Genomic DNA, 56,457 nt, shown 5'->3' on the forward strand with positions numbered 1-56,457 from the left:
AAACCGCCCACATATCTCTTCAGATATCTCGCAATGTCAAAGAGCAAGAGGCAAAAATAAACCGGAAGCGCTCAATCCAAGCGCTGCCCGCCATTCAACCTCATCCGTCCCGCCTTCCCTGCCACCGTCCCGTTCCCAGTCCAGCAGCCCTTCCGGCGCCCCGTCGCAGTGTGTCCCGCTTCGGTGAGGGGCGTTCTACGGAGACTCACCAAACTCCGCAAGCCCATTTTTCGGGAAAAATGAAAAAATTCGTTTTCGGGCCAATAGCTGCCGCGCAGGCAAGGCCCGTCGCCGCCGTCATGCACCCGGCATCACGGCCGATCAGCCCATAAAACACAGAGGTTTTTCACGCAGGGCACACCGCAACGAGAGGGGCGCACCCGGCAGGCAGAGAGCCCGGGACCCTCGGTCCTGCGGGCGTCTAGCGTTTCGGTCAGGGGCCCGTCCCCGGGGAATCACACCCTGCTGCGGGGCGACTCGCCCTGTCGTCTCGCGAGTCGCCCGGTCTCGGGTGACTCGCGTAGCGCGGGCCGCCTCCCTCGGAACCCTCCGCGCCCGAGCGGGCAATACCCGCTTCGATCACGCGACGAAGACCCGGGCTGATGCGAACTGCCCGGTTCTTGGGCAACACGCCGACGCAGGCCCGCTTCCAGACACATGGGGATTGACGGGGCGGTCGTCAGTTGACCTATTGTCGACAATCGACCTTTAAACCGGAGACGCTCGTGCCCACGCTCCCCCGCATCGCGGCCTTCGCCGACGACCTGACCGCCCTGCGTCGCGACTTTCATCGACACCCCGAAATCGGCTTTGCCGAACACCGCACCTCGGCGCGGGTCGCGGAACTTCTGGAAAGCTGGGGGATCACGGTGACGCGCGGATTGGGCGGCACCGGCGTGGTCGGGGTGCTGGAGGGCAACCGCCCCGGCCGCAGCATCGGGCTGCGCGCAGATATGGATGCGCTGCCGATGGAGGAGATGACCAACCTTCCCTATGCTTCGCAGACACCAGGCGTGTTTCACGGCTGCGGGCATGACGGGCACACGACGATCTTGTTGGGGGCCGCGCGTTATCTGGCCGAGACGCGGGATTTCGCAGGGCGGGCAATCTTCATCTTCCAGCCTGCGGAAGAGGGGCTGGGCGGCGCCCGCGCGATGATCCGTGACGGGCTGTTCGAGCGCTTCCCCTGCGACGAGCTGTATGGGCTGCACAACGCCCCCGGTCAGCGCCCCGGAACGATCGGGGTGAAACCGGGGGCCGCGATGGCGGGGGCCGATTTCTTTGACATCACGATTGCCGGGCGCGGCAGTCACGGCGCCAACCCGCAGGACAGCACGGACCCGATCGTGATCGGCGCAGGGTTGATCAAGGAGCTGCAGGGCATCGTTGCACGCAATGTCGCGCCGACCCGGCCTGCGGTATTGTCGGTCACCAAATTCAACGCGGGCTCGGCCTATAACGTGATCCCCGACAGCGCCAGCCTGTCGGGAACCGTGCGCTATTTCGATGATGCCACCGGCCGCCTGATCGCGGAGCGCATGACACAGATCTGCGCCGGATTTGCCACCGCGCATGCCTGCGAGATCGACCTCAAGATCTGGAACGTCTTCGACGTGCTGATGAACGACCCCGTGCGCACCTCCGACATGCTGGCCTGCGCGGCCGGGGTGGTGGGCGCCGAAAACACCTTCGAGAAAACCGACCTGCAGATGGGATCAGAAGATATGGCAGACATGCTCAGACTCGTTCCGGGGGCCTATTGCACCCTTGGCCATGGTGGCACCGTGCCGCTGCACAACCCGGGGTTCATCTTTGACGATGCGATCCTGCCGGTGGGCGCCAGCCTGTTCGCGCGCCTTGTCGAGACCCGGGGGGCCGCACAATGACCTTGCCCGATCTGCCCTTCGACACCGCCGCGATGATCGCCGGGCTGAAGCCCTGGGTCGAATGCGAAAGCCCCACATTCGACGCCGCCGCCGTCGCGCGGATGATGGATCTGGTCGCCTATGACTGCGCCGCGCTTGGCGCCGCCGTCGAAATCATCCCGGGGCGGATGGGCTGTGGTCCTTCGGTCCGGGCGCGCATGCCGCATCCCGATCAGGGCAGCCCGGGCATTCTGGTCTCGGGGCATTTCGACACGGTCCATCCGGTCGGAACGCTCGCGAAAAACCCCTTCCGCATCGAGGGCGACAAGGTATTCGGCCCCGGCATCCAGGACATGAAGTCGGGCAATTACATCGCGCTTGAAGCGATGCGCCAGATCGTGCGCGCCGGGATGCAGACACCGCTGCCCGTCACCTTCCTGTTCACCCCCGACGAGGAAATCGGCACCCCCGCCACCCGCAGCCTGATCGAGGCCGAGGCCCTGGCCAATCGCTATTTTCTGTGCCCCGAACCCGCCCTGCCCGATAACGGGGTAACGACGGGGCGCTACGCCATCGCCCGGTTCGAGATCACCTGCACGGGCGTTCCCAGCCATGCCGGCGCAAAACTGTCCGATGGCACCTCGGCCGTGCGCGAGCTGGCCCACCGGATCATCGAGATCGAGGCGATGACCACCGAAAGCTGCACCTTCTCGGTCAATGATGTGACCTCCGGCCCCTGGGTGAACTGCGTGCCAAGTTTCGCGCGCGCGCAGGTGCTGTCGATGGCCAAGGAACAGGCCGATCTGGACCGGGGCGCCGCGCGGATGCTGGCGCTTGCGGGCACGCGCAACGGGGTGACGTTCAGCGTGACGCAAACCGTGACCCGCCCGGTCTGGGAAAACGATCAACCCGAGACGATGGCGCTCTATGATATCGCCCGCGCGCTGTCGGCCGAGATGGGGATGGATCTGCCCTGCGCCTCTTCGGGGGGTGGGTCGGACGCCAATTTCTCGGGCGCGCTGCGGGTGGCATCGCTGTGCTCACTGGGGGCTACCGGCGACGGGCTGCACACGCTGAACGAACACATCCTTGCCAGCAGCCTCGCGCCTCGGGCCCGGCTGATGGCCGGTCTGTTCCTGACACTGGGGGCCTGACCGGCGACGGGTCTTATTCAACGAACGCGCCCAGCAGGGTGCTGAACGGAACATGCAATGACACTTCCCTCTTCCCCCCCGCGGGCCTTCGACTTCGGCTCGCTGGGGACGACATTCGACCCGATCCCCGACGCCCTCGCGGAACGGATCGCGCAGGTGCATTACCGGCTGGGCGGCACGCTCAAACGGCTCGAAACCGAAAAGGATGACACCTTCCGGCTGCGTACCCCCGACGGGCGGCAGTTCATCCTGAAAATCGCCAACCCGGGCGAGTCGGTGGCAGAGCTGGATCTTCAGGTCCGGGTTCTGCAGCATCTGGAACAGGTGGCCCCCGATCTGCCGGTGCCGCGCGTCTTTGTGGACAAGGACGGCAACGCCCTGCCAGAGCTGGGCAGCGGTCGGCGCGTCCGGCTGCTGAGCTTCCTGCCGGGAACGGTTCTGGATACGCTGACCCCCAGCCCCGCCGAGGTGTTTCAGATCGGGCAGTATCTGGCCCGGATGCGCCATGCGCTCGCCTCTTTTTCCCATCCCGCGGCGACGCGCGCGCTGGCCTGGGATGTCCGTCATCTGCCCGGCCTGGAACCGCTGTTGGCCCATGTCGACGATCCCGCGAAACGCCGGGCGCTGGAACAGGGGCTGGCACGGTTCGACGCCCTGATGCCACGGATCGCCGCCCTGCGCCGGCAGGTGCTGCACAATGATTTCAACCGCTCCAACCTGCTGGTCGATCGCAGCGGCCCGGCGCGGGTTTGCGGCATCATCGACTTCGGCGATACGGTCGAGACCGCCATCGCGATCGACCTGGCCACCGCGATGCTGAACCAGTTGCCGCGCGACGCGGCGCAAAACCCGGTGCCCGATCTTCTGGAATCGCCCAAGCGCCTGCTGGCGGGCTATCGCGAGATTGCGGATCTGACCGACGAGGAGCTGGCACTGGTGCCGCATCTTATCATGGGTCGTGTCGTGGCCCGCGCCCTGCTGTCGCTGTGGCGCGCACGGCTGTTTCCCGACAATCGCCGCTATATCCTGCGCAACACAGAACAGGGCTGGGCACAACTCGACTGGTTTCTCGCCCGCAGCCCGGATGATATGTCCGCATTGCTTCTGTGACGCCCCCCGCCGCTTCTTTGCCCATGCATTCGAAAGGGAATCCGATGTCCTCGCCCACCCCCGGCCACGGCAAGATGGTCAACGCCTTCAACCCCGATACGTTGTCCGATCTGGACCCGGCCACCGGCGCCGCCATCGCGCGGCGGATGCGCCTGCTGGGGCCCGCCTACCGGCTGTTCTATCAGACGCCCGTGCAGGTCTCGACCGGGCGCGGCACGCGGCTGTTCGACCGCGACGGCGCCGAATATCTGGATGCCTATAACAACGTGGTCTCGGTCGGCCATTGCCACCCGCATGTCGTCGCCGCCGTGCATCAGCAGATGCAGACGCTGTGCACCCATACCCGCTATGTGCAGGACGGCATCCTGAATTACGCTGAAACCCTGCTGCCGAGCTTTGGCGGGCGGATCGCCGAGGCCGGGCATATGATGTTCACCTGCACCGGATCCGAAGCGAACGATCTGGCGATGCGGATCGCGCGGCATCACACCGGGCGCAACGGCATCATTGTCACCGCCGAGGCCTATCACGGCAATTCCGACCTGACGGCCAGCTTCTCGCCCTCGCTGGGCGATCAGTCGCCGCTTGGGACCTGGGTGCGCCGCATCCCGGCGCCCGACAGCTATCGCCATGATCCGGCGACGCTAGGGCAGATGATGGCCGCGGCGGTCACCGAACAGGCGCATCTGCTGCGCCGCCATGGCGACGGGCTGGCCGCCTTCATCGCGGATTCGCTGTTTTCGTCCGACGGCATCTTTGCCACGCCCGAGGTGCTGGGCCCGGTGGCAGCGGCCGTGCGCGCGGCGGGCGGCCTGTTCGTCGCGGACGAGGTGCAATCGGGCTTTGCCCGTTCCGGCGAGCGTTTCTGGGGGTTCCAGCGGCACGGGCTCGACCCTGACATCGTCACCATGGGCAAGCCGATGGGCAATGGCTACCCGGTCGCGGGCATCGCCGTGGTGCCCGAGGTGGTGGCGCAATTCGGCCGCGACACCCGCTATTTCAACACCTTCGGCGGCAACAGCGTGGCGATTGCCGCAGCACAAGCGACGCTTGATGTGATCCGCGGCGAAAACCTGCAGGCCAATTCCGCGCGGATCGGCCAGATGATCCAGGACGGGTTCACCGCGCTGGCCCGCCGGTTCGAGGCAATCGGCGATGTGCGCGGCGCGGGGCTTTATGTCGGGGTCGAGATGGTCAGCGACCGTGCGGGCAAGGTGCCGGACGCGCAGGCGGCCACGCAGATCGTGAACCAGCTGCGCGAACGGCGCGTGCTGATCTCGGCCACCGGGCCCGACGCCAATGTGCTCAAGATCCGCCCGCCGCTGGTGTTTTCCGCCGACGACGCCGACCGTCTGCTGACCGAGACCGAGGCCGTGCTGCGCGGCCTTTACGGCTGAGCCTGCAAGCGGATTCCAATCGCCGCCGCGGCCTCTTTCAGCGCGCCGAGCGCCTGGGTGAAAACCTCGGGCTCGGCCAGCGTATCGCTGCGCGCCGTGACCGAGACAGAACCGGCCAGCCCGCCGCGCCGGTCGAAGACAGGCACCGCCAGCCCGGCCAGACCGACCACGAAATCATCCGCGACGAAGGCATGCCCCTCGGCGCGGATCTTTGCGGCCTCGGCCTCCAGCGCGGCGGGGTCGGTCAGCGAAAACGGGGTCCGCGCCAACAAGGGCCGCGCGAGATAGGCCTGCCGCTGCGCCGGGCTCAGATGCGCCAGAATCGCCCGTGGCCCCGAGGCCAGGTGCAGCGGAATCGACCGCCCCGTCGATGACCAGGCCGCCTCGATCTGGACGGTATCGATTCGCGCCCGTTCGACACAGACCGCACTGGTCTCATCCGGCATCCAGGCGAAAGACGACATCTGCGTGCCATGGGTCAGCACATGCAGGAACGGCGCCGCCGCCTCGCGCAGCGGCATCACTCGCGCCACGGCGGGCTGCAGTTTCAGCACCGCCACGCCAAGCGTGTACAGATCGCCGCGGTGCTCGACCATGCCGGTCTCGCACAGCGCAAGCAGCAGTCTTCGCACGGTATTCTTGTCCAGCCCGCTGGCCTGCGCGACCTGCGTCAGGGTCAGTTCCGGCTGCGAAGGGCGGAAACTGCCCAGAATGGCGGCGATGCGGCTGACGGCGCGCATGGATTGAGACGGAGAGGTGACGTCGGTCATTTCGGCTCCAAGTATCACTAAATGATACTATAAAATCATTTGTTGACATTGCAACGCGATTTCACAAAGCTTTCCAAAACACCAGAAGAAAACAGGGAAACACATGACGATCACCGCGGACCTGCGTGCCGCGATCGTTCGGTCCGTCGAAGATGGCTTCGACGACCAGATCGCGTATACGCAAAAGCTTGTCTCTTTCGCCTCGCAACGCGGTGCGGAATTCACCGTTCAGGACTTCATCCACAACGATCTGCGCGCCCGCGGCATGACCATGGACCGCTTCGAGATGGACGAGGCCGCGCTGACCGCCCACGAGGGCGGCGCGCCGTTTTCCGACACCCATTCCCGCGCCCCGATCATCGTCGGCATCCACCACCCGCGCAAGGAAACCGGCCGTTCGCTGATCTTGCAGCACCATCTGGATGTGGTCCCGGTCGGCCCCCGCGACATGTGGGAACACGACCCCTACGGCGGCGCGATCGAGGGCGACTGGATGTATGGCCGGGGTGCCGCCGACATGAAGGCCGGGGCTGCCGCCAATGTCTTTGCGCTCGAGGCGCTCAAACGGATCGGCCTGCAACCGGCGGCGACCGTCTATCTGCAATCGGTGGTGGAAGAGGAATCCACCGGCAACGGCGCGATGCAGACCTTCCTGCGCGGCTATACCGCCGATGCCGCCCTGATCCCCGAACCCGAGGATGAGAAACTGGTGCGTGCCGGGCTGGGCGTTTTGTGGTTCAGCGTCGAAGTGCGCGGAACACCGGTCCATGTGCGTGAAATGGGCGAAGGCGCCAATGCCATCGACGCCGCCTATCGGCTGATCGGCGCGCTGCGCGAGATCGAGGCGAAATGGAACGCCGAACGCGACGCGCACCCCGAATGCGCCGAAGACCCGCATCCGATCAACCTGAACATCGGCATGATCGAGGGCGGCGACTGGGGATCTTCGGTGCCCGCCTGGTGCCGCTTTCAGGTCCGCGTGTCGATCTATCCGGGGCAGCGGGCGAAGGCGAAGTTTCAGGAAATCGCCGATCACATCGCAGCCTTCGCGCGCACCGACCGCTACCTGGCACAGAACCCGCCGAAGCTGACGCAGAACGGCTTCAACGCCGAGGGCTACATCCTCGATCCCGGCTCCGAGGCCGAGGCGGTGCTGGGCCGCGCGCATCAGGCCGCCTTCGATGCGCCGCTCGAAACGATGATGACGCCCGCCTATCTCGATGCCCGGGTCTATGCGCTTTACAACCGGATTCCGACGCTGTGCTACGGCCCGAAATCCAGAGGCATCCACGGTTTTGACGAGGCGGTCAGCCTCAGTTCCGTCAAGCACGTCACACAGGCGATGGCGCTGTTCATCGCCGAATGGTGCGGAACCGAGCCGTTACAGATCGCCGCGCAATAGACCCGCCGCCCCTGCTGCCCTGAGAAACGCAAGGTGCATATATATCCGGCACTCGGAAAAATGCGCCAACAAACTGATAAATATTGGTTTTTCAACACAGAAAGAGGCCCCGCCCCGCGTTGCGACAGAAAACTGGCCCCCGTGCCGCATTGACAGTTGCCAGCGCGAAAAAAACTGAACTACCCTCGATTCACAATTGGCGACAATCGTCATTCTTATGTCCGCTTCAGCCCCAGGAGAAATCGAATGCCCCCGAAAAGTATCCGTCCCGGTATCCTCAAGACCGCCCTGCTGTCGCTGTGCCTGAGTACGGCCGGCCTTGCCGTTCAGGCAGAAACCACCGTCACCGCGGTGATGCACGCGCCGCTGCGCGCCGTCGATCCGGTGATCAGCACCGCCTATATCCTGCGCAACTACGGTTACATGGTTTACGACACGCTGCTGGCGCGCGATTCCAAGGGCCAGCCGCAGCCGCAGATGGCCAGCTGGACCGTGTCCGACGACAACACGACCTATACCTTCACCCTGCGCGATGGGCTGAAATTCCACGATGGCGCCCCGGTCACCGCCGAGGATGCCGTGGCGAGCCTGAAACGCTGGAGCCAGGTCGACAAGACCGGGCAGGTGATGGCCTCGCTGCTCAGCGACATGTCGGTGGTGGATGAGAAAACCTTCACCATGACCTTCTCGGAACCGACCGGGATCGCGCTGATCGCGCTCAGCAAGCCGTCGGGCCTGGCGCCCTTCATCCTGCCCAAGGCCGCCGCCGAAACCCCGATCAGCGAGCCGATCACCTCGACCATCGGGTCGGGCCCGTTCAAGTTCGTGGAAGCCGAGTATCAGCCCGGCGTCGGCGCGACCTTCGTCAAGAACGAAGAGTATGTGCCGCGCGACGAACCGGCGGACGGTCTGGCCGGCGGCAAGGTCGTCAAGATCGACAAGGTGGTCTGGACGACGATGCCCGACTCGATGACCGCGGTCAGCGCGCTTCTGGCGGGCGAGATCGACTTTTACGAACAGATCCCGCATGACCTTCTGCCGCTGGTCGAGGGCAATCCCGACTTCACCGCCGATGTCTATCGCAAGCAGGGCAGCCAGAACCTTGCCCGGATGAACCACACCCTGCCGCCCTTCGACAATCCGAAGATGCGCGAGGCGGTTCTGCTGGCGCTCGGGCAGCAGCCGATGCTGGATGCGCAGGTCGGCGCGGCCTCGGATTACGGCACGATCTGCGCCGCTGTGTTCGGCTGCGACAGCCTCTATGCCTCGGATTACCGGGCAGAGGACATCATCCAGCCGCACCCCGCCGAGGCCAAGGCGATCCTGGACGAGGTCGGCTATGACGGCACGCCGATCATGCTGATGCACGCGACCGACCTGAACAACCTGGCGCCGCAGGGTCCGGTGATCGCGCAGCAACTGCGCGATGCGGGCTTCAACGTCGATATGGTGTCGATGGACTGGGCCAGCGTCGTGGCGCGCCGTGCCTCCAAGGCGGCGGTGGCCGACGGCGGCTGGAACATGTTCTCGACCACCAACGTGCTGCCCGATGTGGGCGATCCGATCGGCTTCATCGGCGTGGCCGCGGGCGGCGAGTCCGCCTGGTTCGGCTGGCCCAACGTGCCCGAGATCGAAGCCCTGCGCGGCAAGCTCGCCCGCAGTTCCGACCCCGCAGAGCAAAAGCAGATCGGGCAAGAGATCGACAAGCTGGTGATCGACAACGGCGTGATGGTGCCGATGGGCGAATTCTACAACGTCACCGTCAAGTCGGCCAAGCTGACCGGCCAGCTGGACGCCGAAGCCCCGGTGTTCTGGAACATCGAGAAGGCGGAGTGAGGCCCTGATGCTGGGCTTTGTCGTCAAGCGGGTTCTCTCGGCGGTGCCGGTGCTGTTCATGGTGGCGATCATCGTCTTCATGGTGCTGCGCCTGTCGCCGGGCGACCCCGCCGTGATGATCGGCGGGCCGAATGCCACGCCCGATCAACTGGCCGCGCTGCGCGAGAGCATGGGGCTGAACAAGCCCCTGCTCGAGCAGCTGTTCATCTGGCTCGGCGCCATCGCGCAGGGCGATTTCGGTGTCTCGCTGGTGTCGGGCAAGCCGGTGGCCGCGCTGGTCATGGACCGTTTCGGCCCGACGCTGGCGCTCAGCCTGTCGACCGTGGTGCTTGCGGTCGCGGTGGCGATCCCGCTGGGCGTCATCGCCGCCTGGCAGCAGGGCAAATGGCTGGACCGTCTGGTGATGACCGGCTCGGTGCTGGGCTTCTCGGTGCCGGTGTTCATCATCGGCTATGTGCTGATCCTGATCTTCGCACGCACGCTGGGCTGGTTCCCGGTGCAGGGCTACAAGCCGCTGTCGGCGGGGTTCCATGACTTCGCCATCCGGCTTGTGCTGCCCTCGGTCACGCTCAGCTTCCCCTATATCGCCCTGATCGCGCGGATCGTGCGTACCAATGTGATCGAGGTGATGAACGAGGATTACATCCGCACCGCCCGCGCCAAGGGCATGACCGAGGGCGGCGTGCTGATGCACCACGCGCTTGGCAATGCCGCGGTGCCGATCGTGACGATCATCGGCGTGTCGATCGCGATGCTGATCGGCGGCGTCGTCGTCACCGAATCCGTGTTCAACATCCCCGGCCTCGGCCGGCTGGTGCTCGAGGCGGTGCTGGCGCGCGATTACACGGTGATCCAGACGGTGATCCTGCTGTTCTCGACGATCTACGTCTTCATCAACCTTGGGGTCGACCTGCTTTACGGCCTGCTCGACCCGCGCATCCGCTACTGACGGCGGGCCGCGCCGGCCCGCCCCTTCCGCCCCATAACAAGTGGACCTTTCGATGACCCAGACCCCCGCACCGGACACCCCCATACCCCCCGCCCGCGACCTGCCGGAGATGGACTCGGCAGCACCGGACGGCGGATTTGGCGCGCTGGTGCGCGGCGTTCTGTCCAGCTGGCCGTCGCGGATCTCGGCGCTGGTGCTGGGGGCGATCATCCTGATGGCGGTGCTGGCCCCGTTCCTGGGCACCACCGATCCGGTCGCGATCAATCCTGCGCTGCGCCTGCAGGGCAGCGGGCCCGAGCATTGGCTGGGCACCGACAGTTTCGGCCGCGATGTCTATTCCCGCATCGTCTATGGCGCGCGGATCTCGCTGGCGGTGGGCGCGGGCACGGTGCTGGTATCGCTGTTGTTCGGCGTCTTCTTCGGGGTCATCACCGGCTATTTCAAATGGGCCGACATCATCGTCATGCGTTTCATGGACGGGCTGATGGCGATCCCGGGCATTCTGCTGGCGATTGCGCTGGTGGCGATTTCGGGCGCGACCCTGACCACCGTTCTGATCGCGATTTCGGTGCCCGAAATCCCGCGGATCGCGCGGATGGTCCGCTCTGTCATCCTGGGCGTGAAGAACGAACCCTATGTCGAGGCCGCCTCGGTTCTGGGCACCGGCGTGTGGAAGATGGTCTGGCGTCACATGCTGCCCAATACCGTGGCGCCGCTGCTGGTGCAGGGCACCTATATCTTCGCCTCGGCGATCATGACGGAATCGATCCTCAGCTTCCTGGGCGCGGGCATCCCGCCCGAAACCCCGTCCTGGGGCAACATGATGGCCGACGGGCGCACCTTCTTCCTGCTCAAGCCCGAACTCATCCTCTATCCCGGCGCGATGGTGTCGCTGACGGTGCTGAGCGTGAACATGCTGGGCGATGTGCTGCGCGACCGGCTCGATCCGCGCATGGCGAAACGGCTTTAAGGAGACAGCGACATGACCACGCCCCCCTCTCAGGTCGTTCTTTCGGTCGAGGATGTGACGATCGACACCCGCCCCGCCGGTCGCAAGCCGATCGTGCGCAACATCAGCTTCGACGTGCGCGAAGGCGAAACCCTGTGCATCGTCGGCGAATCCGGTTCGGGCAAATCGGTCACCTCGATGGCGGTGATGGGCCTGTTGCCGAAAGACGCGCTGCAGGTCACCGGCGGGCGCATCCTGCTGGATGGCGAAGACGTGCTGCAGGCCACCCCCGCCCGAATTCGCGAATTGCGCGCGCAGAAGGTCGCGATGGTGTTTCAGGAACCGATGACCGCGCTGAACCCGGTCAAAACCGCCGGCGCGCAGATCGACGAGGTGCTGCGCCTGCACACCAACCTGTCGGCGGCGGAACGGCGGCAGAAGGTGTTGCACATGCTGGAACGCGTGCATCTGCCCGATGTGGAACGGATCTACAAATCCTATCCGCATCAACTATCGGGCGGGCAACGCCAGCGCATCGTGATCGCGATGGCACTGATCCTGCGCCCGCGGCTGCTACTGGCCGATGAACCCACCACCGCGCTGGATGTGACCACGCAAAAACAGATCCTGCGTCTGATCAAGGAATTGCAGGACGAGGAAAAGACCGCCGTCGTCTTTGTCACCCATGACTTCGGCGTCGTGTCGGAAATCGCCGACCGGATCGTGGTGATGAACCGCGGCGATCTGGTCGAGACCGGCACCTGCGCGAAAATCCTGTCCGACCCGCAGCAGGACTATACCCGGATGCTGGTGTCCTCGGTCCCCAGCCTGATCCCGCGCTGCGCGCCGGTGACCGCCCACCCCAAGGTGCTCGAGGTGATCGGTCTGGAAAAACGCTATGGCAAGAAGGGCCTGTATCGCGACAGTTCGGTGCTGGCGGCGCAGAATATCTCTTTCACCGTGCGCAAGGGCGAGATCACCGGCATCATCGGCGAATCCGGGTCCGGCAAGTCGACGGTGGCGCGCTGCGTGATGCGCCTGACCGACCCGAGCGGCGGCGCCATCGTGCTCAGCGGTGAAGACATCGTGCCGGTGCGCAACCTGCGCCCGATCCGCAAACATGTGCAGTATATCTTTCAGGACCCTTACCGTTCGCTCAACCCGCGGCGCACGATCGGGCAATCGCTGACCGAGGGGCTGCTGAACTACGGCGTCCCGCAGGCCGAGGCCGCGCGCCGCGCTGCCGAGACGCTGGAACTGGTGAACATGCCCGCCGAGGTGATGAGCCGCTATCCGCACCAGTTTTCGGGCGGGCAGCGGCAGCGCATCGCCATTGCCCGCGCCGTGGTGATGGAACCCGACCTGCTGATCGCGGACGAGGCGGTTTCGGCGCTGGACGTGACGGTGCAGGCGCAGGTCTTGCAACTGTTCGAGGAAATCCGCGCCCGCACCGGTATCGCGATCCTGTTCATCACCCACGACCTGCGAGTCGCGGCGCAGATCTGCAACACCATCGTCGTGATGCAGCGTGGCCGGATCCTCGAGCAGGGACCGGCGCGCGATGTGCTGGCCGCACCGGTGCAGGACTACACCCGTAGCCTGATCGACGCGGCCCCGGCCCCCGAATGGGATTTCCAGAATTTCCGCCCCGTGCAGCGGGCCGTCTGAGAAGGAGCGCGCAATGCGGATCATCTTTGCCGGGTTTCAGCATGAAACCAACACCTTCGCGCCGGACCTGGCCGATGACGCGGCCTTTGCCCATGGCGGCGGCTTTCCGGGGCTGTGCCGGGGCGATGCGGTGATCGACGCGCTGGTGCCCACGGCCAACATCCCCGGCGCGGGCTTCCTGCAGGCCGCGCGCGAGGCTGGCGCCGAGGTGGTGCCGGTGCTGTGGTGCGCGGCCTGCCCCTCGGGCTTCGTCGCGCGCGACACTTACGAGCGGATCGCGACCGAGATCGTCGACGGCATCCGCACCAATCTGCCCGCCGATGCAATCTATCTGGATCTGCACGGCGCGATGTGTGCCCAGAATGTGCCCGACGGCGAGGGCGAGTTGCTGGCGCGTGTCCGCGCGGTGACGGATATTCCGGTCATCGTCAGCCTGGATCTGCACGCGAATGTCACGCAGCGAATGCTGGATCTGGCCGATGCGCTGGTCGCGTTCCGCACTTATCCGCATGTCGATATGGCCGAAACCGGGGCCCGCGCGTTCCATCTACTGACCGAACGGCTGGACCGTGGTGCGCCTTTCGCCAAGGCCGCGCGCCGCATTCCCTATCTGATCCCGATCTGCTGGCAGGCGACCGAAAGCCAGCCCAGCAAGGGAATTTATGAACGACTGGCGCAGATCGAGGCCGACCAGAACCTGCCCAGCCTGTCCTGGACGATGGGTTTCGCCGCCGCCGATTTCGCCGAATGCAGCCCGGTCGTCTGGGCCTATGGCGATACCCCCGCTGCGGCAGAGGCCGCGGCCGAGGCGGTCTATCAGGACGTGCTGGCCGCCGAGCCCGCCTTTGCCGGGCCGCTTTACGATGCCGATGCCGCCGTCGCGCAGGCTCTGGCGCTGGTCCGGCAGGGCATCCGCCCGGTGGTGATCGCCGATGCGCAGGACAATCCCGGCGCGGGCGGCAGTTCTGACACGATGGGTTTGCTGAAGGCGCTGATCGCGCATCAGGCCACGAACGCGGCGATTGGCGTGATCTACGACCCAACGGCCGCTGCGGCCGCCCACAAGGCGGGCGTGGGGGCGGAAATCACACTCGATTTGGGCGGGCGCGCGCCGATTGCCGGCGACAGCCCGCTGCACGCCACCTTCACGGTCGAGGCGCTGTCAAACGGGCGGTTGCACACCTTCGGCCCCTATTACGGCGAACGCGAGATGGATCTGGGCGCTTCGGCCTGTCTGCGTATCGGCGGGGTGCGCGTCGTCGTGGGCTCTGCCAAGGCGCAGCTCGCCGATCAGGCGATGTTCCGCTATGTCGGGATCGACCCCACCGCCCAGGACATTCTGGTGGTGAAAAGCGCAATCCATTTCCGCGCCGATTTCCGCCCCATCGCGGGGGAAATCCTGACCGCCGTCGCGCCCGGCGCGATGATGATGCGCACGACCGACTGGCACTGGCAGAACCTGCCCGATGAGTTGCGGATGATGCCGGGCGGCCCGACCTTCACTGACACCAGACCCGCCACAACCGCCTGAGGTCCACCATGCCGATCACCGACATCCGCTCGCCCAACCTGTCGCGCGAACTGCGCGTGACCAAACCCGCGGTCCGCAGCGACGGCGGCATCGTCACCGCGCAAAACCGGCAGGCCGCGCAGATCGGCGCAGACATCCTGCGGGCGGGTGGCTCGGCGGTGGATGCGGCGATTGCCACATCTTTCGCGATCGGCGTGCTGGAACCCTGGATGAGCGGGATCGGCGGGGTCGGCGCGCTGCTGGTGCGTCCGGCGGGCGGGCCGGTCACCGCCATCGACGCGGGCGCGCGGTCGCCCGCCGCGCTGGACCCCGCCGATTTTCCGCTGGTCGAGGGCAAGGATGGCGATCTGTTCGGCTGGCCCAATGTGTTCGAGGATCGCAACGTTATCGGGCCGCGGTCGATTTGCATTCCCGGCCTTCTGCGCGGGTTGGAGCGGGCGCATTCCCGCTTTGGCCGCCTGCCCTGGGCCGATCTGGTGGCCCCGGCGATCGCGCTGGCCGAGGCGGGGGTCTTTGTCGACACGCATGTCACGCTGTGGATCGCGCAGGACATGGCGCGGATCGCCCGCAATCCGGCCTGTGCCGCTTGGTTCTTGCCGAACGGCGTGCCGCCAGTGGCCCCCGCCGCCGTCAGCGGGCAGGTGCTGCGGCTGCCCAATCCCGCGCTGGCCCGCACCCTGCGCCAGATCGCCTCCGACGGGCCCGGCGCACTTTATACCGGCGCGATTGCAGCCGCCCTTGCCCAGGATGTGCAGGCGCTTGGCGGGTATCTCTCGACCGAGGATCTGGCAGGATTTGCCGCGACCGAGACCCCCGCCGCGACCGAACCCTTCCGCGACCGCACCCTGCATCTGGTCCCCGAGCTGAACGGCGGCGTCACCATCGCCCTTGCGCTGCGCCAGTTGAACGGCGCGCCGCCCGGCACCGGCCCGCAGGCCACGCTGGCCGCCGCCCGCGCGATGGCCGCCGCGTGGGAGCATCGCTTCACCCATCTGGGCGACGGGGCCGAACGCAGCCTGCCCAGCTGCACCACCCACTTCAGCGTGGTCGACCGCGACGGCATGGCCGTGTCGCTGACACAAACCCTGCTGTCGCTGTTCGGGTCAGGCGTGGTTTCGTCGCAGACCGGGATCTTGCTGAACAATGGCGTCAACTGGTTCGACCCGCGCCCCGGACGGATCAACGCCATCGGGCCGGGGCGCAAGGCGCTGGCGAATTATGCGCCGATGATGATGACCGGCCCGGGCGAGGATGTCGTGGCCATCGGCGGCTCGGGCGGGCGCAAGATCCTGCCCGCGGTCTATCAGGCGCTGATCCATCTGGCCGATGCCGGGCACGATCTGGAGACCGCGATCAGCGCGCCGCGCTTCGATCTGTCCGCGCCGCCCACGCTGGTCGCCGATGCGCGGTTCGATGCGGACACGCTGGATCTGCTGGCGGCGGAATTTCCCGTCGTGCTGACCGACCGGCAGGAACACCCGAACAGCTTCACCACCCTTGGCGCGATCCGGCGCAGGGACGGGGTGAACGAAGGCATGGCCGAACCCTGGCACCTGTGGGCCGATGCCGTGGCCGAAGGCGCGCCGCTTTTCCCGTAACCCGCCCAACCGACGGAGACACCCATGACCCCTACCCCGCTCTGGAGCCTGTCGGCCACACAGATTGCCGCGCTGGTGCGCGCCCGCAGCCTGTCCGCGCGCGAGGTCGCGCAGGCGGCGCTGGCGCGGCTTGATGCGGTCAACCCCGCGATCAATGCCGTCGTCGAATGCCGCCCCGAGGAAACCCTGGCCGCCGCCGACCGGGTGGATGCGATGCTGGCCGCCGGGCGCGATCCGGGGCCGCTGGCCGGGGTGCCGGTGACGATCAAGGTCAATGTCGATCAGACCGGCTATGCCACGACCAATGGCATCACTCTACAAAAGGATCTGATCGCCGCCACGAACAACCCGGTGGTCGAAAGCCTGCTGTCGGCGGGGGCGGTATCGCTCGGGCGCACGAACACGCCGGCGTTCAGCTATCGCTGGTTCACCAACAACCTGCTGCATGGCCACACCTACAACCCGCGCAACCGGGCGCTGACCCCGGGCGGATCGTCGGGCGGCGCGGCCGCCGCGGTGGCGGCGGGGATCGGGGCCATCGGACATGGCACGGATATTGCCGGATCGGTGCGCTACCCGGCCTATGCCTGCGGCATTCACGGGCTGCGCCCCTCGATCGGGCGGGTCGCGGCGTGGAATGCCAGTGGCAAGGACCGCAGCATCGGCGGGCAGATCATGGCGGTTTCCGGGCCGCTGGCGCGCACGGTGGACGATTTGCGCCTGGCGCTGGCGGCGATGGCGCGGCCCGATGCACGCGACATCTGGTGGGTGCCCGCGCCGCTGACCGGACCCGCCGTTGACCGGCGCGCCGCGCTGTGCCTGTGCCCCGACGGGGCCGAAACCGCGCCCGAATTGCAGCGCGCGCTGCGGGCCGCGGCCGAACGGCTGCGCGACGCGGGCTGGCAGGTGGACGAGGTCGACGACCTGCCCCCGATCAAACAGGCGGTCGCGGTGCAGTTGACGCTGTGGATGGGCGACGACTACGCCGGGCAGGTGGCAATGGCCGAGCGCGAGGGCGACCCCGGCGCGATTGCGGCGCTGGCGGGCCAGCGCGAATTCGCGCTGTCGCTCGGGATGGCGGAGTTTTCGGCCGCGCTGACCCGGCGCGTGACGATTGCCCGTGCCTGGCAGCTGTTCACCGAACGCTACCCCGTTGTCTTGCTGCCGCCCTCGGCCGAACTGCCCTTTGCCGACGATCTGGACCTGCGCAGCGATGCCGATTACGCCCGGGTCTGGGAGGCGCAGGCCGCGATGATCGGTCTGCCGGTCACCGGCCTGCCCGCGCTGACGCTTGCCACCGGCGCCACGGCAGACGGCACGCCGCTGGGGGTCCAGATCGTCGCCGGGAAATACCGCGAGGACGTGGCCCTTGCCGCCGCCGAGGCGATCGAGGCACGCCAGCCTGCCGTGACAATCGCCACACCCGCAGGCTGACCCCTTGCGCTTGGCGGTATCGCACAGGATGATACCGTTTCAATGCAGGCCACGTCACAGGAACGAAAATGTCACTCAACAAGCTGCGCCCCGTGACGCGCGAGTCGACCGAGACAATGGTCACCAACAACCTGCGCGACTATATCCTGTCGGGCGAAATCGCCTCGGGCAGCCGCCTGACCGAAGTTGCCATGGCCGAACAACTGGGCGTCGCGCGTGCCACCTTGCGCTCGGCGCTGCACCGGCTGGCAAGCGAGGGCATCATCGTGCAGATCCCCTATACCGGCTGGCAGGTGGCGGATCTGTCGCCCCGCGATGTGTGGGAAATCTGGACCCTGCGCGGCAGTCTCGAAGGGCTCGCCTCGCGGTTGGCCGCCGAACGGCGCGAACCCGAGGTGCGGGCGGATCTGGAGGCGGCCTTCACCGCGCTGGAAAACGCCTGCGCGGGCGGCGATCTGTCCGAGATGATCGAGGCCGATGTCGCCTTGCACCGTGCAATCATCGCGGCCAGCGGACACAGCCGTCTGGCCGCGCAATACCGCATCGTGGAACAGCAGGTGCGGCTGTTCATCGCCACGTCGAACACCCATGTCGCCACCGGGCCCGAAGATATCATCGCCCAGCATCAACCGCTGATCGCCGCGCTGCGGGCAGGCGATGCCGAGGCCGCCGCGCAAGCCGCCTGGCTGCATGACGAAACCGAAGGCCGCCGCCTGATGGCCTGGCAGGAAAGCCAGGCCAGGCTTTCGGCCACGCGCTGACCCCGCGGGCCGGGCCCTGCCTTGCGGTCGCGGGGCTGCGGCGCCTATAGTGCGGCGCCAGTCAGGACAGGACATCGCGATGAGATCTTCGGCATGAACGCATCTGCGCAAGAAGGATGGCGGGTCGGCGTGCTGTTCTCGACCACCGGGACGACCGCCGTTACCGAAGGCGAACATCTTGCCGGAACGCTGCTGGCGATCGACGAGATCAACGCGGCGGGTGGGGTGCTGGGCCGTCCGATCGTGCCGGTCTGCCGCGATCCGGGCTCGGACAATGATACCTATCGTGCGCTGGCCCGGCAGATGCTGTCGGATGACGAGCTGGAAATCCTGTTCGGCTGTTCGATGTCGGGCAGCCGCAAGAAGGTGCTGCCGGTGGTCGAACGCCACAACGGGCTGCTGTTCTATCCCTCGATGTATGAAGGCTTCGAATACAGCGAAAATCTGGTCTATACCGGCGCCACGCTGAACCAGACCTGCCTGCCGCTGGCCGATTACCTGTTGCAGACCTGCGGGCGCAAGATCGTCTTTGTCGGGTCGGATTACATCTATCCGCATGAATCAAACCGCGTCATGCGCGAGTTGATCGAGGCCAAGGGCGGCGAGATTGTGGCCGAGCATTATCTGCCGCTGGGGGCGGGCGCCGCCGATCAGGTGCCGCTGATCGAGGATATCGCGCGGATCAGACCCGACGCGGTGTTTTCAACCCTCGTGGGCAGTTCGGCACAGACGTTCTATACCCTTTACGATGCCGCGGGGATCGACCGCACCGCCTGCCCGATTGCCAGCCTGACCATGGCCGAGGGCGAGATCGCCCGGATCGGACCGGCCCGATGCACCGGGCACATTCTGGCCGCCAGCTATTTCCAGACCATCGACACCGCCGCGAACCACAAGTTCGTGGCCTCGTTCAAGGCGCGCTACGGGGCCGCGGCCACCACCAGCGTCTGGTCGGAACCGGCCTATTGGCAGGTCCACCTGTTTGCGCAGGCGTTGCAACAGGTCGGCGCGCTCGATACCCGGCGGATCGGGCAGGCGATTGCGGGCCGCGAATTTCGGACCCCGGGCGGCCCGGTCCAGATCGACGCCGATACCCGGCATTCCTGGCTGACGCCGCGGATCGGGGTGGCGCGCGCCGACGGGCTGTTCGACATCGTCTGGACAGGGGGCGGGCTGGTTCGGCCCGATCCTTATTTCGCAACCACACGGTTCGAGGAACCGTCACTGCGGGAATGGGCATGAAAGGGCATCCTCCACGCCGGATACTGGACGACCTGCGCCGCGCGCGGGTGCTGGTGATCCATCCCCGGGACGAGGACGGCAAGGTTCTGATCGACCAGCTCAGGCGGCTGGGTTGTGCGATCACGGCGGTCTGGCCACTGCCCGCCACCCTGCCCGAGGGGATCGACACCGTCTTCGTAAGCGTCGAAGACACCCCGACCGATCAGCTGGCGCGTCTGCTGGAGGGGCAGAACCTGGCGGTGATCGCGGTGGTGACCTATGAAAGCCCGACCTCGCTGCGCGCGATCCATGACCTGAACGCGCATGGGGTGATGAGCAAGCCGCTGCGGTCGCTCGGCATCCTGACGCAGTTCACACTGGCCCGCTATCGCCAGGGATATGAGGCACGGCTGGCGGGCAAGGTCACCAAGCTGGAAGAGACGCTGAAGGGCCGCCGTCTGGTCGACCGGGCGATCCGTCTGCTGATCGACGTGCAAGGCATGAGCGAAGACGCGGCCTATAAACTGCTGCGCGATCAGGCCACCGCCGAACGCACCCCGCTGGCGGCAATTGCCGAAGACATCATCGCCGCGCATGACACGATGGCCCGGCTTGGTCTGGTGCGCGGAACCGTTCCCAAAACGCCCAATAAATCAGCCTAAAAATGTGGCGAATGCTCAATAATTAAAGTTGAACCACATTCAACTGCGTGCCAGTCTTTCCGGGACGAGCAAGATTGCTCTGCGGCAAGGTTGCCGCCTGACATCCCGGCTATGTAGCCCCTGATCTGCGGTGACACACCGCAGCAGGGGCTTTTTGCGTTTTGGAGACTGCTGTGACCCTGGAGACCGACGAGACCGAAACCGTCACCATCGCCTGCATCCAGTTCGAGCCGATCATCGGCGCGGTGGAGGAAAATCTTGCGGCAATCGAGGCGCGCGTGCGCACGGCCGCGGCCCAGGGCGCCCGGCTGATCGTTCTGCCCGAACTGGCCGACAGCGGGTATGTCTTTGACAGCACCGAAGAACTGGCCGCACTGGCGCAGCCGATCCCCGAAGGGCGCAGCGCGCGCAAACTGTGCGCGCTGGCGCAGGAACTGGGCGTCTATCTGGTTGCGGGTCTGGCCGAGGCCACTAACGAGGCGTTCTATAATGCCGCCATCTTCTGTGGCCCCGAGGGCTATATCGGCACCTATCGCAAGCTGCACCTGTGGAACCGCGAGAACCTGTTTTTCGCGAAGGGCAACCTGGGCCTGCCGGTATTCGACACGCCGCTGGGGCGGATCGGTATTGCGATCTGCTACGACGGCTGGTTCCCCGAAACCTTCCGTCAGCTGGCGATGCAGGGCGCCGAGGTGGTCTGCGTGCCGACCAACTGGGTGCCGATGCCCGATCAACCCGCCGAGGCCGAAGCGATGTCGAACATCCTGCACAAGGCCGCCGCCCATTCCAACGGCATCTTCATCGCCTGCGCCGACCGCGTCGGCACCGAACGGGGCCAGCCCTTCATCGGGCAAAGCCTGATCATCGACGCGACCGGCTGGCCCCTGGCCGGCCCCGCAGGCCGCACCGGGGAAGAGATCCTCTATGCAACGATCACGCCGAAAGCCGTGCCGCAAAAACGCAAGCTGAACGCCTTCAACGACATCTTCGGCGATCGACGCAGCGACGTTTACGGCGATTGACCACCTGCCCTTCCACCTCTGCCACCACTCCAACCAACAGGGAAAACACGATGAAAAAGACCTTCCTCTTCACCACCCTCGCCGGCGCCTTGTTCGCCAGCACCGCCCTTGCCGCCGATGGCGAACCGATCCGCATCGGTGTGCCCGTCGGCCTGTCGGGTGCCAACAGCGTCGTCGCGCCTTCGGTCGTGCAATCCGCCGAACTCGCGGTCGAGGAAATCAACGCCGCAGGCGGCGTTCTGGGCCGTCCGCTCGAACTGGTGATCGCCGATGACGCCTCGGGCGCGGCGGGCGCGCAGAAAGCCTTTGACGCGCTGGTCTATCAGAAAGAGGTCGACGTGCTGATCTCGATGGAAACCAGTGCGGCGCGCAACGCGGGCCTGCCCATCGTGGCCCGCGGCAAGGTGCCCTATATCTACACCTCGTTCTACGAGGGCCGGTCGTGCAGCCCGTTCCTGTATGTCAACGCCTGGGTGCCCGAACAGCAGGTGCCGCCGATCGTGGACTACCTCAAGGCCGAAGGCGCCAAGAATTACTTCCTGATCGGCAGCGACTATGCCTTCGGTCGCGGGATGCTGGAGTTTGCGCGCAGCTATGTGGAAAGCACCGGCGGCACCGTGGTCGGTGAAGAATACCTTCCGATGGATGGCAGCGACTGGACCGCGATCATTTCCAAGCTCAAGGCCTCGGGGGCGGATGCGCTGATTACCTCGACCGCGGGCGGCGCGCCGAACGTCACCCTGTCCAAGCAGCTGCGCGGCGCGGGCGTCGCCCTGCCCTATGCCAACCTGGCGGTCGATGAAGGCACCGCGCAAAGCATGGGCGCCGATGCCGAAGGCATCCTGATCTCGGCCTCGTACGTCACCGGGATCGACAGCCCCGAAAACACCGCCTTCCTGGAGGCGATGAAGGCCAAGTTCGGCGACGAGCTGCGCACCCCGAACGATCTGTCGGTGCCGGAATACGAGGCGGTCTATCTGTATAAGGCCGCGGTCGAAAAGGCAGGAACGACCGACACCCAGCCGGTTCTGGACGCGCTTGGCGAAGTCTCCTTCGTCGGGCCGCGCGGCACCATTCAGATGAATGCCCAGCATCACGCGCCGCTGACCATGTATCTGGGTCAGGTGCAGGCCGATGGCTCGGTCTCGGTGGTGGAAAGCTTCGCCAATGTCGATCCGGGCGCGCAGTGCCCCGATCTGTGATCTGACACCTGCACTCTCATGGGTCGGGGGGCGCCAGCTTCCCGGCCCGACACCTGCCGCGCCGCACGGCGCCAAGCCAGAGGTTACCCGATGCTGACCCTCCTGCTCGACATCATCACCACGGCGGCGATCCTGTTCATTGTCTCTGCCGGGCTGCTCGCCATCTTCGGCGTGCTGAAAATCGTGAACTTCGCGCATGGCGCCTGGCTGACCGTCGGGGCCTATTGCGCGGTGGTGACCGCGGGACTGGGGCTCAACCCCTGGCTGGCGCTGCCGCTTGCCTTTGCCGCGGGCGCCGTGCTGGGCGCCCTGACCGAGCGGCTGATCGTGCGCCCGCTTTATGCCCGCCCGCTGGATGCCATTCTGGCCACCTGGGGGCTGAGCATCGTCATCGGGCAGCTGATTACCCTGTGGTTCGGGCGCGACGTGCAGTTCACCGTCAGCCTGCTGTCGGGCACCGTCGACATCTTCGGCACCGCCTATTCGCTGTATCGTCTGTTCGCACTGGCGGCCGCGCTGGTGATCGGCATCGGCGTCACCTTCGTGCTGGAAGGCACCCGGCTTGGCCTGTCGGCCCGCGCCATCATTATGAACGAGGCCCTGGCGCGCGCGCTCGGGCTTGATACCGCGCGCATCCGGCTGGTCACCTTCATGATCGGCACCGGGCTGACGGCGCTTGCCGGCGTTCTGCTGACGCCGCTGACCAGCGTCGATCCGAACATGGGCGTGGCCTGGCTGATCGGCGCCTTCATGCTGGTGATGGTCGCGGGCTCGTCCTTCGGGGCCCTGGCAGTGGCCTGTCTGCTGTTCGGGGGCGCGCAGGTGATCGTCTCGACCTTCATCAGTCCCATTCTTGGCGGGATCACGATTGCGGTGCTGTCCGCGCTCGTGCTCCGCATCAGTTCGAAAGGCTTCTCCCGTGTCTGACACCCTGACCGCATCCCCGCGCCCCTCTGCCCAGCGTCGCGCGCTGATCCTTGGCGGTCTGGCCGTCGCGGCGCTGGCGCTCGTGCTGCTGGGCCCGCTGTTTCTGGACCGGTTCAGCCTGAACGTGCTGACCCGTTCGATGATCTATGCGATTCTGGCGATCACGCTGGATCTGCTGTGGGGGTTCACTGGCATCCTGACCTTCGGGCAGGCCGCCTTCTTCGGGATCGGCGCCTATGCCACGGCGATGCTGCTGACCCATGTCGGCAGTTCGCCCGCGTTGATCGGCGGCGCGCTGGTGCTGGCAATCCTGGTGCCGATGATCCTTGGCATCGCCGTGGGCTGGCTGTCGTTCTACTACGGATCGACCCCGATCTATGCGACGGTGATTTCGCTGGTGTTTCCGATCGTGGTGACGCAGCTGGTCTATTCCGGCGGCACCCTGACCGGATCGAGCAGCGGTCTGGTCGGCTACATGGGCCTGCCCTTCGGGTTGGAGGGGTTCTTCCGCCTGTCGGGCCTGTGCCTTGTGCTGGTCGCCATCGGTGCGCTGGTCTTTGTGCGGTCGGACGCGGGGCGGGTGCTGACCGCCATTCGCGACAATGAAACCCGCTGCGCCTATCTGGGCCTGAACACGCAGCGCATCAAGATCGTGCTGACCACGGTTCTGGCCGGTGTCGCAGGTCTGGCCGGGTTCCTGTATGCCAATGCCTCGGGCGTGGTCGCACCGGAAAACACCGGCTTCGTCTTCGGCACGGAACTGGTCGTGTGGACGGCGCTTGGCGGGCGCGGCACGATTCTGGGCCCGATCCTGGGGACCATCGGCATCGACTATCTGAGCGCGAACCTGTCGGGCGAACTGCCGTTCCTGTGGCAGCTGATCATCGGCGCGCTGTTTGTGGTGATGATCATCTTCCTGCCCAACGGACTGGCGGCGCTGGTGGCGCGTTTCACCCGGCGCGGCCGCAACGAGGTGGTAACCGGCGGTGGCCCCACACTGACGGTGAGCGCAGCCACGCATCACACGCAACAGGGCGACGGACCGTTGCTGAGCATTTCCAAACTCGAAAAATCCTATGGCAGCCACAAGGTGCTGGAGGACATCACCCTTGATGTCGCGCCCGGCGAACTGGTCAGCCTTGTCGGCCCCAACGGCGCGGGCAAGACCACGATGATGCGCTGCCTGACCGATGGCAAGGAACGCTCCGGCGGGACAGTGCGGATCGCCGGGCAGGACATCGCGGGCATGACGCCCGACCGGATCGTCGCGCTTGGCGTGGGACGCAAATTCCAGGTGGCCAGCGTGTTCGAAAGCCTGACGGTGGCCGACTGCCTGCGGATGGCGCGCAGCGCGCTGGACACGCCCAGTTGCGTCGCGACCGCCCATGACCTGGGGTTGCCGCAAGCGGCGGTCGAGATCTTGCAACTGACCGGGCTCGACCGGTTGCTTGCGACCGAAGTGTCGCTGCTGTCGCATGGCCAGAAGCAAAGTCTGGAACTGGCGATGGTGGTCTCGCTCGAACCCCGGCTGATCTTGCTGGACGAGCCGACCGCGGGCCTGACCAAGGCCGAGCGCACCACCATTGGCGGCATCCTGCGGAAACTGACCGCCGAGATGGGCTTCGCCGCGATCCTTGTCGAACACGATCTGGATTTCGTGCGCGACATCTCCAGCCGGATCGTCGTTCTGCATCAGGGGCGGCTGGTGCTGGATGGATCGGTCGACGAGGTCGTGAATTCCGAAATCGTCAAGACAATCTATTCCGGGGGCGAAAATGCGTGACACGGTGACCCAGGCAGACAAGCTGGTGCTGGAGGGCGTGACCAGCGGGTATGGCCCGATCGCCATCATCCGCGATCTGTCCCTGACCATCCGCAAGGGCGAAATCTTTGCGCTGATGGGCAAGAACGGCATGGGCAAGACCACTTTGCTGAAAACCATCCTCGGGCTTGTCGCCGCGCGCAGCGGGGATATCCGGCTGGACGGGGCGTCGATCGTCGGGATGTCGCCGAAATCGCTGGTGACGGCCGGGGTCGGGTATGCGCCGCAGGAACAGCCGCTGTTTCAGGATCTGTCGATCCGCGACAACCTGCGTCTGGCCGTGCATTCCGACCGCGATCTTGACGCCGCCCTGGACAAGGTGTTCGGGCATTTCCCCTTCCTTCAGGGGCGGCTTGCCCAGAAGGCGGGCACCCTGTCGGGGGGCGAGCAGAAGATGCTCATCATGGCGCGGGCGCTGATGCTGGGCGAGATCGACGATTCCGGCACCACGCAAAGCGACAGCCGCGCGCGGGTGCTGGAGCATCTGAAGATCTGACCCATGTCCAGCGCACAGATCACCGAAACCGAGATCGCCGCCGCCGAACGTCTGCTGGGCATCGCCTACACCGCGCGGGAACGGGCGCAGATGGCGGGCAATCTTGACGGGCAGATCGCCGCGGCCATCGCGCGCCGTCAACTGGCCCTGCCCAATGCCGCGCCGATGGCATTGCGCTTCGACCCGCGCCTGCCAAACACCCAGATGCCCCCGTTGCGCGATCAGCTGCGCTTTTCGCACCGCGATCCCGGGCCGCTGCCCGAACGCGATGAAGACATCGCCTTCGCGGATCTGCCGGCGCTGTCCCACTGGATCGCCACCGGCGTTCTGGGCAGCCGCCGCCTGACCGAGATTTACCTTGCCCGGATCGAGGCGCTGAACCCGCGGCTGCTGTGCTGGGCCAGGGTGACGCCCGATCTGGCCCGCGCCGAGGCCGACGCCGCCGAGGCCCTGTTGGCGCAGGGCGTCCGTTTGAGCCCGCTGCATGGCATTCCCTACGGCCTCAAGGATCTGTTCGACACCAAGGGGATCGTCACCGGATGGGGGGCCGAACCCTATCGCGACCGGGTGCCCGATGCGGATGCGGCCATCGTGCGCAAGCTGCGTGCCGCCGGGGCGGTGCTGCTTGGCAAGACCACGGTCGGGGCGCTGGCCTATAACGACATCTGGTATGGCGGGCAGACCCGCAATCCGTGGAACCTGAACGAAGGCGCGAACGGGTCCAGCGCAGGCTCGGCCTCGGCAACGGCGGCGGGGCTGTGTGGCTTCGCGATCGGCACGGAAACGCTTGGCTCGATCACCGCGCCTTCGCAACGCTGTGGCACGACCGGGCTGCGCCCGACCTTTGGCAGGGTCTCGCGCGCGGGGGCGATGGCCCTGTGCGGATCGCTCGACAAGGTCGGCCCGATCTGCCGCGGTGTCGAGGATACGGCGATGGTTCTGTCGGTGCTGAACGGCGGCGATCCGGCCGATCGCAGCTCGATCGCGGCAGGGTTCCAGTTCGATGCGACGGCCCGGATCGCCGGGATGCGCCTTGGCTACCTGCCCGAAGCCTTTGACGAGGGCGCGAATGAGGTGGATCGGCAGGCCCTGGCCGCGGCGCAGCGACTGGGGCTGGAGGTTGTGCCGGTATCGCTGCCCGATCTGCCCTATGGCGCACTGATGAACGCCCTTTATGCCGAGGCCGCAGCCAACTTCGAGGATCTGACCCTCAGCGGCGCCGACGACACGCTGCGCTGGCAGGACGACACCGCCTGGCCCAACACATTCCGCAAGGCGCGCTTCCTGTCCGCCGTCGATCATGTGCAGCTGGATCGGCTGCGCTATCAGGTGATGCTGGCGCTCGACGCGTTGTTTTCGGAAATCGACGTGCTGATCGGCCCGTTTTCAACAGGGCCGATGCTGGTCGCCAGCAATTTTACCGGCCACCCCTGCCTGCATCTGCGCGCCGGGTTTCTGGATCTGACAACCCGCGGCGCGCCTGCACTGGGGGCCGCAACCCTCAGCGATGGTGGCAGCGCCGGGCACGGCGCGCGTTTCACCGTGCCGCAGGGCATCTCGCTCTGGGGGCGGCTGTTTCAGGAAGGCGCGCTGCTCAGCCTCGGCATGGCGCTGGAGCGCAAGCTGGGCGTGGCCGCGCGCCGTCCCGAATTTCCGGCCTGACCGCGCGCCCGGATCAGCGGCCCTGCCATTGCGGCGCGCGGCGTTCCAGAAAGGCGCGGGCGCCTTCCTGCGCGTCCTCGCTGGCCATGATCGCCCGCAGGGTGCGCGCGTTCTCGGGCCAGAGCGGCGCCATCTGCGCGGCCTCGGTGGCGCGGCTCAGGCGCAGGGTCTCGGCCACCGCCAAAGGCGCATTGGCAGCAATCTCGCGTGCCAGGTCCAGCGCGGTTTCGACACCCGCCCCCGGCGCGGCGCGGCGCGCGATCAGGCCCAGATCCCAGGCCTCGGCGGTGTCGATCATCCGTCCGGTCAGCAGGATTTCACGCGCCCGCGCAGGCGGGATCACCGTAGCCAGACGCAGCGCACCGCCCGCCCCGGCCACCAGCCCGCGGATCACCTCGGGCAGGCCGAAGCGGCAGCCCTCCTCGGCCACGATCATGTCGCAGGCCAGCGCCAGCTCGAACCCGCCCGCCAGCGCCGCGCCATGCACCGCCGCGATCAGCGGCTTGGTCCGCCGCGCCTCTGTCAGGCCGGCAAAGCCGCCCGGGCCGAACAGCACCTCTTCGACCTGACCCGCGCCAAAGGCCGCCAGATCCATCCCCGCGCAAAATACCGGGCCGGCGCCGCACAGCACGGCGACGCGCAGATCCGGGTCGGCCTCGAACCGGGCCAGCGCATCGGTCAGCCCCGCCGCCGCCGCGCCGTCGATGGCATTGCGCCGCGCCGGGCGGTTCAGGGTGATCCGAGCAACCGGCCCGTCGGTGTCGAACAAAACGGCGGCTTCGGTCATTGCGGGGTCTCCTCGGTCAGGCGTTTGCGCAGATCGCCGCGGATGATCTTGCCCGTGGTCGTCACCGGCAGATCCGCCACGACATAGATCGCGCGGGGGTATTCGTAGGCGGCCAGACGCGTGCGGACATGGGCCGCGATCTCGTCACGCAACGCGGGGCTGTCGCTGTGCCCGGCACGCAGCGTGACGAAGGCCGCGACGATCTCGCCGCGCAGCGGATCGGGCTGGCCGACCACGCCCGCCATGGCAATCGCCGGATGCGCGATCAGGCAATCCTCGATCTCGGCCGGGCCGACCCGATAGCCACCGGTCGAGATGATGTCATCATTGCGCCCCTTGAACACCAGCCGCCCGTCAGGGCGCCGCAGACCACGATCGCCCGTCACCAGCCAGCGCCCTTCGGGGCCAATCATGAACTTTGCCGCCGTCGCCGCAGGCTGGTTCCAGTAGCCCAGGAACATCACCGGATCGGGCGCCAGAATGGCGATCGCCCCCTCGGACCCATCGGGCAGGCGTTCAGCGGTGGATTCGTCGATCACATCGACACGGTGGCCCGGTACCGGCCAGCCCATCACCCCGTTTTCGGGGTCGGCCAGCGCCGAGCAACTGGACACCACCATATTGCATTCGGTCTGGCCGTAGAATTCGTTGATCGTGACGCCAAGCGCCCGCCGCCCCCACTCCAGCAGCTGCGCGCCCAACGGCTCTCCGCCCGAGGCGACGGAACGCATGTTCAGCGCCCAGTCCGCGCTGCCGGGGTCGGCCTTCATCATCTTGAGCGCGGTGGGCGGCAGGAACGCATTGCGCACCCCGAAGCGGCGGATCAGGTCGGCCGCCGCCTGGGCCGAGAACTTGCGAAACCGGCAGGCAACGACCGGCACGCCATGGTGCAGCGCGGGCAGCAACACGTCGAGCAAGCCGCCGATCCAGGCCCAGTCGGCCGGCGTCCAGATGCAATCGCCCGGTTGCGGCAGGAAATCATGGCTCATCTCGACGCCGGGCAGATGGCCCAGCAGCACCCGATGCGCATGCAGCGCACCTTTCGGATTACCCGTCGTGCCCGAGGTATAGATCAGGGTCGCTGGCGCATTGGACAGGCTGTCGACCGGGGTGAAGGCATCCGGGGCCGCCGCCAGCGCGGCGTCGAAATCCTGCGCACCCTCGGCAGGGCCGTCGACAACGAAGACCACCTCCAGATCAGGCAAGTCCTGCCGGATCGCGGCAATCACCGGCAGACTTGCATGATCGGTCACCAGAACCCGCGCGCCACTGTCGCGCAGCCGGTGCAGCAGGGCCTCGGGGCCGAACAGAGTGAACAGCGGCAGCGAAATGCACCCCGCCTTGAAGGCCGCGACATGGGCGATGGCGGTTTCCCGGCGCTGCGGCAACAGGATCGCCACGCGATCCCCGGCCGAAACCCCATCGCCGCCCAACCCCAGCCCGGTCAGCACATTGGCGAAACGGTTCGATGCCGCCCGCAATTCGGCGAATGTGGTCTTGCGGACCGGGCCGTAGCCGTCTTCGGCCACCTCGATCAGCGCGATCCTTTCAGGATCGGTCGCGGCCCAGCGGTCGCAGACATCCTGCCCGATATTGTACCGTTCGGGAATTTCCCACTGAAATGCCGCAACCGTCGCGGCATAGCTCTCTTTGCGAGACAGCACGCTCTCTCCTCCCCATCGCGGCGCACCCGAACCGGGGCGCCCTCCTCCGCGGCAAACTGAGCGCATTCGCGCCTTGGTTGTCCATCGCCGGAAAAGTTGACGCTAGGGAAGGCAATTTGCCGGCGCGCGGCCTAGTGGATCAGAAAGCGGTGGCGTTCCCGGCGCGCGACCTGTTGCAGATATTCCGACACGACGCGCACCCGCGCCAGGTCTTCGGTGCTTTGATGGCTGAGGATCCAGACGGTGCGGGTCAGGACGTAATCATCGACCAGAACCGGCTCCAGATCGGGGTCGTCGAGCGCCATGAAGCGCGGCAGGATCGCCAGCCCCGCGCCCTCGCGCACGGCCTCGCGCTGCGCGATCATCGAGGTCGAGGCAAAGCCCACCGGCGTGGTGATTCCCAGTTCTTCCAGATAGCGCAATTCATCCGAAAACAGCATCTCGGGGATATACCCCACCAGCCGGTGATGGCGCAGATCGCGCAGCTTTTCGGGGCGGCCATAGCGGCGCAGGTAATCGGGCGCGGCAAAAAAATGCAGGTGGTAATCCGTCATCCGCCGCGCCAGCAGCCTGCCGCTTGTGGGCAAAGACAAATCCAGCGACAGATGCACCTCTTGGTGCGACATCTGGAACTGGCGCGAGCGCACCACCAGGGCCACGTCGACATCGGGATTGTCACGCTGGAACCGGGCCAGAAGCGGGGTGACGATATAGGTGCCCAACCCGTCGGGCGCGCCGATCCGCACGGTGCCCGCCAGACGCCCGGCCTCGCCCACGATCTGCTCGTGCACGCGGGTGCTCGACCGTTCCACATCCAGCGCGATCGGCAACAGGCGTTCGCCCGCCTGGGTCAGCGCATATCCGGCCTCGTCGCGGATGAACAACTGCGCGCCCACCGATTTCTCCAGCGCGCGGATCCGCCGCGCCACTGTGGTCTGGTCGATGCCCAATGCCCGGCCCGCCACTGTCATCCGCTTCAGGCGCGACAGGGCTAGGAAAAACTTCAGATCGTTCCAGTCAAAACTCGTCTGCATTTGTGCAACCTACCTCTGCACATTTACCCATGTCAAACTGTCGCATCCCGCCCTTTAATCATCCGCAGGGGAGGTGACTGGTGCGTTTCGCGCCGGTCATCTGAGTTTTGGGAGGAAATCTAATGGTGCTGATCCGTCTGATCGACGGGTTGAACGAGATCGTGGGCCGTGTCGTGGCCTTCGTTGCAGTCATCTTTGCGGGCATGATCATCTATGACGTGATCCTGCGCTATGGCTTCAACGCGCCGACACTCTGGGCGTTCGATCTGACGAAACAACTCTATGGCTTCTACTTCATCCTGCTGGGCGGCTATGCGCTGCGCCATCAGGCGCATGTGCGCGTCGACCTGCTGACCGAGACGATGCGGCACGGGCCGCGGCGCGTGGTCGAGATCCTGGGCTATCTGATCTTTTTCTTTCCCTTCGCCTGGGTCTTCACCACCCGCAGCTGGGATTTCGCGATGCGGTCCTTGGCGCAGAAGGAAACCACCTATGGCGCGATCCAGCTGCCGGTCTATCCGGTCAAGATCGCGATGTCGGTCGCGGCGGCGCTGTTGCTGCTGCAGGGCATCTCCGAGGTGCTGAAACTGGCGCTGAACAAGCAGGAGCATCATCATGTCGGGTGAGGTCATCGGTCTGATCATGGCCGGGCTGTTGCTGCTGGGTCTGTTCATGGGCCATCCGCTGGCCTTCGTTCTGGGCGGCACCGCGGTGCTGGGCGCGCTGATCGCGGGCAAGCCGATGGTGCTGGGCATCGTCATCAACCGCATCTTCGGCGAGGTGCTGGACAATTACATCCTGATTGCGATTCCGCTGTTCGTGCTGATGGCGCGCTTCCTGTCCGACAGCGGCGTGACCGACCGGATGTTCGAAACGCTGCGGCTGCTGATGGGGCGTGTGACCGGCGGGCTTGGCCTTGCGGTCGTGTTCATCTCGATCCTGCTGGCGGCGACGACGGGCATCATCGGCGCCTCGATCACCGTGATGGGGGTGATGGCGCTCAAACCGATGCTGCAATACGGCTATTCCAAGCGGCTGACGACGGGGCTGATTGCCGCCTCGGGCTGTCTGGGAATTCTGATTCCGCCCTCGATCATGCTGATCCTGATGTCGTCGAATTCGTCGCTTTCGGTGGGCGAGCTGTTCGCGGGCTCGATGGTGCCGGGCGTGATTCTGGGTCTGCTTTATGCGGGCTATGTCGCGCTGGTTGCGCTGTTCCGCCCCGATCTGGCGCCGCCCGTGTCGATGGAAGAACGGGTGCCGGTGTCGCAGCTGCTGCCGATGCTGCTGCTCGAGGCGCTGCCGCCGCTGGTTCTGATCTTCGGCATTCTGGGCACCATGCTGGCGGGCATCGCCACCGCGACCGAGGCGTCGGCGATCGGCGCGTTCCTGGCGCTGTTGATCGTGATCTTCCGCGGCCGGTTCGAATGGGCGACCTTCGCCTCGGCGCTGTGGGAAACCGGGCGCACCTCGGCGATGATCCTGTTCATCGTGGTCGGCGCGACCGCCTTCACCGGCGTGTTCAACATCACCGGCGGCCTGCATGCGGCGCAGAACATGATGCGCGGCCTGGATATGGAGCCCTGGATGCTGATCACGATGATGATGCTCGTGATCTTCGTGATGGGGATGTTCCTAGACTGGACCGGGATCGTGCTGCTGTCCTTCCCGATCTTCCTGCCGGTGGTGAAGGAAATGGGCATCAGCGAGCTGTGGTTCGTGGTGCTGACCGCGGTGGTCCTGCAAACCTCGTTCCTGACGCCGCCCTTCGGCTATGCGCTGTTCTACATGCGCGCCCTGTCGCCGCGCAGCATCAAGACGTCGGACATCATCCTGGGCGTGATGCCCTTCATCGCGCTGATCGTGATGATGGCGCTGGCGCTGGCCCTGTTCCCGCAGCTGATCACCTGGCTGCCCGACACACTTTACAACACCAAATGACGAAACTTGCACTGACTGAGGAGGAGAAGTTGATGCATACCAAGACCTTGAAAACCGGGGTGTTCACGCTGGCGCTGATCGGGGCGGGCGTTGCCGCCCAGGCCGAGACCAGCTGGCAGATGACCACCACCTGGCCGAACTCGCTCGAACTGATCGAGATGGACAAGCATTTCGTCGAACTGGCGAACAAGCTGACCGGCGGCGATCTGAAGATCGAATTCTTCGAAGGCGGCAGCCTTGTCCCCGCGGGCGAGGTGTTCGGCGCCGTCGAAAGCGGCACGATCCAGGCAGGCGGCGACTGGCCCGGCTATTGGGCGGGGCGCGATGCGGCCTTCTCGCCGCTGGCCACCACCGCCAGCCTGTTCAACGCCGTCGACTATGTGAACTGGATTCAGGAATGGGGCGGCAAGGAGCTGTATAACGAAGTCTACGGCAAGTTCGGCATGGTCTATCTGCCCTATGCGGTGACCAACAACGAATCCGGCTTCCACACCAAGGAGCCGATCCGCACCATCGCCGATCTGCAGGGCAAGCGCCTGCGTCTGTCGGGGCTGGAACAGGGCCGTCTGCTGAACCAGCTGGGCGGGTCGCAGGTGTCGATGGCCGGCGGCGAGATCTATCAGTCGCTGGAACGCGGCGTGATCGACGGGGCCGAATTCTCGACCCCGAACGTCGACTGGTCGGGCGGCTTCCAGCAGGTCACGCAATACTGGGCGACGCCGGGCTGGCACCAGTCGGCCTCGATCTTCGGGGTGATGATCAACAAGCAGGCCTGGGACGCGCTGAGCCCCGAGACCCAGGAAAAACTGGAAATCGCGGCCGAGGCGAACCTGCTGTGGTCGCTGGCCTTCACCGAACGGCGCGCGAATGACGCCTACAAGCAGTTCAAGGACGTGAACGAGATCACCCGGATGGACGACGAGGCGCTGGCCAAGATTCAGACCATGGCCAACGCCGTGATCGAGGAAGTCGCCTGCGAAAACCCGTCCTCGGCCAAGGTTTACCTGAGCCAGCTGGAATATCTGCAGGACTATTCGAACTGGCGTTCGGCCTCGGCGCCGTTCAACCTGGGCCGCAACCCGAACGGCCCGGACATCGAAAAGATCCGCGCCTGCGCCACCCAGTAAGCGCAACATGATCGACCAGAACGGGGCCCCCAGCGGGCCCCGTTTTCTTACCCGCCCGGCCGCAACAGCGCCGGGACAACGGCCACCGTAGAACAGAGTGCAGTTCTGGTCGAAAAACGGGGCATGCCATACACGCAGAACGGCCCAGTTGCACAAATGAACAACCCGGTCATCGCGTGGCATAAATTCAGGGATAATGGTGAGCCGGCAGGGGTTCGAACCCTGGACCTACTGATTAAAAGTCAGTTGCTCTACCAGCTGAGCTACCGGCTCTCACCTATGGGACACTGCGTAGCGGTGTCGGTCGCAGGCTGCGTGTTCAGCCTGTCACTGCGCGGCTCTCTAAAGGCGTGGGCCGGGGGGGTCAAGGGCAAATTCACGGAAAAATCGAGCTACTGGAAAAAACCTTTTGCGGGGCGTATATCGCCGCCATGGAACAGACACGCGCGCCCTTGGGCCTGCCCTTCATGAAAATGCACGGGCTGGGCAATGATTTCGTGGTGATCGACGCCCGGGTGGGCGACGATCCGGTGACCCCTGCGCTGGCGCGGGCGCTTGGCGATCGGCATCGCGGCGTGGGGTTCGACCAGCTGGCAGTCATCAAGCCCGCGCAACAGACTGATTTCACGCTGGAGTTCTGGAACTCTGACGGGTCGAAAGCCGGTGCCTGCGGCAACGCCACACGCTGCGTCAGTGACTGGATGATGCGTCAGCTGGGGCAGGATACGGTCACGCTGACCACCGCGCGCGGGCAATTGTCGGCGCGGCGGCGGGCCGATGGGCTGGTCAGCGTGAACATGGGCGACCCGATTCTGGAGGCTGCGGCGATTCCGGTGGCGGGCGATCCGATGGCCCTGCCGCTGGCGGGCGATCCGGTCGCCGTGGGCATGGGCAACCCGCATTGCATCTATTTCGTCGACGATGCCGAGGCCGTCGATGTCGCGGGGCTTGGCCCGGCGATCGAGCATGACACGCTGTTCCCCGAGCGCACCAATGTGGAATTCGCCTCTCTCACCGCGCCCGACCATCTGCGGATGCGGGTCTGGGAACGCGGCGCGGGGATCACGCTGGCCTGCGGGTCGGGCACCTGCGCCACTGCTGTTGCGGCGCATCTGCGCGGCCTGACCGGGCGCCATGTGATCGTCGATGTCGACGGCGGACGGCTGGAAATCGACTGGCGCGCGGATGGCGTCTGGATGACCGGCCCGACAGCGCTTGTCTTCACCGGGGTCTTGACCCCGGAATTTCTGGCCGCGCTATGAAGCCCCCGATTTTTGCCACGCTGGGCTGCCGTCTGAATGCCTATGAGACGGAAGCGATGAAGGAACTCTCGGCGCAGGCCGGGATCGAGAATGCCGTGGTGGTGAACACCTGCGCAGTGACGGCCGAGGCCGTGCGCAAGGCCAAGCAGGAAATCCGCCGCCTGAGCCGCGAAAACCCCGGTGCCACGATCATCGTCACCGGCTGCGCCGCGCAGACCGAACCCGAGACCTTCGCCGCCATGCCCGAGGTCGCCCGCGTCATCGGCAACCACGAAAAGATGCAGGCCGAAACCTGGGCCCAGATGGCGCCGCAAGGCCCCGATTTCATCGGCGACACTGAACGCGTGATGGTCGATGACATCATGTCGGTCAAGGAAACCGCGGGCCATCTGATCGACGGGTTCGGCCGGCACCGCGCCTATGTGCAGGTGCAAAACGGCTGCGATCACCGCTGCACCTTCTGCATCATCCCCTTCGGGCGGGGCAATTCGCGCTCGGTCCCGGCGGGGGTCGTGGTCGAACAGATCAAGCGGCTGGTGGATCGCGGTTTCAACGAGGTGGTGCTGACCGGGGTCGACCTGACCAGCTGGGGCGCCGATCTGCCGGGTGAACCGCGGCTGGGCGATCTGGTGATGCGCATTCTGCGGCTGGTGCCCGATCTGGCGCGGCTGCGGATCAGTTCGATCGACAGTATCGAGGCTGACGAGAACCTGATGCTGGCCATCGCGACCGAGCCGCGGCTGATGCCGCATTTGCATCTGTCGCTGCAGCATGGCGACGACATGATCCTGAAACGGATGAAGCGCCGCCACCTGCGCGACGATGCGATCGCCTTTTGCGAAGAGGCGCGCAGGCTGCGCCCGGGCATCGTGTTTGGCGCCGACATCATCGCGGGCTTCCCGACCGAGACCGAGGCGATGTTCGAAAACTCGTTGCGGCTGGTTGACGATTGCGGCCTGACCTTCCTGCACGTCTTCCCCTATTCGGCGCGCAAGGGCACGCCCGCGGCGCGAATGCCCGCGGTGAAAGGTCCCGCGATCAAGGAACGCGCGGCGCGGCTGCGGGCTGCGGGGCAAGCCGCGCTGGAGCGGCATCTGGCGGCCGAGGTCGGGCAGGAACGCATGATCCTGACCGAGGGGCCGCGTCTGGGCCGGACCGAGTATTTCACCGAAGTGGCCTTTGACCGCGACATGCCCGAGGGCAGCCTGATGCGGCTGCGCATCACCGGGCAGGACGGCACCCGTCTGCAGGCCTGAAGCCGGGGGTTTTGCACCCCCGGGCCCCCGCAAGGTATTTATCGCAAGATGAAGGGGGGTTTCGTTTCCCCGCATTCCGGGTAGCTTGGCGCCATGCTGCGGATCAACGACACCACCTTCATCGCCGATTGGGAGCTGACCGAGAGCTTCACCCGGGCCCAGGGGCCGGGCGGGCAGAACGTCAACAAGGTCTCGACCGCGGTCGAGTTGCGCTTCGAGGCCGAGCGCAGCCCGCATCTGACGCCCGCCGTCAAGGCGCGGCTGAAACGGATTGCGGGGCGGAAATGGACCTCGGACGGCGCCATCGTGATCCGGGCCGAGGAAACCCGCAGCCAGGCGCGCAACCGCGAACTGGCGCGCGAACGTCTGGCCGAGATGATCGCGCAGGCGCTGGTCGCGCCGAAACGGCGGGTGGCGACCAAGCCCACGCTGGGCAGCCAGCGGCGGCGGCTGAAGGCCAAGACGGTGCGGGGCGAGGTCAAGGCGCTGCGCGGGAAGGTGGGCGGCGATGATGAATGATCTGGCCCAGGCCGAAAGCGCGCTGGCGCATTGGGGCAGTCTGGGCGCGCCGCTGCGGCTGGTCTGGCAAAGCGAGAATGTGGTGTTCGAAACGGTCCTGCGCGATGGCACGCGGGCCGCATTGCGGCTGCACCGCCCCGGCTATCAGGGGCGCGCGGCGATCGAGGCAGAGCTGGACTGGTGCGCGCGTCTGGCCGCGGCAGGTGTGCCGGTGGCCACCCCGGTTGCGGCGGTGAACGGGCGGCTGACGGCGGGCCTGGGCGGGCGCGTGGTGTCCTGCCTGCGCTGGCTGGACGGTGCGCCGCTGGGACAGGCCGATCAGCCGCTTGCGGGCTCTGCCGTGGCGGCGCGCGCGGGCGAATTGGGCGCGTTGATCGCGCGGTTGCACAACGCCACCGATGCCGGCGCCTGCCCGCAGCCCTTCGCGCGCAAACCCTGGGATGCCGGGGCGCTGCTGGGTGAGCACCCGTTCTGGGGCCGGTTCTGGGACAATCCGGCGCTGCACCCTGACGAACGCGCCGACCTGCTGGCCGCCCGCGATCTGGCCGGGCGGCAACTGGCGCCGGCGCGGGATTTCGGGCCGATCCATGCCGATGTGATCCGCGGCAATGTGATGGCGACGCCGGACGGGATGGCGCTGATCGACTTCGACGATTGCGGGCCGGGATGGCGGCTTTACGATCTGGCCTCGGCCCTGATCCAAAGCTGGGGCGACCCGGACATGGGGCGGCAGGCGGCGGATCTGCTGGCTGGCTATCGCAGCCTGCGCGCGCTGCCTGACGATCAGGCCGCCCTGCTGCCGCTGTTCGTGGCGCTACGGGGGTTTGCCTCGGCGGGCTGGATCGTGCCGCGGGTGGCGGCGGGCGATGCGCGCCTGCGCGGCTATGCGGCGCGTGCCGCCGGGCTTGCACGCGATCTGCTGGCCGGACGCACACCGTGGGAGGCCGCGGCATGAGCGCGCTTGGCGAGATCATCGCGGGGCTTCTGGGGCGCCGCCCGCACTATCTGCAGGTCGGCGCCATTTGCCTGCGCCGCCACAAGGGCAAGCCCGAGGTGCTGCTGATTTCCTCGCTCGGAACCGGGCGCTGGATCATTCCGAAGGGCTGGCCGATGAAGGGGCGCAGCCTGGCCGGGGCCGCGCTGCAGGAAGCCTGGGAAGAGGCCGGCATCCGCGGCAAGGTCCGCCACACCCCGCTGGGCAGCTATTTTTACCTCAAGATGCAGGACGGCGGCATGGCCTTGCGCTGCGAAGTGCGGGTTTTTGCGGTCGAGACCGACAGCCTGTCGGAACATTACCCCGAGGCCGGACGACGCGAGCGCGAATGGGTCAGCCCCGAGATCGCAGCGGAACGTGTGGCCGAAGAGGGGCTGAAAGCCATTCTGCGCGCCCTGTAACAATTCCCCGGTTGTTTTGTGAGGGCAAACCCGCTAGGCCCGCCGCGATATGTAACAGTTTCGCGATGGAAATGTGACAATGGCAACGCCTCCGGTCAATCAGTGGAAGACGCTCGACAAGGATCTGCGCCGGATCGGGCATCTGGAGGAAGCGACACAGTTCGTCGCGCGCCCGCTGGTGGCCCCCGGGATCGCGCTGGCCTTCATCGTGCTGGTGGGCGTGGCCGCGGGCATCCTGATGGGGTCGCAGCCGGGCAATCTGATCGTGATCGCCGCAGCCGCGATCGGCGCCTATATGGCGCTGAACATCGGGGCCAACGATGTTGCCAACAACATGGGCCCGGCGGTGGGGGCGAATGCGCTGACGCTGGGCGGGGCGCTGATCATCGCGGCGGTGTTCGAAACGGCGGGCGCGCTGGTGGCCGGGGGCGATGTGGTCAAGACCGTCTCGACCGGGATTCTGGCGCCCGATGCGGTGGCCGATTCCACGCATTTCATCTGGGCGATGATGGCCGCGCTGCTGGCGGCGGCGCTGTGGCTCAATCTGGCAACCGCGCTTGGTGCGCCGGTCTCGACGACCCATTCCATCGTCGGCGGCGTCGTGGGCGCGGGCATCGTTGCCGCCGGGTTCGGCGCGGTCAACTGGGGCGCGCTTGGCACGATCGCGGCCAGCTGGGTGATTTCGCCGGTACTGGGCGGGGTGATCGCCGCGGCCTTCCTTGCCTTCATCAAGGCCAAGCTGATCTATGCCGAAGACAAGATCAGCGCCGCGCGCCGCTGGGTGCCGGTGCTGATCGGCATCATGGCGGGGGCATTCGCGGCCTATCTTGCGCTCAAGGGCCTGAAACGGATCGTCCATGTCTCGCTGGGCGAGGCGCTGCTGATCGGCGGCGCCGTGGGGCTTGCGGGCTGGGCCATCGCGATGCCGATGGTGCGCAAACAGTCCGAGGGGCTGGAGAACCGCAAGAAATCCCTGAAAAAGCTGTTCTCGCTGCCGCTGGTGGTATCGGCCGCGCTGCTGTCTTTCGCGCATGGCGCCAATGACGTGGCCAACGCCGTCGGACCGCTGGCCGCCATCGTGCATGCGGTCGAGGACGGCGATGTCACCGCGCAGGTGGGCATCCCGCTGTGGGTGATGGTCGTGGGGGCCCTGGGGATTTCGGTCGGTCTGATCCTGTTCGGGCCGAAGCTGATCCGGCTGGTCGGTTCGGAAATCACCAAGCTCAACCAGATGCGCGCGTTCTGTGTCGCGCTGTCGGCGGCGATCACCGTCATCATCGCCAGCTGGCTGGGCCTGCCGGTCAGTTCGACCCATATCGCGGTCGGCGCGATCTTTGGTGTGGGGTTCTACCGCGAATGGCACGCCGAGCGGCGCGCGCGACTGCTGGGCCTGCAAAAGGGCAAGCCGGTGCCGCCCGAGGAACGCTCACGCCGGTTGCTGGTGCGGCGCTCGCATATGCTGACGGTGGCGGCGGCCTGGGTCATCACCGTGCCCGCCTCGGCCGCGCTGTCCGCGCTGATCTATGTGGTGCTGAACGGTCTGACCGGCTGAGCCGCGTCAGACCAGCACGTCGAAAGACTGCTGCGCGCCGACCTCGAACACCCGTTTGTAGCGTTCGATCTGATCGGCCGGGCCCATCGCCTTTTGCGGGTTGTCCGACAGCTTGACCGTCGGGCGCCCGTTTGCCGCCACCGCCTTGCACACCAGACTGAACGGCGCCAGCCCGTCATCGGGCACCAGCCCGCGAAAATCATTGGTCAGCAGCGTGCCCCAGCCGAAGCTGACCTTGACGCGCCCCGCAAACCGCGCGTGCAGCCGCTGGATTTCCGCCACGTCGAGCCCGTCCGAGAAGATCACCAGCTTTTCGCGCGGATCTTCGCCCCGGGCCCGCCACCAGTCGATCGCGGTTTCCGCCCCCGCCACCGGATCGCCCGAATCGATCCTGATACCCGTCCAGCCCGCCAGCCAGTCGGGGGCATGCTTCAGGAAGCCCCGGGTGCCGTAGGTGTCGGGCAGGATGATGCGAAGGTTGCCCTCGTGCTCCTCCTGCCAATCGGCCAGCACGCGATAGGGCGCCTGGCGCAACTCGGCGTCCGTCTCGGCCAGCGCGGCATAGACCATCGGCAGTTCGTGCGCATTGGTGCCCACCGCCTCGATGTCGCGCCGCATCGCGATCAGGCAGTTCGAGGTGCCGGTGAAGGCCCCGCCCTTCGCAACATCGCCCAGACCTTCCAGCATCGCCTGCACGCACCAGTCCTGCCACAGGAAGCTGTGCCGCCGCCGGGTGCCGAAATCGGCGATTTTCAGGTTGGGCAGGCCACGCAGCGCCTCGATCTTCTCCCAGACGCGGGTCATCGCGCGGGCATATAGCACCTGCAGTTCGAACCGCCCCATGGATTTGAGCACCGCCCGCGAGCGCAGCTCCATCAGGATCGCCAGCGCGGGAATTTCCCACAACATGACCTCGGGCCAGCTGCCTTCGAAGGTCAGCTCGTATTGCCCGTCACGTTTTTCCAGATGATAGGGCGGCAGCTGGAAATTCTCGAACCACGCCATGAAATCGGGGCGGAACATCTGCCGCTTGCCGTAGAAGGTATTGCCGCGCAGCCAGGTGCTTTCGCCCCGTGTCAGCCGCAGCCCGCGCGCGTAATCCAGTTGCTCGCGCAGCTCGGCCTCGTCGATCAGCTCGGCCAGGCGGATGGATTTCGAGCGGTTGATAAGGCTGAAGGTGACCTGCGTGTCGGGCTTGTTGCGAAACACCGACTGGCACATCAGCAGCTTGTAGAAATCGGTGTCGATCAGGGATCGTACGATCGGGTCGATCTGCCATTTGTGGTTATAGACGCGGGTGGCGATATCGACCATCTCGGGGCTCCAGCTCATTGTTCCAGTGCCACGCCAGCCGCGCGCATCGCCGCGCGCGCGGCCTCCAGCGATCCGTCCAGGTCGATCGCCCGGCACGCACCTTCCAGCACCCGCACGTTGAAGCCCAGCTTGGTGGCGTCAATCGCCGACCAGGCAACGCAGAAATCCAGCGCCAGCCCGACAAAGGTCAGATCGGTGATCCCGCGTTCACGCAGATAGCCCGCCAGACCCGTCGGCGTGACATGGTCGTTTTCGAAGAACGCGGAATAGCTGTCGATCTGCGGGCGGAACCCCTTGCGGATCACCAGATCGGCAGGGTCGGTGCTCAGGCCCGGGTGAAACGCCGCGCCCTCGGTGCCCCAGACGCAATGCACCGGCCACAGGGTCTGCGGCCCATAGGGCATGTCAACTTGGGTGAAGGGCGCCGCGCCCTCGTGCATCGCGGCAAAGGACGAATGTTCCTCGGGGTGCCAGTCCTGGGTCAGCACCGTCACCGGGAATTCCTGCATCAGCCGGTTGATCCGCGGGATGATCTCGTCCCCGCCCGCCACCGCCAGCGCACCGCCGGGGCAGAAATCGTTTTGCACATCAATGACAATCAGCGCTTCGGTCACGTCGGTCATGGCACTCCCTTTCGGTCCCCCAATGGGTAGGGCGCGCAGGCCTCGCGGTCAATCGCGCTTGCGGGGCACCGCCCCTTGGGCGTAGGAGAAGCGCATGTTCACCGTTGCCGCCCTCTATCATTTCACCCGTTTCGACGACCCTGCCGCCCTGCGCGCGCCGCTGCTGGCGTTGGCCGAGGAGGCAGGGGTCAAAGGCTCGCTCCTGCTGGCGCGCGAAGGCATCAATGGCACAATCGCCGGCCCGCGTGCAGGCATCGACGCGGTGCTGGCCCATATCCGCGCCCTGCCCGGCTGTGCCGATCTGATCTGGAAGGAGAGCGGTGCCGCCGAAATGCCCTTCGGCCGGATGAAGGTGCGGCTGAAGCGCGAGATCGTCACCATGGGCCAGCCCGACGTGGACCCGCGCGCCGCGGTCGGCCATTACGTCGAACCGGCCGACTGGAACGCGCTGATCTCGGCGCCCGACGTGGTGGTGATCGACACCCGCAATGATTACGAGGTCGAGATCGGCACCTTCAAGGGCGCCATCGACCCGGGCACCCGCAGTTTTCGGGGATTTCCGAAATGGTGGGAAGAGAACGCCGCGCGGTTTCACAACAAGCGCGTGGCGATGTTCTGCACGGGCGGTATCCGCTGTGAAAAATCAACGAATTACCTGCTGAGCCAGGGCGTGGAAGATGTCTATCACCTGCGCGGCGGGATCTTGAAATACCTGGAAGACGTGCCCGAGGAAGACAGCCTGTGGCAGGGTGATTGTTTCGTGTTCGACACGCGCGTCAGCCTGAAGCACGGGCTGAAGCAGGGCGATTACGACAGCTGTCATGCCTGCCGCCGTCCAGTCTCGGCCGAAGACAAACGCAGCCCGAATTTTGAGCAGGGCGTCAGCTGCCCGCGCTGCATCGGCGAATATTCCGAGGCCGACCGCGCCCGGTTTCGCGAACGCGAACACCAGATGCGCCTGGCCGCCGAACGCGGCGCGGCGCATCTGGGTGCGCGTCATTCCTCACAGGACTGAACCAGCGGATTGCACAGCTGCGTCACTTGCCCGTCTTGCCCCGGGAAGGTGATGCGTGGAAGATCGAAGCTGAAGCTGCCGGCCATGGCCGAAGCAGCGGTCAGGCTGACAAATACGAGGCTGAGTGCGATGCGTTTCATGAGTCGTCTCCAAAAGTGAACTGTTTCGTTCATAAGTGAAATGAACAGTTCGGTTCATTTCTGCAAGTGCAAAGTGAACCCATCGGTTCAAAAATATGTGTTGCGGTCGATAATTCCGCAAATAATTTAGAATCATTCCAGGAAAGGAACTGCGATGATCCCCGGTCTTGCATCCCGCCGCCGCTTTTCGGAGCTGAGCGAACAAGAGGTTCTGGCGCTGGCAATCTCGTCCGAAGAAGACGATGCACAGATCTATCGCCTTTATGCCGAACGGCTGCGCGCCGATTACCCGGCCTCGGCGGCGGTGTTCGAGGATATGGCAGCGGAAGAGGATCATCACCGCCAGATGCTGATCGACCGCCACCGTGCGCGGTTCGGCGCGGTGATTCCGCTGATCCGGCGCGAACATGTCGCGGGGTTTTACGCGCGCAAGCCCGTGTGGCTGGCCGAGAATCTGTCGCTCGACACGATCCGCGGCGAGGCCGAAGCGATGGAACGCGAGGCGGGCAAATTCTACAAACTGGCCGCACAACGCACCAGTGACGCCGACACCCGCAAATTGCTGGGCGATCTGGCGGCCGCCGAAATGGGCCATGAGAAAAAGGCCGAACAACTGGTCCAGACCCACCTGACCGAGGACGCCAAGGCCGAAGAGGACCGCGCGGCGCATCGCCAGTTCATCCTGACCTGGGTGCAGCCGGGTCTGGCCGGGCTGATGGACGGCTCGGTCTCGACCCTGGCGCCGATCTTTGCCACCGCCTTCGCCACGCAAGACACCCACACCACCCTTCTGGTGGGTCTGGCGGCGGCCACCGGGGCGGGCATCTCGATGGGCTTCACCGAAGCGGCGCATGACGATGGCGTCATCTCGGGGCGCGGCTCACCGCTCAAGCGCGGCCTCGCGTCTGGGGTGATGACCGCCGTAGGCGGGCTTGGCCACGCGCTGCCCTATCTGATCCCCGATTTCTGGACCGCCACGGTCATTGCGATGATCGTCGTCTTTATCGAGCTGTGGGCGATCGCCTGGATTCAGAACAAGTTCATGGAAACCCCGATCCTGCGTGCGGTGGTGCAGGTGGTGGTGGGTGGCGCGCTGGTCTTTGCGGCGGGCGCCCTGATCGGCGGCGGCTGAGCGCGCCGCGCCCGGCCCTTCTTCTTGGCAAAATACTCCCGCCGGAGGCGGACGCGTGCAATTTCGCGCGCCCGCTCTCTGGCGCGATGCCGCGCAGCATGTTAGCGCTTGCGCATGCTGGCGATTTTCCTCAAGACGCTGCCGTTTTTTGGCCTGATCGGGCTTGGCTGGTTCGCCGGGCGGACGCGGTTTTTCCCGGCCGAAGCCACCGCCTGGCTGACGAAATTCGTCTTCTACTTCGCGCTTTCAGCAATGCTGTTTCGCTTCACCGCCACGCTGGAACTGAGCGAACTGTTCGATCTGCGTTTCGCGCTGGCCTATCTGGCGGGATCTGGGCTGATCTGGCTGCTGGGCTTCGGGGTGGCCCGGATGCGCCGCCTGCCCCTGGCCGAAGCCGCGATGGAGGCCCACACAGGCATGACCGGCAACACCGGATTTCTGGGCGTGCCGATGTTGGTCGTGCTGCTGGGGCCGCAGGCGGTGGGGCCGGTGCTGATGGTGCTGGCGATCGACATGATCGTGTTTTCGTCGCTCATCACCGTTCTGATCACGGCGGCACGGCATGGCCGGGTCGCGCTGGCGCCGCTGGCCTTGGGACTGGTGAAGAACCCGATGATCGTCTCGATGGGTGCGGGTCTGATCTGGGCCGCGCTGCACCTGCCGATGCCCGCGCCACTGCAGGAATTCGTCACACTGCTGGGCGCCGCGGCCACGCCCGGTGCGCTGTTCGCCATCGGTGCCTCACTGGCCGGGCGCAGTGCAGAACGGCTGGGCCCGGCGCTGTGGCTGTCGGCGGCCAAGCTGTTTTTGCATCCGCTGGCGGTCGGCATTGCCGCGCTTATGATCTTCGGGGTCGAACCCTATGCCGCCGGCGTGATGATCGCCGCGGCGGCCTTGCCCGTGGCGGGCAATGTCTACATTCTGGCGGCACATTACGGCGTGGCGCCGCAACGGGTTTCGGCCGCGATCCTGATTTCGACGGCGGCCAGCATTCTTACCATCCCGGCGGTCATCGCCTGGGTCACCGGATAGGGGGTTTTCATGCGTGTTGTATCCGAGAACAAGTGTTTCGGCGGGGTTCAGGGGGTTTATACCCACGCATCCGACGCCACGGGCTGCGACATGACCTTCGGGCTGTTCCTGCCCGCCGAAGCGGAAAGCGCGCCGGTCCCGGTGCTGTGGTATCTGTCGGGCCTGACCTGCACCCATGAGAACGCGATGACCAAGGCGGGTGCGCAACGCTGGGCGGCCGAACACGGCATCGCGCTGGTCTTCCCCGACACTTCGCCGCGCGGGGCCGATGTGGCGGACGATCCGGCCTATGATCTGGGTCAGGGCGCGGGGTTCTATGTGAACGCGACCGAGACGCCCTGGGCCCCGCATTACCGCATGTGGGATTACGTCGCCGAAGAACTGCCCCGCGTGGTCACCGCCGCCTTCGCCGTGGACGAGGAACGCCAGGCGATCACCGGCCATTCGATGGGCGGGCACGGCGCGCTGAGCATGGCGATGCGCCTGCCGGGCCGCTTCCGCTCTGTCTCGGCCTTCGCGCCGATTGCCCAGCCCAGCCAGAGCGACTGGGGCCGCAAGCAGTTGACCGCCTATCTGGGCACGGACGAGGCTGCATGGCTGGCCCATGACAGCGCGCATCTGATGCACGATCTCGGGTTTGAAGGCGAGGTTCTGGTCGATCAGGGCGGCGCGGATCAGTTCCTTGACCTGTTGCGCCCCGAGGCCCTGGCGCATGCGATGGCCGCACGCCGCCAGCCCGGCAGCTTCCGCGTGCAGGCGGGCTATGACCACAGCTATTTCTTCGTGCAAAGCTTCATCCCCGAGCACATCGCCTTCCATGCCGAGGCGCTCTGGCGGTGATCTACGTCGACGCAGATGCCTGCCCGGTGAAGGACGAAGCCGAACGGGTCGCGACCCGGCTGGGCATCAGGATGCTGGTGGTGTCGAACGGCGGGCTGCGGCCCTCGGCCAATCCGCTGGTCGAGATGGTCTATGTCGCCGCAGGCCCCGACGAGGCCGACAAATGGATTGCCGAACGTGCGGGCAAGGGTGATGTCGTCGTCACCGCCGATATCCCGCTGGCCGCGAAATGCGTGGCGGCGGGCGCGCGGGTGCTGAAACATGACGGCGAGGCGCTGACCCCCGCCAATATCGGTAATGTGCTGGCCACCCGCGACCTGATGGCCGATCTGCGCAGCGCCGATCCGTTCCGTCAGGGCGGCGGCAAGGGCTTTACCAAGGCCGACCGATCGCGGTTTCTGGACGCGCTGGACCGGACCGCGCGGGCCGCAGAAAGGGATGCGCATGGTTGAGGCAGTGATTTTCGACATCGGCAATGTGCTGATCGAATGGCAACCCGAACGGCATTACGACACGCTGATGCCGCAGGCCGACCGCGAGGCGATGTTCGCCGAGGTCGACCTGCACGGCATGAACGAGCTGATCGACCGCGGCGCACCGTTCCGCGACACGGTCTATGCCTGGGCCGAACGTCACCCGCGCTGGTCGGCACAGATACGCGCCTGGCATGACGACTGGATCAAGCTGGCCACCCCCGCGATCCCGCACTCGGTGCGGCTGATGAGGGCGCTGCAAGCGCGCGGCATGCCGGTCTTTTCACTGACGAATTTCGGGATCGAAAGCTTCGATTACGCGACGCAATTCTACCCCTTCCTGAAGGATTTCGACCGCCCCTTCATCTCGGGGCACATGGGCGTCACCAAACCCGGCCCGCAGATCTATGAAATGCTGGAACAGGCGACCGGCCTGTCGGGCGCGCAGCTGATCTTTACCGACGACCGCGCCGACAATATCGCCACGGCCCATCTGCGCGGCTGGAAAACCCACCTGTTCGAGGGCCCCGAAGGCTGGGCCGCGCGGCTGGTGGCCGAAGGGCTTTTGACCGAAGCGGAGGCACAATGACCATCGACATCATCGGACCCGAAGCCGAAAGCCTGCTCGACTGGGTCACCCTGACCGAGGCGCTCGAGGCCGGCCACCGCCTGCCCCGCGCCGAACTGGCCGACACGTTCCTGTATCGCGACGGCGACACGCTGCTGACCCGGTCGGCCTGGATTTCCGGGCTGGGAATGGCGATCAAGGCCGCCTCGGTCATGCCCGGCAATGCCGAGCACGGCCTGAGCACGGTGAACGGCGTCGTCAACCTGCTGCACGATCATACCGGCCTGCTGGAGGCGATCGTCGATTTCCATCTGGTGACGAAATGGAAAACCGCGGGCGACAGCCTGCTGGCGGCGCGCAAGCTCGCCCGGCCCGACGCGCGCGAAATCCTGATCTGCGGCGCGGGCAAGGTCGCGACCTCGATGATCATGGCCTATCGCGCGGCCTTCCCGCAGGCGCGCTTCACGATCTGGAACCGCACCGCCCTGACCGCCGAAGCGCTGGCCGCCCGGATGGACGCGCGCGCCGAGGCCGATCTGGAAACCGCCGTGCGCAGCGCCGAGATCATCGCCTGCACGACGATGGCAACCCGGCCCTATCTGCGCGGCGAATGGCTGCAACCGGGTACCCATCTGGACCTGATCGGCGCCTATCGCCCCGACATGCGCGAGGTCGACGACACCGCCCTGACCCGCGCGCGGATCTTCTGCGACAGCCGCGCCACGACGATTGGCCATATCGGCGAATTCAAGGACCCGATTGCGCGCGGCGTGATCGCGGAGTCCGATATCATCGCAGATTACTACGACATCGCCACGGGCCGCTTTGCGCGCCACAGCGATGACGAAATCACGCTGTGCAAGAACGGCGGCGGCGCGCATCTGGATCTGATCTGCGCGCAGTATATCCTGCAAAGCTGGCGTGGCGCCCAGGGCTGAGGTGGTTTTCGAGTATTTTTTCCAAGAAGAAATCCCGCTTCTTCTTGGCTCAAATACTCCCGCCGGAGGCCCCGGCCCTCAGGCGCGCCTGGCGACGGCGATGCCCAGAACTTCCAGCACCTTGGCCTCGATCTGCGGCGCGTTCATCGCGGCGCTGGCATACATGTCTTCGGGGCTGGCGTGGTCGATGAACGTATCGGGCAGCACCATCGAGCGGAACCTGTAGCCGCGATCGAACACGCCCTGCGTGCTCAGAAACTGCGCGACATGGCTGCCGAAGCCACCCACGGCGCCCTCTTCGATGCAGATCAGCGCCTCGTGTTCGGCCACCAGCCGCAAGATCAGATCGGTATCGAGTGGCTTGACGAAGCGCGCATCGGCCACGGTGGGCGCCAGGCCGCGCGCGGCCAGCGCTTCGCGCGCCTTCAGCACCTCGGCCAGTCGGGTGCCGTAGCTCAGGATTGCCACGCGTGCGCCCTCGGCCACGATCCGGCCGCGGCCGATTTCCAGCGGAGTGCCGCGTTCGGGCATCTCGACGCCCATCCCCTCGCCCCGCGGATAGCGGAAGGCCGAGGGCCGGTCATCCAGCGCCGCTGCCGTCGCCACCATATGCACCAGTTCGGCCTCGTCGGCGGCGGCCATCACCACCATGCCGGGCAGGTTGGCCAGGAACCCGATGTCATAGCTGCCCGCATGGGTCGCCCCATCGGCCCCCACCAGACCCGCGCGGTCGATGGCAAACCGCACCGGCAGCCGCTGGATCGCCACGTCATGCACGATCTGGTCATAGCCACGCTGCAGGAAGGTCGAATAGATCGCGCAGAAGGGTTTCATCCCCGCCGCGGCCAGCCCGGCCGAGAAGGTCACGGCGTGTTGTTCTGCGATGCCCACGTCGAAACAGCGGCGCGGGAAGCGTTCGGCAAACAGGTTCAGCCCGGTGCCGTCGGGCATGGCGGCGGTGACACCGACGATCTTCTCATCCCGCTCTGCCTCGGCGATCAGGCTTTCGGCAAAGACCTTGGTATAGCTCGGCGCGTTCGAGGGCGATTTGACCTGCGCGCCGGTCACCACATCGAATTTCGCGGTAGCGTGACCACGGTCGGCGCGGTTTTCAGCCGGGGCATAGCCCTTGCCCTTGCGCGTCAGCGCGTGGATCAGCACCGGCCCCTGCGCGCGCGCCTTCAGCGTGCGCAAGAGCGGCAGCAACTGGTCCAGATCGTGCCCATCCACAGGGCCGACATAGGTGAAGCCCAGCTCCTCGAACAGGGTGCCGCCCACAGCCATGCCCTTGAGCATCTCCTTGGCGCGGCGCGCGCCTTCCTGCAGCGGCTCGGGCAGCAGGCTGACCACGCCCTTGGCGGTGGCCTTCAGATCCTGCAGCGGGCCTTCGGCGTAAAGCCGGGTCAGATAGGCCGACAGCGCGCCCACCGGCGGGGCAATCGACATTTCGTTGTCGTTCAGCACCACAAAGACCCGCTTGCCAAGATGGCCCGCGTGGTTCATCGCCTCGAACGCCATGCCGCCCGACATCGCGCCATCCCCGATCACCGCGATCGCATCGCCGGTTTCCGCGCCCAGCTCGCGCGCCATGGCAAAGCCCACCGCCGCCGAAATCGAGGTCGAGCTGTGCCCTGCACCAAACGGGTCATAGGGGCTTTCCGAGCGTTTGGTGAAGCCCGACAGCCCGCCCTTCATCCGCAGCGTGCGGATGCGGTCGCGGCGCCCGGTCAGGATCTTGTGGGGGTAGCACTGGTGGCCCACGTCCCAGATGATCTTGTCGCGTGGCGCGTCGAATACCGCATGCAGCGCCACGGTCAGTTCGACCACGCCCAGCCCCGCGCCCAGATGGCCGCCGGTCACCGACACCGCCGAGATCGTCTCGGCGCGCAGCTCATCGGCCAGCTTGTGCAACTCGCGGTCGCTTAGCGCTTTCATGTCCGCAGGCAGGCGCACGCGGTCCAGGATCGGAGTCTTCGGGGTCTCGCTCATCGGCTGGCCTCCCGGCCTTGATCAGTTATCGCGCGAGATAACGAAACGCGCCGCTTCCCGCAAGGTTTGCGCCTTCGCGCCATAGGGATCAAGGGCGGCCTCGGCCTCGGCGACCAAGGCGGCGGCCCGGGCCCGGGCGCCCTCCAGCCCCAGCAGCGACACGAAGGTTGCCTTGCCCGCACCGGCATCCTTGCCGACCTGCTTGCCCATCGTGGCCGCGTCCCCCTCGACATCCAGAATGTCATCGGCGATCTGGAAGGCCAGCCCCAGTGCTGCGGCATAGCGCGCCAGCGGCGCGGTATCGGCCCCCGCCAGAATCGCGCCCGCCTGTGCGGCAAAGGAAATCAGCGCGCCGGTCTTGCCCGCCTGCAACCGGGTGATCTCGTCCAGGGTCAGCGGCTGCGCCGCCGTTTCCGCCGCAATATCAAGCGCCTGCCCATACACCATGCCCGCCGCCCCCGAAGCCTGCGCCAGCGCCGCCACCAGGGCCAGCCGCCGCTCGGGCGTGCCCAGAACCGGGTCGCAGCACAGCTCGAACGCCAGCGTCTGCAAGGCATCGCCCGCCAGAACGGCGGTGGCCTCGTCCCATTTCACATGCACCGTGGGCAGGCCGCGGCGCAAATCGTCGTCGTCCATGCAGGGCAGGTCGTCATGCACCAGGCTATAGGCGTGCAGCGCCTCGACCGCCGCGGCGGCCGGCAGCGCCTGCCTATCGCTCAGCCCGTGCAACGCCGCCGATTCGAGCACCAGAAACGCCCGCAGCCGCTTGCCACCCTGTGCGGCATAGCCGATCGCATCGCGCAATGGGCCCGGCGGCAACTCTGCCACGGCCGCATCCAGCGCGGCCTGCACCTTGCGCTGCACGTCGTTCAAACGGGTCGGAAACATCAAAGACCTTCGACCGGAACCGTGCCGGTGGGGACGCCGTCGCCCAGGGTGATCTTCTCGACCCGCTCTTCCGCTTCCTTGAGCAGCTTCGCGCAGCGCTCTTTCAGGGCTGCGCCGCGTTCGTAAAGCGCGATCGACTGATCCAGCGGCACCTCGCCGCGTTCGAGCTGGTTGACCACCTGCTCAAGCGCCTTCATCGCCTCTTCGAAAGACATCGCCGAAATTTCGGGCCGTGCATCGCTCATCGGATATCTCCTGTGCTTGCGCCTCGAAATGCCATGGAACGGGGGGGCAGGTCCAGCCCACAGCGGGGCCGTGGGGAAATATACCGCCGCCTTGGCCCATGTCTGGCCAAATAGAAAGGGCCGCTTGCCTGGCAAACGGCCCCCGAGATCTACGGAGATGGTCCGGTTAGGGTCTGGTCGATCCTGCCGTCCCAGCCAGGGTTATTTGCCCTTGGGTTTGCCCTCAGGCCACGGCCCCCCTAACTGTCCCGACACCTCTCTCCAATATCACTCTAGACACTGGACCACCTCCTTTCATGCGTTGCCGATAAGGATAGGGTGGCACAGATTTGGTATATGGCAAGTTAATTCACGCAATCCGTGGCGAAAGTTTCGTGACAATTGCCTTAAAAGGCAGCAGCGCGACCAAGGAAAGGGCAAGTTTGACAAGCCAGTCAGCCGTGCCCAGCGACACCCAGAGCGGCGCCATCGGCCCCAGACCCAGAAGCGGGACCGCCTCGTTGGCCCAGGACACGTCATTGCCCGGCTCCAGCAGGGTCAGGCCTGCCGAAAATGCCACCGAAAAGAAGATCGCCGTATCCAGCGACGAGCCAACCAGCGTCGAGACGAGCGGCGCCGTCCACCAGCGCTCGGCCCGGCGCAGGCGGTCAAAGACGACGATATCCATCATCTGCGCGGTCAGGAAAGCCGCGCCCGAGCCCAGAGCGATGCGCAGCGTCACCAGCGGACCGAATTCGCCCACGATCTGCGTGCCGATCAGCGAACAGATCACGCCGACGACGAAGCCTGCCGCCACGACACGCCGGGCGGCTGCCGGGCCATAGACGCGGTTCATCACATCCGTGACGAGGAAAGCGAAAGGATAGGTGAAGGCACCCCAGGTGAGCCAGTCGCCCAACAGGAACTGCACCAGGATGTTGGAGGCCACCACAATGGCGGCCATGGCAAGAGTGCCAGGAAGGAAACGTTGCATATTTTCACCGTTTTTACATGGTAGCGGGGACATGGTCCGGTGCGCCCGGACAGGCGCGCCGCTTACGCCCGACACCGCATGCGGTCAAGCAAAACTTCAGCGAAGCAGCCGGTATTCGACGATTTCGGTGCGTTGCAGCAGGCGGAAATTGTCATCCGACACCATCGTCAGCCGGATCGTGCCGGTATCGTCGCGCCAGACGGCCAGCCCTTCAAGGTTGTCATGGCGCGCGGCGAAGGTCTGCAGCAGAACCTCGCCCCCCGAAACGGTGTCGCCCTGAATGTCGAAGACCCGAACCCGGGTCAGAAAGCCAAGCAGGCCCCAGAAATCACGCTCCAGCAGATAGAACCGCCCGTCAGGGCCGAAATCGGCCCCCACCGGCAGCCAGTCGCCATCGCGCGGCAGGCTGAACGGCTGGCTCCAGCCGCCCGCACGATAGCGCCAGACCGGGAACGGCACAGAAAGCCCGCCAGAGCGCTCGGGTAGCGTATAGATCGCACCATCGGGCCCGATGGCCAGCGCCTCGAGCGAGGAATTCGCCTGGAACCTCCTGAAGGCATCGGGGCGGGGCAGGCGTTGGGCGGGCGCATCGTCGCGGTTATAATGCGCCACCCGGTGCAGCCCCTCGAAGGACACATAGACCGAGCCATCGTCGGCCAGCGCCAGACCTTCGGAATCGCCATTGTTGCGCACCAGCGCCCCGCCCTTGCTGTCATGCAACGCGACAGGGCCCGATATGAACTGTGTCCCCACGATCTGTCCCTGCGGGTCACGCTGCAACCGGCCCCGCCACAGCGTTGCCCGATCCGACAGCAGCACGAAATCCTGACCGTTCGCGGCCAGTTCCAGCCCCGAGAACCCGCCAAATGCAGGGTCGTCATCCGTCCAGCGATAGGATTGCAGGAATTCTGCGCGCGGCGCAGGATGCGTGGCCGGACCCGCCAATGCGGCGCCGACCCACGCAAAAACCGCGCCGATCAGCGCGACGCGAGCACGTTTTGGCATTGGCGCGGCAAATCGGACAGGGTGTAGGTCTTGGCGGTCTTCGGCGCGGGCCCGGTCGGCTTGGGGCGCTTGGGCGGGTTGCGCAGCTCTTCCAGATAGGTGGTCACCCACCAGTTCAGCGTTTCGTCACAGCCATCGCCGCCCTTCGACAGTTCGGCCACCGTGGGCTTTTGCACCTCGCACAGGCCCGAGCCGGGCGGGCATTTCAGCCGCACATGGAAATGCGTGTTATGGCCATAAATCGGCCGGATCTTTTGCAGCCACTTGCGGTCATTGCGCGGCGCGGCGTTGCACATCGCGATCTTTGCGGCCGCCGTAATGAAGATCCGGTCAACCCGCGGATCAGAGGCGGCGGCACGCAGCAGCGCCATATGCTGCGGCGTCCAGGCGCGGGTCACGCGGGTCTGATCCTCGGTGCGCACCGAAACCGAGCTGATCTTTTCGCGATCCGACCGGCTCAACCGCAGCGATTTGGGCGGCAGCAGCCAGATGTCGGCATCCAGACCGATCTGATGGCTGGCGTGCCCGCCGGTCATCGGCCCGCCGCGCGGCTGGCTGATGTCCCCGATATAAAGCCCCTTCCAGCCGATCTGCGTGGCCTTGACCGACAGATCCTGCAGGAAGCCGATCATCTCGGGCTGGCCCCAGTTGCGGTTGCGGCTCAGCCGCATCACCTGCCAGGTCGGTCCGTTTTCCGGCATCGCCACCAGCCCGGCCGCACAGCCCCGCGAATAGAAGCCGATCGGCGCGGGCGCCTGCTCCGAGGGCGTCTGCGCCGCGCCGAACAGATGGCGGGCCAATGGCTCGGCCTGCGCGGGCAAAAGGGCGGAAAGGCTCAGAACAAAGGCAAGGGTCAGCGTGCGGATCATGCGGCGCTCTCGTCGGGTCTGGGGGCATTGGACTTGACCCAGCCTAGCAGCACCAGCCCCAGAACGAAAAGCACGATGATGGGAGTGATCCCGATCGACTGATTTCCGCTCAGATGGGTCATCACCCCGATCGACAGGGGCGCGATGAACGCCGTGGCCTTGCCCGACAATGCGTAAAGGCCGAAATGTTCGGTGATCTTCTCGGGGTCGGCCTGGCGCACCAGCATCGTGCGGCTGGCAGATTGCAGCGCACCGCCACCCGCACCGATCAGCCCGCCCATCACATAAAAGGCGATGTCGGGCAGGGTGCTGTCAGGGCCCACGGCGATACCGAACACCGCACTGCGCGAGATGAACACCACACCCACCACCACCGCCGTCAGCAGAACGACGTTGAAGATGATCACCGATTTCGGGCCGAAACGGTCGTCCGCCTTGCCGCCCAGCCAGGCAAACAGCGCCCCGGTGATCGTGCCCAAAATCCCGAAGATCCCGATCTGGGTGATCGACCAGTTCAGCACCCCGGCCGCATAAAGCCCGCCGAAGGTGTAGATGCCGTTCAGCGCGTCGCGATAGAACATCGACGACAGCAGATAGGCGAACAGGCTGCGCTGCCGCGGCAAGGCGCGCAGCGTATGTTTCAGCTCGGGCCAGGCGGCACGCGCGGCGGCAGGCACCGACACCGCGCCGGGGTGGCGCGGCTCGCGCACCCACAGGAAAAACGGCACCATGAACACCGCATACCAGACCGCAGTCAGCGGCCCGACGATCCGGGTATCTTCGCGCGCGGCCAGATCCAGCCCGAACAGCGGCGGCAGGCCGATCATGGTCTTGCCTGTGGTCGGGCTGATCTGCAGGAACCCCAGCATCACGATCAGCGCCAGCATGCCCCCGATATAGCCGAACGCCCAGCCCGAGCCCGATACCTTGCCCATATCCTCGCGCGGGGCCAGGTCGGGCAGCATCGCGTTGGTGAAGGTGGTCGCAAACTCCATCCCGATCATGCCAATCGCGAAAGAGGTCATGATGACCATCAGGCTGTAATCGCCCGGCACCGCATACCACAGCCCCCAGGCGCCACCGATATACATCAGCGAAAACAGCCAGATAAAGGGGATGCGCCGGCCGGCCTTGTCGGCAATCGCCCCCAGGAACGGCGAGGTCAGCGCAATCACCAGCCCCGCCAGACCCACGCCATAGCCCCAGACCGTCTGCGCGGCGGAACCGTCGCCCAGCAGGTCCTTCATGAACGGCGCGAAGATGAAGGTAATCAGCAGGGTGTTGAACGGCTGGCTGGCCCAGTCAAAGAAATACCAGCCCCAGATGCGTTTGCGCGTGGTGATCATTGCGTCCCCCCTGACCCTTGGGCGGATCAAGCCCGAAATCGGGGCGCGGCGCAAGCGTCGGGCGTCAAAACTGCGGCGGCCAGGGGCGTTCGTGATCGGCGGCGATCCAATGCGCCACCCAATCGGGCAATTCGGGGCTGACCGGATCAAAGCCCATCGCCGCCACCACCTGTTCGGGCGGCACGATACCGGCTTTCGAGGTCACCGCGCCACGCAGCAGAATATGGTTGCAGCAGTCGCCGCCACGCCACATCGCCTGCTCCATATAGACGAAGCGCTTGTCCCAGCCGATGCAGCGCGAGCGCATCTCGAAGCGCTGCATCATGGTGATCCGCTTGCGGTAGCGCGTGGTATTGCCCGCCACCACGATGCCCCAGCGATTGCGCATCAGCGCGGCGTTCAGACCGCTGCGCTGCGCCAGCCCGATGCGCCCCAGATCGAACAGCGTCAGCGTGCGCCCGTTGTTCAGATCCTTCCAAGGGTCGATGTCCCAGGGCCAGGCGATATGCTGGCTGACATGGGTCTCCAGAATACCCATAGGGGCCTTGCGGTTCGCGAAAATGGCCTTGGCCATGCGGATAATCGGATACATGCGCTCTCCTTTCCCCCAGCCGTGCCGCAGTGCAGCGGGCGCGTCAATCTCTACGTTGCGGCAAATACCTGCGCTTGCAGCGGTTGCATGCGCCCCGCGCCTGCCTTACCTGTTGGCCAACACCACCCGGAGGTTGCCCATGGTCACGCTGTTTCAGGCGCTCACCCTGATCCTGAATGTCATCTGGTTCATCATGATCGCCCATATCGTCATGAGCTGGCTGATCAATTTTCAGGTTCTGAACCTGCGTCAACCACTGGTCGCGCAGATCTGGTATGGGCTGAACAACCTGCTGGAGCCGGTCTATACCCCGATCCGCCGGTTCCTGCCCAATACGCCCGGGCTCGATCTGGCGCCGCTGGTGGCGTTTATCGTGCTGATCATCCTGCAACGCGCGCTGATCAATAACGCGGGCTTCTTCTACGGCTATTGATCCATGCTCGACCCGGTGACCGACGCCCCCGCGCCCGATCCACAGGCATTGCTGGCGCAGGTCTTCG

The 56,457-nt window shown here is 66.0% G+C and carries 54 protein-coding genes and 1 tRNA gene (1 of these 55 only partly in view); 39 read left to right on the top strand and 16 right to left on the bottom strand.

Annotated elements, in window-relative coordinates; genetic code table 11:
• Window positions 1-725 precede the first annotated feature (725 nt).
• The 4 genes from P2G62_RS09630 to P2G62_RS09645 are packed head-to-tail and all read left to right on the top strand — an operon-like array spanning window position 726 to window position 5,526.
• Window positions 726-1,886 (top strand): M20 aminoacylase family protein, encoded by a 1,161-nt coding sequence (locus P2G62_RS09630; RefSeq protein ID WP_275734678.1) that lies wholly within the window; start codon window positions 726-728, stop codon window positions 1,884-1,886.
• Entirely contained in the window at window positions 1,883-3,019 is a 1,137-nt protein-coding gene (locus tag P2G62_RS09635; RefSeq protein WP_275734679.1) for a M20/M25/M40 family metallo-hydrolase, read from the top strand. Before P2G62_RS09630 ends, P2G62_RS09635 begins: the two co-directional genes overlap by 4 nt.
• 57 nt (window positions 3,020-3,076) lie before the next feature.
• On the top strand, window positions 3,077-4,129 hold the full coding sequence (locus tag P2G62_RS09640) for a phosphotransferase (RefSeq protein WP_275734680.1): 1,053 nt from the start codon (window positions 3,077-3,079) through the stop codon (window positions 4,127-4,129).
• Between the two features lie 44 nt (window positions 4,130-4,173).
• Window positions 4,174-5,526: an aspartate aminotransferase family protein gene (locus tag P2G62_RS09645; protein ID WP_275734681.1), complete on the top strand. Its 1,353-nt coding sequence runs from the start codon at window positions 4,174-4,176 to the stop codon at window positions 5,524-5,526.
• Here P2G62_RS09645 and P2G62_RS09650 read toward each other — a convergent pair.
• Window positions 5,517-6,296 carry an IclR family transcriptional regulator gene (locus P2G62_RS09650; protein ID WP_275734682.1) on the bottom strand — a complete coding sequence of 260 codons (780 nt, stop codon included), beginning with the start codon at window positions 6,294-6,296 and terminating at the stop codon, window positions 5,517-5,519. The two genes, P2G62_RS09645 and P2G62_RS09650, sit on opposite strands and share 10 nt — an antisense overlap.
• Before the next feature lie 103 nt (window positions 6,297-6,399).
• On the opposite strand from P2G62_RS09650, the gene P2G62_RS09655 reads away from it, so the two are divergent.
• The 17 genes from P2G62_RS09655 (at window position 6,400) to P2G62_RS09735 (ending at window position 27,438) form a co-directional block, all read left to right on the top strand.
• Window positions 6,400-7,698 carry an ArgE/DapE family deacylase gene (locus P2G62_RS09655; protein ID WP_275734683.1) on the top strand — a complete coding sequence of 433 codons (1,299 nt, stop codon included), beginning with the start codon at window positions 6,400-6,402 and terminating at the stop codon, window positions 7,696-7,698.
• 246 nt (window positions 7,699-7,944) lie between these two features.
• Window positions 7,945-9,534 carry an ABC transporter substrate-binding protein gene (locus tag P2G62_RS09660; RefSeq protein ID WP_275734684.1) on the top strand — a complete coding sequence of 530 codons (1,590 nt, stop codon included), beginning with the start codon at window positions 7,945-7,947 and terminating at the stop codon, window positions 9,532-9,534.
• 7 nt (window positions 9,535-9,541) lie between these two features.
• Window positions 9,542-10,483, top strand: coding sequence for an ABC transporter permease (locus tag P2G62_RS09665; RefSeq protein ID WP_275734685.1), 942 nt, complete (start codon window positions 9,542-9,544; stop codon window positions 10,481-10,483).
• Window positions 10,484-10,535: 52 nt separating this feature from the next.
• Window positions 10,536-11,453 (top strand): ABC transporter permease, encoded by a 918-nt coding sequence (locus P2G62_RS09670; RefSeq protein ID WP_275734686.1) that lies wholly within the window; start codon window positions 10,536-10,538, stop codon window positions 11,451-11,453.
• 12 nt (window positions 11,454-11,465) lie between these two features.
• Complete coding sequence (locus P2G62_RS09675) at window positions 11,466-13,100, top strand: ABC transporter ATP-binding protein (protein WP_275734687.1); 1,635 nt, start codon at window positions 11,466-11,468, stop codon at window positions 13,098-13,100.
• Between the two features lie 13 nt (window positions 13,101-13,113).
• Entirely contained in the window at window positions 13,114-14,631 is a 1,518-nt protein-coding gene (locus P2G62_RS09680) for a M81 family metallopeptidase (protein WP_275734688.1), read from the top strand.
• 8 nt (window positions 14,632-14,639) lie between these two features.
• Window positions 14,640-16,229: a gamma-glutamyltransferase gene (locus P2G62_RS09685; protein ID WP_275734689.1), complete on the top strand. Its 1,590-nt coding sequence runs from the start codon at window positions 14,640-14,642 to the stop codon at window positions 16,227-16,229.
• A gap of 24 nt (window positions 16,230-16,253) precedes the next feature.
• The gene (locus P2G62_RS09690; protein WP_275734690.1) at window positions 16,254-17,663 is read left to right on the top strand and encodes an amidase family protein; all 1,410 of its coding nucleotides are present in this window, start codon (window positions 16,254-16,256) and stop codon (window positions 17,661-17,663) included.
• A 68-nt stretch (window positions 17,664-17,731) separates the two neighbouring features.
• The gene (locus P2G62_RS09695; protein ID WP_275734691.1) at window positions 17,732-18,424 is read left to right on the top strand and encodes a GntR family transcriptional regulator; all 693 of its coding nucleotides are present in this window, start codon (window positions 17,732-17,734) and stop codon (window positions 18,422-18,424) included.
• A gap of 93 nt (window positions 18,425-18,517) precedes the next feature.
• Complete coding sequence (locus P2G62_RS09700; protein WP_275734692.1) at window positions 18,518-19,666, top strand: transporter substrate-binding domain-containing protein; 1,149 nt, start codon at window positions 18,518-18,520, stop codon at window positions 19,664-19,666.
• A complete protein-coding gene (locus P2G62_RS09705; protein ID WP_275734693.1) occupies window positions 19,663-20,307 on the top strand; it encodes an ANTAR domain-containing protein in 645 nt (214 codons plus the stop codon). The genes P2G62_RS09700 and P2G62_RS09705 overlap by 4 nt, the downstream gene beginning before the upstream one ends.
• A 173-nt stretch (window positions 20,308-20,480) precedes the next feature.
• Window positions 20,481-21,329, top strand: coding sequence for a nitrilase family protein (locus tag P2G62_RS09710; protein WP_275734694.1), 849 nt, complete (start codon window positions 20,481-20,483; stop codon window positions 21,327-21,329).
• Window positions 21,330-21,379: 50 nt separating this feature from the next.
• The gene (locus tag P2G62_RS09715; protein WP_275734695.1) at window positions 21,380-22,531 is read left to right on the top strand and encodes a substrate-binding protein; all 1,152 of its coding nucleotides are present in this window, start codon (window positions 21,380-21,382) and stop codon (window positions 22,529-22,531) included.
• 90 nt (window positions 22,532-22,621) lie between these two features.
• Window positions 22,622-23,458, top strand: a complete 837-nt coding sequence (locus P2G62_RS09720) for a branched-chain amino acid ABC transporter permease (protein WP_275734696.1) — start codon at window positions 22,622-22,624, stop codon at window positions 23,456-23,458.
• Window positions 23,451-25,241 (top strand): ATP-binding cassette domain-containing protein, encoded by a 1,791-nt coding sequence (locus P2G62_RS09725; RefSeq protein WP_275734697.1) that lies wholly within the window; start codon window positions 23,451-23,453, stop codon window positions 25,239-25,241. Before P2G62_RS09720 ends, P2G62_RS09725 begins: the two co-directional genes overlap by 8 nt.
• Window positions 25,234-25,776, top strand: coding sequence for an ATP-binding cassette domain-containing protein (locus tag P2G62_RS09730; RefSeq protein ID WP_275734698.1), 543 nt, complete (start codon window positions 25,234-25,236; stop codon window positions 25,774-25,776). Before P2G62_RS09725 ends, P2G62_RS09730 begins: the two co-directional genes overlap by 8 nt.
• Before the next feature lie 3 nt (window positions 25,777-25,779).
• On the top strand, window positions 25,780-27,438 hold the full coding sequence (locus tag P2G62_RS09735; protein WP_275734699.1) for an amidase: 1,659 nt from the start codon (window positions 25,780-25,782) through the stop codon (window positions 27,436-27,438).
• 13 nt (window positions 27,439-27,451) lie between these two features.
• Here P2G62_RS09735 and P2G62_RS09740 read toward each other — a convergent pair whose 3' ends face one another.
• The 3 genes from P2G62_RS09740 to P2G62_RS09750 form a co-directional block, all read right to left on the bottom strand.
• Window positions 27,452-28,225, bottom strand: coding sequence for an enoyl-CoA hydratase-related protein (locus tag P2G62_RS09740; RefSeq protein ID WP_275734700.1), 774 nt, complete (start codon window positions 28,223-28,225; stop codon window positions 27,452-27,454).
• On the bottom strand, window positions 28,222-29,889 hold the full coding sequence (locus P2G62_RS09745) for an AMP-binding protein (RefSeq protein ID WP_275734701.1): 1,668 nt from the start codon (window positions 29,887-29,889) through the stop codon (window positions 28,222-28,224). Before P2G62_RS09745 ends, P2G62_RS09740 begins: the two co-directional genes overlap by 4 nt.
• Window positions 29,890-30,020: 131 nt before the next feature.
• On the bottom strand, window positions 30,021-30,923 hold the full coding sequence (locus P2G62_RS09750; RefSeq protein ID WP_275734702.1) for a LysR family transcriptional regulator: 903 nt from the start codon (window positions 30,921-30,923) through the stop codon (window positions 30,021-30,023).
• Between the two features lie 122 nt (window positions 30,924-31,045).
• Here P2G62_RS09750 and P2G62_RS09755 point away from each other — a divergent pair, with 122 nt between their 5' ends.
• The 3 genes from P2G62_RS09755 to dctP are packed head-to-tail and all read left to right on the top strand — an operon-like array spanning window position 31,046 to window position 33,991.
• Window positions 31,046-31,549: a TRAP transporter small permease subunit gene (locus P2G62_RS09755; protein WP_275734703.1), complete on the top strand. Its 504-nt coding sequence runs from the start codon at window positions 31,046-31,048 to the stop codon at window positions 31,547-31,549.
• Window positions 31,539-32,864, top strand: coding sequence for a TRAP transporter large permease subunit (locus P2G62_RS09760; RefSeq protein ID WP_275734704.1), 1,326 nt, complete (start codon window positions 31,539-31,541; stop codon window positions 32,862-32,864). Before P2G62_RS09755 ends, P2G62_RS09760 begins: the two co-directional genes overlap by 11 nt.
• A 32-nt stretch (window positions 32,865-32,896) precedes the next feature.
• Window positions 32,897-33,991, top strand: coding sequence for a TRAP transporter substrate-binding protein DctP (gene dctP / locus P2G62_RS09765; RefSeq protein WP_275734705.1), 1,095 nt, complete (start codon window positions 32,897-32,899; stop codon window positions 33,989-33,991).
• Window positions 33,992-34,188: 197 nt separating this feature from the next.
• Here dctP and P2G62_RS09770 read toward each other — a convergent pair.
• Window positions 34,189-34,264 (bottom strand) — tRNA-Lys (locus P2G62_RS09770).
• Between the two features lie 158 nt (window positions 34,265-34,422).
• Between P2G62_RS09770 and dapF the strand changes: the two genes are divergently transcribed.
• From dapF to P2G62_RS09800, 6 genes are all read left to right on the top strand, one after another.
• A complete protein-coding gene (dapF, locus tag P2G62_RS09775) occupies window positions 34,423-35,253 on the top strand; it encodes a diaminopimelate epimerase (protein WP_275734706.1) in 831 nt (276 codons plus the stop codon).
• A complete protein-coding gene (gene mtaB / locus P2G62_RS09780; RefSeq protein ID WP_275734707.1) occupies window positions 35,250-36,509 on the top strand; it encodes a tRNA (N(6)-L-threonylcarbamoyladenosine(37)-C(2))-methylthiotransferase MtaB in 1,260 nt (419 codons plus the stop codon). Before dapF ends, mtaB begins: the two co-directional genes overlap by 4 nt.
• Before the next feature lie 93 nt (window positions 36,510-36,602).
• Window positions 36,603-37,028: an alternative ribosome rescue aminoacyl-tRNA hydrolase ArfB gene (gene arfB / locus P2G62_RS09785; RefSeq protein WP_275734708.1), complete on the top strand. Its 426-nt coding sequence runs from the start codon at window positions 36,603-36,605 to the stop codon at window positions 37,026-37,028.
• A complete protein-coding gene (locus P2G62_RS09790) occupies window positions 37,018-37,983 on the top strand; it encodes a phosphotransferase (protein ID WP_275734709.1) in 966 nt (321 codons plus the stop codon). The genes arfB and P2G62_RS09790 overlap by 11 nt, the downstream gene beginning before the upstream one ends.
• Window positions 37,980-38,423 (top strand): NUDIX hydrolase, encoded by a 444-nt coding sequence (locus P2G62_RS09795; RefSeq protein ID WP_275734710.1) that lies wholly within the window; start codon window positions 37,980-37,982, stop codon window positions 38,421-38,423. The genes P2G62_RS09790 and P2G62_RS09795 overlap by 4 nt, the downstream gene beginning before the upstream one ends.
• 79 nt (window positions 38,424-38,502) lie before the next feature.
• Window positions 38,503-39,975, top strand: coding sequence for an inorganic phosphate transporter (locus tag P2G62_RS09800; protein ID WP_275734711.1), 1,473 nt, complete (start codon window positions 38,503-38,505; stop codon window positions 39,973-39,975).
• Between the two features lie 6 nt (window positions 39,976-39,981).
• On the opposite strand, the gene pncB is transcribed toward P2G62_RS09800, so the two are convergent.
• The gene (gene pncB / locus P2G62_RS09805; RefSeq protein ID WP_275734937.1) at window positions 39,982-41,289 is read right to left on the bottom strand and encodes a nicotinate phosphoribosyltransferase; all 1,308 of its coding nucleotides are present in this window, start codon (window positions 41,287-41,289) and stop codon (window positions 39,982-39,984) included.
• 14 nt (window positions 41,290-41,303) lie between these two features.
• The gene (gene pncA / locus P2G62_RS09810) at window positions 41,304-41,912 is read right to left on the bottom strand and encodes a bifunctional nicotinamidase/pyrazinamidase (protein ID WP_275734713.1); all 609 of its coding nucleotides are present in this window, start codon (window positions 41,910-41,912) and stop codon (window positions 41,304-41,306) included.
• A 94-nt stretch (window positions 41,913-42,006) separates the two neighbouring features.
• On the opposite strand from pncA, the gene P2G62_RS09815 reads away from it, so the two are divergent.
• On the top strand, window positions 42,007-42,927 hold the full coding sequence (locus tag P2G62_RS09815) for a rhodanese-related sulfurtransferase (protein ID WP_275734714.1): 921 nt from the start codon (window positions 42,007-42,009) through the stop codon (window positions 42,925-42,927).
• Here the strand turns inward: P2G62_RS09815 and P2G62_RS09820 are convergent.
• Window positions 42,909-43,067 (bottom strand): hypothetical protein, encoded by a 159-nt coding sequence (locus tag P2G62_RS09820; RefSeq protein ID WP_275734715.1) that lies wholly within the window; start codon window positions 43,065-43,067, stop codon window positions 42,909-42,911. The genes P2G62_RS09815 and P2G62_RS09820 overlap by 19 nt on opposite strands.
• Window positions 43,068-43,221: 154 nt before the next feature.
• Here P2G62_RS09820 and mbfA point away from each other — a divergent pair, with 154 nt between their 5' ends.
• The 6 genes from mbfA to P2G62_RS09850 all read left to right on the top strand — a co-directional run bounded on the left by mbfA (window position 43,222) and on the right by P2G62_RS09850 (window position 48,050).
• Window positions 43,222-44,199 carry an iron exporter MbfA gene (gene mbfA / locus P2G62_RS09825; protein WP_275734716.1) on the top strand — a complete coding sequence of 326 codons (978 nt, stop codon included), beginning with the start codon at window positions 43,222-43,224 and terminating at the stop codon, window positions 44,197-44,199.
• A 114-nt stretch (window positions 44,200-44,313) separates the two neighbouring features.
• Entirely contained in the window at window positions 44,314-45,231 is a 918-nt protein-coding gene (locus P2G62_RS09830) for an AEC family transporter (protein WP_275734717.1), read from the top strand.
• 9 nt (window positions 45,232-45,240) lie between these two features.
• A complete protein-coding gene (fghA, locus tag P2G62_RS09835) occupies window positions 45,241-46,071 on the top strand; it encodes an S-formylglutathione hydrolase (protein WP_275734718.1) in 831 nt (276 codons plus the stop codon).
• Window positions 46,062-46,523 (top strand): YaiI/YqxD family protein, encoded by a 462-nt coding sequence (locus P2G62_RS09840; RefSeq protein ID WP_275734938.1) that lies wholly within the window; start codon window positions 46,062-46,064, stop codon window positions 46,521-46,523. Before fghA ends, P2G62_RS09840 begins: the two co-directional genes overlap by 10 nt.
• Window positions 46,516-47,133, top strand: coding sequence for an HAD family phosphatase (locus P2G62_RS09845; RefSeq protein WP_275734719.1), 618 nt, complete (start codon window positions 46,516-46,518; stop codon window positions 47,131-47,133). Before P2G62_RS09840 ends, P2G62_RS09845 begins: the two co-directional genes overlap by 8 nt.
• On the top strand, window positions 47,130-48,050 hold the full coding sequence (locus P2G62_RS09850) for an ornithine cyclodeaminase (protein ID WP_275734720.1): 921 nt from the start codon (window positions 47,130-47,132) through the stop codon (window positions 48,048-48,050). The genes P2G62_RS09845 and P2G62_RS09850 overlap by 4 nt, the downstream gene beginning before the upstream one ends.
• Window positions 48,051-48,128: 78 nt before the next feature.
• Here the strand turns inward: P2G62_RS09850 and dxs are convergent, their stop codons facing one another.
• The 8 genes from dxs to P2G62_RS09890 form a co-directional block, all read right to left on the bottom strand.
• Window positions 48,129-50,039, bottom strand: a complete 1,911-nt coding sequence (gene dxs, locus P2G62_RS09855) for a 1-deoxy-D-xylulose-5-phosphate synthase (RefSeq protein ID WP_275734721.1) — start codon at window positions 50,037-50,039, stop codon at window positions 48,129-48,131.
• Window positions 50,040-50,060: 21 nt separating this feature from the next.
• Window positions 50,061-50,927, bottom strand: a complete 867-nt coding sequence (locus tag P2G62_RS09860) for a polyprenyl synthetase family protein (protein WP_275734722.1) — start codon at window positions 50,925-50,927, stop codon at window positions 50,061-50,063.
• Window positions 50,927-51,172 (bottom strand): exodeoxyribonuclease VII small subunit, encoded by a 246-nt coding sequence (locus tag P2G62_RS09865; RefSeq protein WP_275734723.1) that lies wholly within the window; start codon window positions 51,170-51,172, stop codon window positions 50,927-50,929. The genes P2G62_RS09860 and P2G62_RS09865 overlap by 1 nt, the downstream gene beginning before the upstream one ends.
• A gap of 349 nt (window positions 51,173-51,521) precedes the next feature.
• A complete protein-coding gene (locus P2G62_RS09870; protein ID WP_275734724.1) occupies window positions 51,522-52,145 on the bottom strand; it encodes a queuosine precursor transporter in 624 nt (207 codons plus the stop codon).
• 96 nt (window positions 52,146-52,241) lie between these two features.
• Window positions 52,242-53,150 (bottom strand): esterase-like activity of phytase family protein, encoded by a 909-nt coding sequence (locus P2G62_RS09875; protein WP_275734725.1) that lies wholly within the window; start codon window positions 53,148-53,150, stop codon window positions 52,242-52,244.
• Window positions 53,123-54,019, bottom strand: coding sequence for a penicillin-insensitive murein endopeptidase (gene mepA, locus P2G62_RS09880; protein ID WP_275734726.1), 897 nt, complete (start codon window positions 54,017-54,019; stop codon window positions 53,123-53,125). Before mepA ends, P2G62_RS09875 begins: the two co-directional genes overlap by 28 nt.
• Window positions 54,016-55,365 carry an MFS transporter gene (locus P2G62_RS09885; RefSeq protein WP_275734727.1) on the bottom strand — a complete coding sequence of 450 codons (1,350 nt, stop codon included), beginning with the start codon at window positions 55,363-55,365 and terminating at the stop codon, window positions 54,016-54,018. Before P2G62_RS09885 ends, mepA begins: the two co-directional genes overlap by 4 nt.
• A 64-nt stretch (window positions 55,366-55,429) precedes the next feature.
• Window positions 55,430-55,957 (bottom strand): acyl-CoA thioesterase, encoded by a 528-nt coding sequence (locus P2G62_RS09890; RefSeq protein ID WP_275734728.1) that lies wholly within the window; start codon window positions 55,955-55,957, stop codon window positions 55,430-55,432.
• Between the two features lie 139 nt (window positions 55,958-56,096).
• On the opposite strand from P2G62_RS09890, the gene P2G62_RS09895 reads away from it, so the two are divergent.
• Window positions 56,097-56,390, top strand: coding sequence for a YggT family protein (locus tag P2G62_RS09895; RefSeq protein WP_275734729.1), 294 nt, complete (start codon window positions 56,097-56,099; stop codon window positions 56,388-56,390).
• Between the two features lie 3 nt (window positions 56,391-56,393).
• Window positions 56,394-56,457, top strand: partial view of a DNA helicase RecQ gene (gene recQ / locus P2G62_RS09900; RefSeq protein WP_275734730.1) — the 5' portion only. 2,012 nt of this gene lie beyond the right edge of the window; the window shows 64 of its 2,076 coding nt (coding positions 1-64); its start codon is at window positions 56,394-56,396; its stop codon lies beyond the right edge, outside the window.

It is taken from the genome of Paenirhodobacter sp. CAU 1674 (assembly GCF_029222945.1).
Taxonomy (GTDB): Bacteria; Pseudomonadota; Alphaproteobacteria; order Rhodobacterales; family Rhodobacteraceae; genus Rhodobacter.

What these genes read in the sequence shown, in the direction of transcription:
- pncA (WP_275734713.1), bottom strand. Translation starts at nt 41,912, where the DNA reads ATGACCGACGTGACCGAAGCGCTGATTGTCATTGATGTGCAAAACGAT.
- dxs (WP_275734721.1), bottom strand. Translation starts at nt 50,039, where the DNA reads ATGAGCGAGACCCCGAAGACTCCGATCCTGGACCGCGTGCGCCTGCCT.
- P2G62_RS09660 (WP_275734684.1), top strand. Translation starts at nt 7,945, where the DNA reads ATGCCCCCGAAAAGTATCCGTCCCGGTATCCTCAAGACCGCCCTGCTG.
- P2G62_RS09845 (WP_275734719.1), top strand. Translation starts at nt 46,516, where the DNA reads ATGGTTGAGGCAGTGATTTTCGACATCGGCAATGTGCTGATCGAATGG.
- P2G62_RS09695 (WP_275734691.1), top strand. Translation starts at nt 17,732, where the DNA reads ATGTCACTCAACAAGCTGCGCCCCGTGACGCGCGAGTCGACCGAGACA.
- P2G62_RS09760 (WP_275734704.1), top strand. Translation starts at nt 31,539, where the DNA reads ATGTCGGGTGAGGTCATCGGTCTGATCATGGCCGGGCTGTTGCTGCTG.
- P2G62_RS09895 (WP_275734729.1), top strand. Translation starts at nt 56,097, where the DNA reads ATGGTCACGCTGTTTCAGGCGCTCACCCTGATCCTGAATGTCATCTGG.
- P2G62_RS09850 (WP_275734720.1), top strand. Translation starts at nt 47,130, where the DNA reads ATGACCATCGACATCATCGGACCCGAAGCCGAAAGCCTGCTCGACTGG.
- P2G62_RS09715 (WP_275734695.1), top strand. Translation starts at nt 21,380, where the DNA reads ATGAAAAAGACCTTCCTCTTCACCACCCTCGCCGGCGCCTTGTTCGCC.
- P2G62_RS09865 (WP_275734723.1), bottom strand. Translation starts at nt 51,172, where the DNA reads ATGAGCGATGCACGGCCCGAAATTTCGGCGATGTCTTTCGAAGAGGCG.
- P2G62_RS09795 (WP_275734710.1), top strand. Translation starts at nt 37,980, where the DNA reads ATGAGCGCGCTTGGCGAGATCATCGCGGGGCTTCTGGGGCGCCGCCCG.
- P2G62_RS09690 (WP_275734690.1), top strand. Translation starts at nt 16,254, where the DNA reads ATGACCCCTACCCCGCTCTGGAGCCTGTCGGCCACACAGATTGCCGCG.
- P2G62_RS09735 (WP_275734699.1), top strand. Translation starts at nt 25,780, where the DNA reads ATGTCCAGCGCACAGATCACCGAAACCGAGATCGCCGCCGCCGAACGT.
- P2G62_RS09800 (WP_275734711.1), top strand. Translation starts at nt 38,503, where the DNA reads ATGGCAACGCCTCCGGTCAATCAGTGGAAGACGCTCGACAAGGATCTG.
- P2G62_RS09730 (WP_275734698.1), top strand. Translation starts at nt 25,234, where the DNA reads ATGCGTGACACGGTGACCCAGGCAGACAAGCTGGTGCTGGAGGGCGTG.
- P2G62_RS09720 (WP_275734696.1), top strand. Translation starts at nt 22,622, where the DNA reads ATGCTGACCCTCCTGCTCGACATCATCACCACGGCGGCGATCCTGTTC.
- P2G62_RS09680 (WP_275734688.1), top strand. Translation starts at nt 13,114, where the DNA reads ATGCGGATCATCTTTGCCGGGTTTCAGCATGAAACCAACACCTTCGCG.
- P2G62_RS09635 (WP_275734679.1), top strand. Translation starts at nt 1,883, where the DNA reads ATGACCTTGCCCGATCTGCCCTTCGACACCGCCGCGATGATCGCCGGG.
- P2G62_RS09890 (WP_275734728.1), bottom strand. Translation starts at nt 55,957, where the DNA reads ATGTATCCGATTATCCGCATGGCCAAGGCCATTTTCGCGAACCGCAAG.
- mepA (WP_275734726.1), bottom strand. Translation starts at nt 54,019, where the DNA reads ATGATCCGCACGCTGACCCTTGCCTTTGTTCTGAGCCTTTCCGCCCTT.
- dapF (WP_275734706.1), top strand. Translation starts at nt 34,423, where the DNA reads ATGGAACAGACACGCGCGCCCTTGGGCCTGCCCTTCATGAAAATGCAC.
- P2G62_RS09830 (WP_275734717.1), top strand. Translation starts at nt 44,314, where the DNA reads ATGCTGGCGATTTTCCTCAAGACGCTGCCGTTTTTTGGCCTGATCGGG.
- fghA (WP_275734718.1), top strand. Translation starts at nt 45,241, where the DNA reads ATGCGTGTTGTATCCGAGAACAAGTGTTTCGGCGGGGTTCAGGGGGTT.
- P2G62_RS09655 (WP_275734683.1), top strand. Translation starts at nt 6,400, where the DNA reads ATGACGATCACCGCGGACCTGCGTGCCGCGATCGTTCGGTCCGTCGAA.
- P2G62_RS09885 (WP_275734727.1), bottom strand. Translation starts at nt 55,365, where the DNA reads ATGATCACCACGCGCAAACGCATCTGGGGCTGGTATTTCTTTGACTGG.
- P2G62_RS09705 (WP_275734693.1), top strand. Translation starts at nt 19,663, where the DNA reads ATGAAAGGGCATCCTCCACGCCGGATACTGGACGACCTGCGCCGCGCG.
- P2G62_RS09860 (WP_275734722.1), bottom strand. Translation starts at nt 50,927, where the DNA reads ATGTTTCCGACCCGTTTGAACGACGTGCAGCGCAAGGTGCAGGCCGCG.
- mbfA (WP_275734716.1), top strand. Translation starts at nt 43,222, where the DNA reads ATGATCCCCGGTCTTGCATCCCGCCGCCGCTTTTCGGAGCTGAGCGAA.
- dctP (WP_275734705.1), top strand. Translation starts at nt 32,897, where the DNA reads ATGCATACCAAGACCTTGAAAACCGGGGTGTTCACGCTGGCGCTGATC.
- P2G62_RS09820 (WP_275734715.1), bottom strand. Translation starts at nt 43,067, where the DNA reads ATGAAACGCATCGCACTCAGCCTCGTATTTGTCAGCCTGACCGCTGCT.
- P2G62_RS09870 (WP_275734724.1), bottom strand. Translation starts at nt 52,145, where the DNA reads ATGCAACGTTTCCTTCCTGGCACTCTTGCCATGGCCGCCATTGTGGTG.
- P2G62_RS09685 (WP_275734689.1), top strand. Translation starts at nt 14,640, where the DNA reads ATGCCGATCACCGACATCCGCTCGCCCAACCTGTCGCGCGAACTGCGC.
- P2G62_RS09755 (WP_275734703.1), top strand. Translation starts at nt 31,046, where the DNA reads ATGGTGCTGATCCGTCTGATCGACGGGTTGAACGAGATCGTGGGCCGT.
- mtaB (WP_275734707.1), top strand. Translation starts at nt 35,250, where the DNA reads ATGAAGCCCCCGATTTTTGCCACGCTGGGCTGCCGTCTGAATGCCTAT.
- pncB (WP_275734937.1), bottom strand. Translation starts at nt 41,289, where the DNA reads ATGGTCGATATCGCCACCCGCGTCTATAACCACAAATGGCAGATCGAC.
- P2G62_RS09750 (WP_275734702.1), bottom strand. Translation starts at nt 30,923, where the DNA reads ATGCAGACGAGTTTTGACTGGAACGATCTGAAGTTTTTCCTAGCCCTG.
- P2G62_RS09675 (WP_275734687.1), top strand. Translation starts at nt 11,466, where the DNA reads ATGACCACGCCCCCCTCTCAGGTCGTTCTTTCGGTCGAGGATGTGACG.
- arfB (WP_275734708.1), top strand. Translation starts at nt 36,603, where the DNA reads ATGCTGCGGATCAACGACACCACCTTCATCGCCGATTGGGAGCTGACC.
- P2G62_RS09650 (WP_275734682.1), bottom strand. Translation starts at nt 6,296, where the DNA reads ATGACCGACGTCACCTCTCCGTCTCAATCCATGCGCGCCGTCAGCCGC.
- P2G62_RS09665 (WP_275734685.1), top strand. Translation starts at nt 9,542, where the DNA reads ATGCTGGGCTTTGTCGTCAAGCGGGTTCTCTCGGCGGTGCCGGTGCTG.
- P2G62_RS09700 (WP_275734692.1), top strand. Translation starts at nt 18,518, where the DNA reads ATGAACGCATCTGCGCAAGAAGGATGGCGGGTCGGCGTGCTGTTCTCG.
- P2G62_RS09875 (WP_275734725.1), bottom strand. Translation starts at nt 53,150, where the DNA reads ATGCCAAAACGTGCTCGCGTCGCGCTGATCGGCGCGGTTTTTGCGTGG.
- P2G62_RS09740 (WP_275734700.1), bottom strand. Translation starts at nt 28,225, where the DNA reads ATGACCGAAGCCGCCGTTTTGTTCGACACCGACGGGCCGGTTGCTCGG.
- P2G62_RS09815 (WP_275734714.1), top strand. Translation starts at nt 42,007, where the DNA reads ATGTTCACCGTTGCCGCCCTCTATCATTTCACCCGTTTCGACGACCCT.
- P2G62_RS09670 (WP_275734686.1), top strand. Translation starts at nt 10,536, where the DNA reads ATGACCCAGACCCCCGCACCGGACACCCCCATACCCCCCGCCCGCGAC.
- P2G62_RS09790 (WP_275734709.1), top strand. Translation starts at nt 37,018, where the DNA reads ATGATGAATGATCTGGCCCAGGCCGAAAGCGCGCTGGCGCATTGGGGC.
- P2G62_RS09645 (WP_275734681.1), top strand. Translation starts at nt 4,174, where the DNA reads ATGTCCTCGCCCACCCCCGGCCACGGCAAGATGGTCAACGCCTTCAAC.
- P2G62_RS09640 (WP_275734680.1), top strand. Translation starts at nt 3,077, where the DNA reads ATGACACTTCCCTCTTCCCCCCCGCGGGCCTTCGACTTCGGCTCGCTG.